Source organism: Streptomyces sp. LMG1-1-1.1, assembly GCF_040815545.1.
Lineage (GTDB): Bacteria > Actinomycetota > Actinomycetes > Streptomycetales > Streptomycetaceae > Streptomyces.
Map to the genome: position 1 here is coordinate 1 of NZ_JBFPNH010000027.1, position 54,169 is coordinate 54,169.

57 protein-coding genes, 1 rRNA gene and 1 pseudogene (1 of these 59 cut by a window edge) are annotated in these 54,169 nt (G+C 71.9%); 26 read left to right on the forward strand and 33 right to left on the reverse strand.

Annotated elements, in window-relative coordinates; translation table 11 throughout:
- Positions 1–7: 7 nt before the first annotated feature.
- A 5S ribosomal RNA gene (rrf, locus tag MRBLMG1_RS15730) occupies positions 8–124 on the forward strand.
- A 76-nt stretch (positions 125–200) separates the two neighbouring features.
- Here the strand turns inward: rrf and MRBLMG1_RS15735 are convergent.
- Genes MRBLMG1_RS15735 through MRBLMG1_RS15750 form a run of 4 tightly spaced genes read right to left on the reverse strand, consistent with a single transcriptional unit; the run spans position 201 to position 3,682 of the window.
- Entirely contained in the window at positions 201–875 is a 675-nt protein-coding gene (locus MRBLMG1_RS15735; protein ID WP_367824629.1) for a response regulator, read from the reverse strand.
- On the reverse strand, positions 872–2,113 hold the full coding sequence (locus MRBLMG1_RS15740) for a sensor histidine kinase (RefSeq protein WP_367824630.1): 1,242 nt from the start codon (positions 2,111–2,113) through the stop codon (positions 872–874). The genes MRBLMG1_RS15735 and MRBLMG1_RS15740 overlap by 4 nt, the downstream gene beginning before the upstream one ends.
- 13 nt (positions 2,114–2,126) lie before the next feature.
- Entirely contained in the window at positions 2,127–2,783 is a 657-nt protein-coding gene (locus MRBLMG1_RS15745) for an ABC transporter permease (RefSeq protein WP_367824631.1), read from the reverse strand.
- On the reverse strand, positions 2,780–3,682 hold the full coding sequence (locus MRBLMG1_RS15750; RefSeq protein ID WP_367824632.1) for an ABC transporter ATP-binding protein: 903 nt from the start codon (positions 3,680–3,682) through the stop codon (positions 2,780–2,782). Before MRBLMG1_RS15750 ends, MRBLMG1_RS15745 begins: the two co-directional genes overlap by 4 nt.
- Before the next feature lie 144 nt (positions 3,683–3,826).
- Between MRBLMG1_RS15750 and MRBLMG1_RS15755 the strand changes: the two genes are divergently transcribed.
- Positions 3,827–4,387, forward strand: a complete 561-nt coding sequence (locus MRBLMG1_RS15755) for a GNAT family N-acetyltransferase (RefSeq protein WP_367824633.1) — start codon at positions 3,827–3,829, stop codon at positions 4,385–4,387.
- Between the two features lie 34 nt (positions 4,388–4,421).
- Here MRBLMG1_RS15755 and MRBLMG1_RS15760 read toward each other — a convergent pair whose 3' ends face one another.
- From MRBLMG1_RS15760 to MRBLMG1_RS15790, 7 genes are all read right to left on the reverse strand, one after another.
- Complete coding sequence (locus tag MRBLMG1_RS15760) at positions 4,422–6,044, reverse strand: type VI secretion protein (protein ID WP_367824634.1); 1,623 nt, start codon at positions 6,042–6,044, stop codon at positions 4,422–4,424.
- On the reverse strand, positions 6,045–7,445 hold the full coding sequence (locus MRBLMG1_RS15765; RefSeq protein ID WP_367824635.1) for an ATP-binding protein: 1,401 nt from the start codon (positions 7,443–7,445) through the stop codon (positions 6,045–6,047).
- Positions 7,446–7,465: 20 nt separating this feature from the next.
- On the reverse strand, positions 7,466–9,019 hold the full coding sequence (locus tag MRBLMG1_RS15770; protein WP_367824636.1) for an SCO6880 family protein: 1,554 nt from the start codon (positions 9,017–9,019) through the stop codon (positions 7,466–7,468).
- Entirely contained in the window at positions 9,016–10,329 is a 1,314-nt protein-coding gene (locus tag MRBLMG1_RS15775) for a hypothetical protein (RefSeq protein ID WP_367824637.1), read from the reverse strand. Before MRBLMG1_RS15775 ends, MRBLMG1_RS15770 begins: the two co-directional genes overlap by 4 nt.
- Entirely contained in the window at positions 10,319–11,155 is an 837-nt protein-coding gene (locus tag MRBLMG1_RS15780; RefSeq protein ID WP_367824638.1) for a hypothetical protein, read from the reverse strand. Before MRBLMG1_RS15780 ends, MRBLMG1_RS15775 begins: the two co-directional genes overlap by 11 nt.
- 110 nt (positions 11,156–11,265) lie before the next feature.
- A complete protein-coding gene (locus MRBLMG1_RS15785; protein WP_024757447.1) occupies positions 11,266–11,574 on the reverse strand; it encodes a hypothetical protein in 309 nt (102 codons plus the stop codon).
- A 259-nt stretch (positions 11,575–11,833) separates the two neighbouring features.
- Positions 11,834–12,406 carry a TetR/AcrR family transcriptional regulator gene (locus MRBLMG1_RS15790; RefSeq protein WP_367824639.1) on the reverse strand — a complete coding sequence of 191 codons (573 nt, stop codon included), beginning with the start codon at positions 12,404–12,406 and terminating at the stop codon, positions 11,834–11,836.
- Positions 12,407–12,608: 202 nt separating this feature from the next.
- Here MRBLMG1_RS15790 and MRBLMG1_RS15795 point away from each other — a divergent pair, with 202 nt between their 5' ends.
- Together MRBLMG1_RS15795 and MRBLMG1_RS15800 are read left to right on the forward strand one after the other, a co-directional pair.
- On the forward strand, positions 12,609–13,610 hold the full coding sequence (locus tag MRBLMG1_RS15795; protein WP_414721588.1) for an NlpC/P60 family protein: 1,002 nt from the start codon (positions 12,609–12,611) through the stop codon (positions 13,608–13,610).
- Between the two features lie 233 nt (positions 13,611–13,843).
- The gene (locus MRBLMG1_RS15800) at positions 13,844–14,569 is read left to right on the forward strand and encodes a phosphatase PAP2 family protein (RefSeq protein ID WP_367824640.1); all 726 of its coding nucleotides are present in this window, start codon (positions 13,844–13,846) and stop codon (positions 14,567–14,569) included.
- A gap of 53 nt (positions 14,570–14,622) precedes the next feature.
- Here MRBLMG1_RS15800 and MRBLMG1_RS15805 read toward each other — a convergent pair whose 3' ends face one another.
- On the reverse strand, positions 14,623–14,778 hold the full coding sequence (locus MRBLMG1_RS15805; RefSeq protein WP_367824641.1) for a hypothetical protein: 156 nt from the start codon (positions 14,776–14,778) through the stop codon (positions 14,623–14,625).
- Positions 14,779–14,908: 130 nt separating this feature from the next.
- Here MRBLMG1_RS15805 and MRBLMG1_RS15810 point away from each other — a divergent pair, with 130 nt between their 5' ends.
- A complete protein-coding gene (locus MRBLMG1_RS15810) occupies positions 14,909–15,751 on the forward strand; it encodes a hypothetical protein (RefSeq protein WP_367824642.1) in 843 nt (280 codons plus the stop codon).
- Positions 15,752–15,874: 123 nt separating this feature from the next.
- On the forward strand, positions 15,875–16,063 hold the full coding sequence (locus MRBLMG1_RS15815; RefSeq protein WP_367824643.1) for a hypothetical protein: 189 nt from the start codon (positions 15,875–15,877) through the stop codon (positions 16,061–16,063).
- A 128-nt stretch (positions 16,064–16,191) separates the two neighbouring features.
- Here the strand turns inward: MRBLMG1_RS15815 and MRBLMG1_RS15820 are convergent, their stop codons facing one another.
- Positions 16,192–16,545 (reverse strand): metal-sensitive transcriptional regulator, encoded by a 354-nt coding sequence (locus MRBLMG1_RS15820; protein ID WP_367824644.1) that lies wholly within the window; start codon positions 16,543–16,545, stop codon positions 16,192–16,194.
- 192 nt (positions 16,546–16,737) lie between these two features.
- Here MRBLMG1_RS15820 and MRBLMG1_RS15825 point away from each other — a divergent pair, with 192 nt between their 5' ends.
- Positions 16,738–17,358, forward strand: coding sequence for a DUF47 domain-containing protein (locus MRBLMG1_RS15825; protein WP_367824645.1), 621 nt, complete (start codon positions 16,738–16,740; stop codon positions 17,356–17,358).
- A 5-nt stretch (positions 17,359–17,363) separates the two neighbouring features.
- Positions 17,364–18,362 carry an inorganic phosphate transporter gene (locus MRBLMG1_RS15830; protein WP_367824646.1) on the forward strand — a complete coding sequence of 333 codons (999 nt, stop codon included), beginning with the start codon at positions 17,364–17,366 and terminating at the stop codon, positions 18,360–18,362.
- Between the two features lie 116 nt (positions 18,363–18,478).
- Here the strand turns inward: MRBLMG1_RS15830 and pstB are convergent, their stop codons facing one another.
- From pstB to mshD, 12 genes and pseudogenes are all read right to left on the reverse strand, one after another.
- Positions 18,479–19,255 carry a phosphate ABC transporter ATP-binding protein PstB gene (gene pstB, locus MRBLMG1_RS15835; RefSeq protein ID WP_367824647.1) on the reverse strand — a complete coding sequence of 259 codons (777 nt, stop codon included), beginning with the start codon at positions 19,253–19,255 and terminating at the stop codon, positions 18,479–18,481.
- Positions 19,256–19,279: 24 nt separating this feature from the next.
- Positions 19,280–20,350 carry a phosphate ABC transporter permease PstA gene (pstA, locus tag MRBLMG1_RS15840; RefSeq protein ID WP_367824648.1) on the reverse strand — a complete coding sequence of 357 codons (1,071 nt, stop codon included), beginning with the start codon at positions 20,348–20,350 and terminating at the stop codon, positions 19,280–19,282.
- Positions 20,347–21,321: a phosphate ABC transporter permease subunit PstC gene (gene pstC / locus MRBLMG1_RS15845; RefSeq protein ID WP_367824649.1), complete on the reverse strand. Its 975-nt coding sequence runs from the start codon at positions 21,319–21,321 to the stop codon at positions 20,347–20,349. The genes pstA and pstC overlap by 4 nt, the downstream gene beginning before the upstream one ends.
- A gap of 130 nt (positions 21,322–21,451) precedes the next feature.
- Positions 21,452–22,594: a phosphate ABC transporter substrate-binding protein PstS gene (gene pstS, locus MRBLMG1_RS15850; RefSeq protein ID WP_367824650.1), complete on the reverse strand. Its 1,143-nt coding sequence runs from the start codon at positions 22,592–22,594 to the stop codon at positions 21,452–21,454.
- Positions 22,595–23,901: 1,307 nt separating this feature from the next.
- A complete protein-coding gene (locus MRBLMG1_RS15855) occupies positions 23,902–24,318 on the reverse strand; it encodes an NUDIX hydrolase (RefSeq protein WP_367824651.1) in 417 nt (138 codons plus the stop codon).
- A complete protein-coding gene (locus MRBLMG1_RS15860; protein ID WP_414721589.1) occupies positions 24,315–25,400 on the reverse strand; it encodes a metal-binding protein in 1,086 nt (361 codons plus the stop codon). Before MRBLMG1_RS15860 ends, MRBLMG1_RS15855 begins: the two co-directional genes overlap by 4 nt.
- 138 nt (positions 25,401–25,538) lie before the next feature.
- Positions 25,539–25,799: pseudogene (locus MRBLMG1_RS37320) on the reverse strand (CHAD domain-containing protein); the annotation flags it as partial.
- Positions 25,786–28,029, reverse strand: coding sequence for an RNA degradosome polyphosphate kinase (locus MRBLMG1_RS15865; protein WP_367824653.1), 2,244 nt, complete (start codon positions 28,027–28,029; stop codon positions 25,786–25,788). The gene MRBLMG1_RS15865 and the pseudogene MRBLMG1_RS37320, both read right to left, overlap by 14 nt.
- A gap of 264 nt (positions 28,030–28,293) precedes the next feature.
- Entirely contained in the window at positions 28,294–29,277 is a 984-nt protein-coding gene (locus tag MRBLMG1_RS15870; protein WP_367824654.1) for an ABC transporter permease, read from the reverse strand.
- On the reverse strand, positions 29,274–30,113 hold the full coding sequence (locus MRBLMG1_RS15875; RefSeq protein ID WP_367824655.1) for an ABC transporter ATP-binding protein: 840 nt from the start codon (positions 30,111–30,113) through the stop codon (positions 29,274–29,276). Before MRBLMG1_RS15875 ends, MRBLMG1_RS15870 begins: the two co-directional genes overlap by 4 nt.
- Entirely contained in the window at positions 30,110–30,499 is a 390-nt protein-coding gene (locus MRBLMG1_RS15880) for a GntR family transcriptional regulator (RefSeq protein ID WP_367824740.1), read from the reverse strand. Before MRBLMG1_RS15880 ends, MRBLMG1_RS15875 begins: the two co-directional genes overlap by 4 nt.
- Positions 30,500–30,588: 89 nt before the next feature.
- The gene (mshD, locus tag MRBLMG1_RS15885) at positions 30,589–31,515 is read right to left on the reverse strand and encodes a mycothiol synthase (protein ID WP_367824656.1); all 927 of its coding nucleotides are present in this window, start codon (positions 31,513–31,515) and stop codon (positions 30,589–30,591) included.
- Between the two features lie 151 nt (positions 31,516–31,666).
- On the opposite strand from mshD, the gene MRBLMG1_RS15890 reads away from it, so the two are divergent.
- Together MRBLMG1_RS15890 and MRBLMG1_RS15895 are read left to right on the forward strand one after the other, a co-directional pair.
- On the forward strand, positions 31,667–33,499 hold the full coding sequence (locus tag MRBLMG1_RS15890; RefSeq protein ID WP_367824657.1) for a bifunctional metallophosphatase/5'-nucleotidase: 1,833 nt from the start codon (positions 31,667–31,669) through the stop codon (positions 33,497–33,499).
- Between the two features lie 229 nt (positions 33,500–33,728).
- Positions 33,729–34,583, forward strand: coding sequence for a phosphatidylinositol-specific phospholipase C (locus tag MRBLMG1_RS15895; protein ID WP_367824658.1), 855 nt, complete (start codon positions 33,729–33,731; stop codon positions 34,581–34,583).
- On the opposite strand, the gene MRBLMG1_RS15900 is transcribed toward MRBLMG1_RS15895, so the two are convergent.
- From MRBLMG1_RS15900 to MRBLMG1_RS15920, 5 genes are all read right to left on the reverse strand, one after another.
- Positions 34,548–36,002: a sensor histidine kinase gene (locus MRBLMG1_RS15900; protein ID WP_367824659.1), complete on the reverse strand. Its 1,455-nt coding sequence runs from the start codon at positions 36,000–36,002 to the stop codon at positions 34,548–34,550. The genes MRBLMG1_RS15895 and MRBLMG1_RS15900 overlap by 36 nt on opposite strands.
- Complete coding sequence (locus MRBLMG1_RS15905) at positions 35,999–36,742, reverse strand: response regulator transcription factor (protein WP_367824660.1); 744 nt, start codon at positions 36,740–36,742, stop codon at positions 35,999–36,001. The genes MRBLMG1_RS15900 and MRBLMG1_RS15905 overlap by 4 nt, the downstream gene beginning before the upstream one ends.
- Positions 36,743–36,774: 32 nt before the next feature.
- Entirely contained in the window at positions 36,775–37,845 is a 1,071-nt protein-coding gene (locus MRBLMG1_RS15910; protein ID WP_367824661.1) for a S1C family serine protease, read from the reverse strand.
- A 107-nt stretch (positions 37,846–37,952) separates the two neighbouring features.
- Positions 37,953–38,978, reverse strand: a complete 1,026-nt coding sequence (locus tag MRBLMG1_RS15915; RefSeq protein ID WP_367824662.1) for a LacI family DNA-binding transcriptional regulator — start codon at positions 38,976–38,978, stop codon at positions 37,953–37,955.
- A gap of 24 nt (positions 38,979–39,002) precedes the next feature.
- Complete coding sequence (locus tag MRBLMG1_RS15920; protein WP_367824663.1) at positions 39,003–39,812, reverse strand: winged helix-turn-helix domain-containing protein; 810 nt, start codon at positions 39,810–39,812, stop codon at positions 39,003–39,005.
- Positions 39,813–40,031: 219 nt separating this feature from the next.
- Between MRBLMG1_RS15920 and MRBLMG1_RS15925 the strand changes: the two genes are divergently transcribed.
- From MRBLMG1_RS15925 to MRBLMG1_RS15960, 8 genes are all read left to right on the forward strand, one after another.
- Positions 40,032–40,865 (forward strand): alpha/beta hydrolase, encoded by an 834-nt coding sequence (locus MRBLMG1_RS15925; RefSeq protein ID WP_367824664.1) that lies wholly within the window; start codon positions 40,032–40,034, stop codon positions 40,863–40,865.
- Between the two features lie 45 nt (positions 40,866–40,910).
- On the forward strand, positions 40,911–41,165 hold the full coding sequence (locus MRBLMG1_RS15930; RefSeq protein WP_367824665.1) for a MoaD/ThiS family protein: 255 nt from the start codon (positions 40,911–40,913) through the stop codon (positions 41,163–41,165).
- A 10-nt stretch (positions 41,166–41,175) separates the two neighbouring features.
- Complete coding sequence (locus MRBLMG1_RS15935; RefSeq protein ID WP_367824666.1) at positions 41,176–42,408, forward strand: hypothetical protein; 1,233 nt, start codon at positions 41,176–41,178, stop codon at positions 42,406–42,408.
- A gap of 123 nt (positions 42,409–42,531) precedes the next feature.
- Positions 42,532–43,221, forward strand: coding sequence for a DUF2993 domain-containing protein (locus MRBLMG1_RS15940; protein ID WP_367824667.1), 690 nt, complete (start codon positions 42,532–42,534; stop codon positions 43,219–43,221).
- 268 nt (positions 43,222–43,489) lie between these two features.
- Positions 43,490–43,570, forward strand: a complete 81-nt coding sequence (locus tag MRBLMG1_RS15945; RefSeq protein WP_350497993.1) for a putative leader peptide — start codon at positions 43,490–43,492, stop codon at positions 43,568–43,570.
- A gap of 170 nt (positions 43,571–43,740) precedes the next feature.
- A complete protein-coding gene (locus tag MRBLMG1_RS15950; RefSeq protein ID WP_367824668.1) occupies positions 43,741–44,586 on the forward strand; it encodes a sulfurtransferase in 846 nt (281 codons plus the stop codon).
- Positions 44,587–44,638: 52 nt separating this feature from the next.
- Positions 44,639–44,926 (forward strand): DUF1416 domain-containing protein, encoded by a 288-nt coding sequence (locus MRBLMG1_RS15955; protein WP_017242395.1) that lies wholly within the window; start codon positions 44,639–44,641, stop codon positions 44,924–44,926.
- A 61-nt stretch (positions 44,927–44,987) separates the two neighbouring features.
- Positions 44,988–45,320 carry a DUF3099 domain-containing protein gene (locus MRBLMG1_RS15960; protein WP_414721590.1) on the forward strand — a complete coding sequence of 111 codons (333 nt, stop codon included), beginning with the start codon at positions 44,988–44,990 and terminating at the stop codon, positions 45,318–45,320.
- 63 nt (positions 45,321–45,383) lie between these two features.
- Here MRBLMG1_RS15960 and MRBLMG1_RS15965 read toward each other — a convergent pair whose 3' ends face one another.
- Positions 45,384–45,746 carry a DsrE family protein gene (locus MRBLMG1_RS15965; protein ID WP_367824670.1) on the reverse strand — a complete coding sequence of 121 codons (363 nt, stop codon included), beginning with the start codon at positions 45,744–45,746 and terminating at the stop codon, positions 45,384–45,386.
- Between the two features lie 187 nt (positions 45,747–45,933).
- Between MRBLMG1_RS15965 and MRBLMG1_RS15970 the strand changes: the two genes are divergently transcribed.
- The 6 genes from MRBLMG1_RS15970 (at position 45,934) to MRBLMG1_RS15995 (ending at position 50,669) form a co-directional block, all read left to right on the forward strand.
- Positions 45,934–46,764 (forward strand): hypothetical protein, encoded by an 831-nt coding sequence (locus MRBLMG1_RS15970; RefSeq protein ID WP_367824671.1) that lies wholly within the window; start codon positions 45,934–45,936, stop codon positions 46,762–46,764.
- Positions 46,761–47,549 (forward strand): hypothetical protein, encoded by a 789-nt coding sequence (locus MRBLMG1_RS15975; protein WP_367824672.1) that lies wholly within the window; start codon positions 46,761–46,763, stop codon positions 47,547–47,549. Before MRBLMG1_RS15970 ends, MRBLMG1_RS15975 begins: the two co-directional genes overlap by 4 nt.
- Complete coding sequence (locus MRBLMG1_RS15980) at positions 47,546–48,400, forward strand: hypothetical protein (protein WP_367824673.1); 855 nt, start codon at positions 47,546–47,548, stop codon at positions 48,398–48,400. The genes MRBLMG1_RS15975 and MRBLMG1_RS15980 overlap by 4 nt, the downstream gene beginning before the upstream one ends.
- A 228-nt stretch (positions 48,401–48,628) precedes the next feature.
- A complete protein-coding gene (locus tag MRBLMG1_RS15985; RefSeq protein WP_367824674.1) occupies positions 48,629–49,201 on the forward strand; it encodes an FABP family protein in 573 nt (190 codons plus the stop codon).
- A 39-nt stretch (positions 49,202–49,240) separates the two neighbouring features.
- Positions 49,241–49,678 carry a Fur family transcriptional regulator gene (locus MRBLMG1_RS15990; RefSeq protein WP_367824675.1) on the forward strand — a complete coding sequence of 146 codons (438 nt, stop codon included), beginning with the start codon at positions 49,241–49,243 and terminating at the stop codon, positions 49,676–49,678.
- 10 nt (positions 49,679–49,688) lie between these two features.
- Positions 49,689–50,669, forward strand: a complete 981-nt coding sequence (locus MRBLMG1_RS15995; protein ID WP_367824676.1) for a YgfZ/GcvT domain-containing protein — start codon at positions 49,689–49,691, stop codon at positions 50,667–50,669.
- 60 nt (positions 50,670–50,729) lie between these two features.
- On the opposite strand, the gene dtd is transcribed toward MRBLMG1_RS15995, so the two are convergent.
- Positions 50,730–51,155 carry a D-aminoacyl-tRNA deacylase gene (gene dtd / locus MRBLMG1_RS16000; RefSeq protein WP_367824677.1) on the reverse strand — a complete coding sequence of 142 codons (426 nt, stop codon included), beginning with the start codon at positions 51,153–51,155 and terminating at the stop codon, positions 50,730–50,732.
- 139 nt (positions 51,156–51,294) lie between these two features.
- Between dtd and MRBLMG1_RS16005 the strand changes: the two genes are divergently transcribed.
- Together MRBLMG1_RS16005 and MRBLMG1_RS16010 are read left to right on the forward strand one after the other, a co-directional pair.
- Positions 51,295–51,915, forward strand: coding sequence for an ABC transporter substrate-binding protein (locus MRBLMG1_RS16005; protein ID WP_367824678.1), 621 nt, complete (start codon positions 51,295–51,297; stop codon positions 51,913–51,915).
- Positions 51,916–52,008: 93 nt separating this feature from the next.
- Positions 52,009–53,253 (forward strand): GNAT family N-acetyltransferase, encoded by a 1,245-nt coding sequence (locus MRBLMG1_RS16010; RefSeq protein ID WP_367824679.1) that lies wholly within the window; start codon positions 52,009–52,011, stop codon positions 53,251–53,253.
- Between the two features lie 34 nt (positions 53,254–53,287).
- Here the strand turns inward: MRBLMG1_RS16010 and MRBLMG1_RS16015 are convergent, their stop codons facing one another.
- A protein-coding gene (locus MRBLMG1_RS16015; protein ID WP_367824680.1) for a helix-turn-helix transcriptional regulator crosses the window boundary here: on the reverse strand, positions 53,288–54,169 show its 3' portion. It continues 60 nt past the right edge of the window; 882 of the gene's 942 nt are visible here — the last part of the coding sequence; its start codon lies beyond the right edge, outside the window; the stop codon is at positions 53,288–53,290.

A 54,169-nucleotide genomic window follows, 5' to 3' on the forward strand; every position in this document is an offset into this window, starting at 1 on the left:
ATAGAGTTTCGGTGGTCATAGCGTTAGGGAAACGCCCGGTTACATTCCGAACCCGGAAGCTAAGCCTTTCAGCGCCGATGGTACTGCAGGGGGGACCCTGTGGGAGAGTAGGACGCCGCCGAACAATCATTGTGGGAAAGCCCCGCACCTTATGGTGCGGGGCTTTTCTGCGTTTACGGGCCGGAACGGCCCGGGGCCTTTCAGGCCGGTGAGACGAGTTGGGTGTCGTAGGCGAGGATCACCGCTTGGACGCGGTCGCGGGTGCCGGTTTTGGCGAGGATGCGGCCGACGTGGGTTTTGACGGTGGATTCGGCGAGGTGGAGGCGCTCGGCGATCTCGGTGTTGCTCCAGCCCTGGCCGATGACGGTGAGGATCTCACGTTCGCGGTCGGTGAGGGTGGCGAGGCGGGGGTCCTCGGGGCGGGGAGTGTCGGCCGCCGTGGGGGACGGCGGGAGGTGGTGGATGTAGGCGTCGAGGAGGCGGCGGGTGAGGCTCGGGGCGACGACGGCGTCGCCGGCCGCGACCGCGCGGATGCCCGCGAGGAGCTCCTCGGGCTGGGCGTCCTTGACCAGGAAGCCGCTGGCGCCGGCGCGGAGGCCGTCGTACGCGTACTCGTCGAGGTCGAAGGTGGTGACGATCAGGATGCGGGTGCGGGCGCCCGTGGTGATGATGCGGCGGGTGGCCTCGATGCCGTCGAGGCCGGGCATGCGGATGTCCATCAGGACGACGTCGGGGTGGTGGCGGTCGACCAGGCGGACGGCTTCGGTGCCGTTCGAGGCCTCGCCGACGACGGTCATGTCGTCCTGGCTCTCCAGGAGCATGCGGAAGCCGAAGCGCTGCATCGGCTGGTCGTCCGCGATGAGAACGGTCGTCACGAGGGGGAGTCCTTCTGGGGGAGTCGGAGCCGGACGGCCCAACCGCCTTCGGGCAGGGGGCCGCTGACGAGTGTGCCGTCGTAGAGGGCCGCGCGCTCGCGCATTCCGGTGAGGCCCTGGCCCTGGCCGGGCACGGGCGCGGTGGCCGTTCCGGTGTCGGTGACGTCGGCCCGTACTTCCTCGGGGGTGTACGTGAGGGTCACCGTGGCCTTCGCGCCCGTGCCGGCGTGTTTGAGGGTGTTGGTGAGGGCTTCCTGGACGACCCGGTAGACCGTCAGTTGGGCGCCGGGGGAGAGTGGTCGGGCGGGTGGTGCGTCGGGGAGGTCGAGGAGGACCGGGAGGCCCGCCTTGCGTACGCCGGTGATCAGGGTGTCGAGGTCGGCGAGGGTGGGCTGGGGCGCGCGGACCGCTTCCTGCTCGTCGTCGCGGAGGACGCCGAGGAGGCGGCGGAGTTCGGCGAGGGCCTCGCGGCTGGTGGTGCCGATGCCTTCGAGGGCCTGGGCGGCGCGTTCGGGGTTCTTCGCCGCGGCGTAGCGGCCGCCGTCCGCGAGGCCGGTGATGACCGAGAGGTTGTGGCCGATGATGTCGTGCATCTCGCGGGCGATGCGGGTGCGTTCCGCGGCGGCGGCGAGACGGACCTCCTGGTCGCGTTCGATCTCCAGCCGGCGGGCGCGGTCGACGAGGCCGGCGGTGTAGTCCTTGCGGGAGCGGACCGCGATGCCGAGGAGGGCGACCAGCGCGTACGTCCACAGGGTGGGCACGACGCGCTGGTCCCAGGGCTCGGAGGGGAAGCGGACGGCGCCCGTGACGAGCGGGGGCAGGATCAGGGCGACGGACCAGAGGAGGGCGCGGGGCGGGCGGCTCAGCGCGATGTGGAACAGCGGGAGCGTCTGGAGGTACGAGGCCTGGAGGAAGGCCCCGGAGGCGTCGCTGACGAGTGCCGCGCAGGCCATCACGGCGAGGACGGCCGTGGGGTGGCGCCGGCGCCAGTAGAGCGGTACGGAGAGGGCCAGGCTCAGGGTGACGACGAGCCAGACCGGGACGCTCGGGTCGCGTGCGGTGGTGCGCCAGCCGCCGGCGGCGTCGACGAGCGCGGCCACCGTCCACACGGCGGTGAGCGTCGCGTCCCAGAGCCAGGGGTGCCGGGCGTCGAAGGCCCGGGTCCGGGCGAACAGGCGCTGGGCGTGCCTGCTCGGGCCCGTCGCGCCGGCGGGCTGCGGTGTGTCCTCCGTGATCACCTGGTCATCATCCTCATACGTCGCGGCGCTTGAGCAACAGCGCGGGCACGGCGAGTGCGGCGGCGGCCCACAGGAGCAGGGCGAGGAGGGCGGCGCCGGGGGCGGCCGCGCCGGGCATCGGGGTCGCGGAGCCGAGGGCGCCGGCCGCCTGGGTGGGGAAGTACCGGACGGCGGTGTCCATCGCCTCGTACGGGAGCATCCCGAGGATCTCGGGCACGATCAGGACGCCGCCGACGAACGCGCCGATGGCGCCGGGGACGGAGCGGAGGCCGGCGCCGAGGCCGAGGGCGACGAGGCCGAGGAGGGTGACGCCGGCGGCGTTGCCCGCGAGGGCGGCGAGGACGCCGTCGTCGGTGAGTGAGGCGGCCTGGTCGGTGTCGGAGAGGAAGACCTGGGCGGTGAGGAAGGTCAGCAGGGCGGTCAGGAGGGAGACCGTGAACACGACGGTGGTGTAGACGGCGGCCTTCGCCCACAGGACGGGGAGGCGGCGGGGGACGGCCGTCAGGGTGGCGCGGATCAGGCCCGTGGCGTACTCGCCGGCGGTGACGAGGAGGAGGGCGGCGGCGGTCAGGACGGTGATCCAGGTGGAGCGGACGGTCCACAGCTTGTGCCACTCCGCGCGGAGGACGCGGGTCGCGGTGAGGCCGTAGGGGTCGGCGGGGGTGGTCATGCGAGGGCTCCCTGGTATTCGACGGAGTCGTGGGTGAGGGCCATGAACGCCTGCTCCAGGGAGGCGGCCTGGGGGGTGAGTTCGTGGAGGGGGAGGCCGTGGGCGGCGGCCGTGCGGCCGATCTCCGGGGCGTCGGGGCCGGTGACGAGGAGGGTGTCGGGGTCCTCCGAGGTGATCCGGGCGCCGGGGAACAGGCTTCGCAGCCGGTCCGGTTCGGGGGTGACGACCTTGACGGAGGCGCCGCCCGAGGACCGTACGAGCTCGTCGACCGTGGTGTCGGCGAGGAGCCGGCCCTTGCCGATGACGATCAGGTGGTCGGCGGTGAGGGCCATCTCGCTCATGAGGTGGGAGGAGACGAGGACGGTACGGCCTTCGGAGGCAAGGGACTTGAGGAGGGTGCGGATCCACAGCACGCCCTCGGGGTCGAGGCCGTTGACCGGTTCGTCGAGGACGACGGTGGCCGGGTCGCCGAGGAGCGCGGCGGCGATGCCGAGGCGCTGGCCCATGCCGAGGGAGAAGCCCTTGACGCGGGTGCGCGCGACCTGGGTGAGGCCGGTGAGGGCGAGAACCCGCTCCACGCGCGCGCGGGGGATGCCGTGGGTGTGGGCGAGAGCCATGAGGTGGTGGTACGCGGAGCGGCCGGGGTGCGGGGAGTGGGCTTCGAGGAGGGCGCCGACCCGGGTGAGGGGGGCCGGGTGGTCGGCGTAGGGGCGGCCGTCGACGGTGGCGTGGCCGCGCGTCGGGGCGGCGAGGCCGAGGAGCATGCGGAGGGTGGTCGACTTGCCGGCTCCGTTGGGGCCGAGGAAGCCGGTGACGGTGCCGGGGTGGACCGTGAAGCTGAGGTCCCGGACGACGGTGGTGTCCCCGTACCGCTTCGTGAGGTTCTCTGCTCGGATCATGCTTCCGACGGTAGGGAGCGGGTGGGCGGCGTTCGTCCGACCGGGGGCGGGAGCCGGGGCGGCGGCGTGGTACCGGGGTACGACGCGGGGCCCTGACCAGTAATTTCCTTGTCGGGGGAGGGGGGACAGGCAAGGATGCTCGGCATGGACTTTTCGATACGTGCGATCCGTTCCGACGAGTGGGAGAAGGTCCGGGAGCTGCGGCTGACGGCGCTGCGGGACCCGGTCGCACACCTCGCGTTCCTCGACACGCACGAGGACGCCGTCGCGCGGCCCGACTCCTTCTGGCAGGAGCGGACGGAGGGCGCGTCGGAGGAAGGGCCCGGTGACGTGCGCCAGTTCGTCGCGGAGGCGCCGGACGGGCGGTGGCTGGGCACGGTGTCGGTGCTCGTGGAGCGGGCCGGCAAGGAGACGTACTTCGGTGACGTCCCGGAGGTCGAGCAGACCCATGTCGTCGGCGTGTTCGTACGGGACGAGGCGCGGGGCTCCGGGGTGATCGACGCGCTGTTCGCGGCGGCGGCCGAGTGGTCGTGGTCGCTGGAGCAGCGGACCGGGCGGGTGCGGCTGTACGTCCACGGGGAGAACGTCCGGGCCCAGGCTGCGTACCGGCGGCTCGGGTACGCGGACACCGGTGTCCGCGTCGCCCTGCACGGCCAGGAGGACGCGCAGGAGCGGGAGTACGAGCTGCTGCGGCCGGCGGAGTAGGTCCGCAACGGCCGGGCATGGGGACTGGTCGGCCTCAGCGGCTGAGCGAGTCCTCCGGCCAGCGGGACCTGGCCTGTTCGGGGGAGCGCATCAGGGCCAGGGTCGGGAGGCCCTGGGTGTGGCCGGTGGCGATGAGCTCCGGGAGGCGGGGGAGCGGGGCCACGGCGGCGACGTCGTCGAGGACGAGCGTCATTGGTGGGTCGAGCCGACCGTCGGATGACCGTGCGGCCATGCGGCGGCCGTGCTCGACCACGCTTGCGGCGAGCGCCGTGAGGAGCGGCATCGCGCCGGGGTGGGTGCGGGGGTCCTCGATCGCCTCTCCCACCACGTAGAGGGTGCCCCCTTCGGCGATGAAAGATGCGAGCGCCAGCGAATCCGTTCGATTCGGGGTGCAGGCCTCCCGGATGTGGACCGCGGACAGCGCGGCCAGCGCACGGGCCGTCAGTTCCTGCGCCAGGCGTCGGCTTTCGGGGTGGGCGGTGAGCGCCGACTCCAGCAGGCCCGCGTGGCCGGACGCGGCCTTGGGGTGGCTGCGGAGGATCCGTACCGGCTCGTGGGCGCCGGCTCCCTGGGCCCAGCGCAGGACCTGCCGGAACGGGCGTCCGTCGACGGCCGCGGCGTGCAGCCAGCACCGCAGGAGCGTTTCCGCGGTGTCGGCGGTGGCCGCGTCCAGGCGGGAGTGCGGGCGTACGGGCGCCAGCAGGGCGACGGCCCGTTCCTGGGCGACCGCCGGGTCCTCGCACCGCTCGGACGGCGACCAGTGGAGCCTCGCCGGCGTGTCGCACACATGGCCGGTGTCGTGCACGAGCACCGGCCCGAGCTTCCCGCGCGCGTCCTTCGTCGCCGACCAGACCTCGGGATCCGACGTGACGACGAGCACCGGGCCCTCGGCGTCCCTGATGGCCTGGACGGCGGCGGGACGGCGGGCTTCCGGGGGGCCGTAGACGGTACGGGGGGTTCCCGCGGGGGCGGTGAGGGAGGTGGGGGCGGTGGGGGCCGTGGGAGGCGTCGGAGCCATGGGAGCCGGGATGGGGCTTGGGGGCTGTGCCTGTGACTGCGCCTGCGCCTGGGGCGGGGTCGGGAGCGGTGCCGGGTAGGGCTCCCGCTCCTGGGGGGTCTCCTCGGCCGGGCGGCGCGGGGCCGGGGGCTGTACGGGCTCCGGGGCCGCCTCGCGAGAGGGGTGCGCGGGCTCTCGTACGGGCTCCGCCGGCTCTCGTACGGGCCGACCCGGCTCTCGTACGGGAGCCGCGGAGTCCCGGGCGGGCTTGCGGGGGGCGGGGGCGGGGCGGTCGTACGTGCCCGCCTTGCGGTGGGCGCGGACGGCGCGCCAACGGGTGAGGGTGCCGAGCGCGAAGACGGCGAGGACCATGAGGATCATGGCCTCGCCGATGAGGAGGCCCCAGAACAGGCCGTATCCCGAGAGCTGGCCCGGTGGGGTGGTGGGCCAGGCCGCGGGGAGGTCGGTGGGTGCGGTGGCGAGGGAGCGGAGGGCCGAGGGGGTGCCGGTGAAGGCGACCCCCTGAGGCCAGGCGCCGTGGGCGAAGAGGCCGGAGAGGCCGGTCGCCGTCCACACCAGGACGGTGAGGCAGAGGAGGAGACCGAAGAGGCTGAGCAACAGCCCGTCGGAGACTCCTCCGCCCTTCCGCGCCGTGTCCATCTACGCCACCGTCGACTGCGAGGAGCCGTTCATCTGCTGCTCGACGAGGATGGCGCGCTGCTCCGTCTCCCACTCCAGTTCCGGATCGGCGACCGGGTCCGAGGCCTCCGTCATGGCGCGGTCGGTGTAGACGAGCGGCCGTTCCCGCTCGGTGATGAGGTGTTTGACCACCTGCACGTTGCCGTTGACGTCCCAGACGGCGATGCCGGGGGTGAGGGTCGGGATGATCTCGACCGCCCAGCGGGGCAGGCCGAGGACCCGGCCGGTGTTGCGTGCCTCGTCGGCCTTCTGGGCGTAGATGGTCCGGGTGGAGGCCATCTTGAGGATCGCCGCCGCCTCCTTGGCCGCCGCTCCGTCGACGACGTCGGAGAGGTGGTGGACGACGGCGACGAAGGACAGGCCGAGACGGCGGCCGAACTTCAGGAGGCGCTGGAACAGCTGGGCCACGAAGGGGCTGTTGATGATGTGCCAGGCCTCCTCGACGAGGAAGATGCGCTTCTTCCGGTCGGGCCGGATCCAGGTGTGCTCCAGCCAGACGCCGACGATCGCCATGAGGATCGGCATGGCGATGGAGTTGCGGTCGATGTGGGACAGGTCGAAGACGATCAGCGGCGCGTCGAGGTCGATGCCGACGGTCGTCGGCCCGTCGAACATGCCGCGGAGGTCGCCGTCGACGAGGCGGTCGAGGACGAGGGCGACGTCCAGGCCCCAGGCCCGTACGTCGTCTATGTCGACGTTCATCGCCTCGGCCGATTCGGCCTTGGGGTGGCGGAGCTGCTCGACGATGTCGGTGAGGATCGGCTGCCGGTCGTTCTTGTGCTCGGTGACGTAGGCGTGGGCGACCTTGAGCGCGAAGCCGGAGCGCTCGTCGAGGCCGTGGCCCATCGCCACCTCGATGATCGTCCGGAGCAGGGCGAGCTGGCCGGTCGTGGTGATGGACGGGTCGAGGGGGTTGAGGCGGATGCCGGAGTCGTTGGCGACCATCGGGTCGAGCCGGATGGGAGTTATTCCCAGCTCCTGCGCGATGAGGTTCCATTCGCCGACGCCGTCCTCGCCCTGGGCGTCGAGCACGACGACCTGCCGGTCCCTGAAGCGGAGCTGGCGGAGCACGTACGTCTTCTCCAGCGCCGACTTGCCGTTGCCGGACTCGCCGAGGACCAGCCAGTGCGGGGCCGGGAGCTGCTGCCCGTACAGCTGGAACGGGTCGTAGATGTAGCCCTTCCCGCTGTAGACCTCGCGGCCGATGATGACGCCGGAGTCGCCGAGGCCGGGGGCGGCCGTCGGCAGGTAGACGGCCTGGGCCTGCCCGGTGGACGTGCGGACGGGCAGGCGGGTCGTCTCCACCTTCCCGAAGACGAAGGAGGTGAAGGCGTCGGTGAGGACGGACAGCGGATCTCGCATCGGTCTGTGCCCCTTCGGCCTTAGCGGCGGATGCCGGTCGCGAACGGCAAGGTGTTCACAAAGGCCCGGTGGTGCTCGCGGTCGCACCACTCCAGCTTCAGATACGACTTGCCGGCGGAGGCCCTGATCGTGCGCTTGTCCCGGGCGAGGGCCTCGGGCGAACGCGACGACACCGTGATGTACCCGACCAGGTTCACTCCCGCAGCGCCGCTGGCGAGATCTTCACCCCGCTGGTCGAGTCGGCCGTGGGCGGCGATGTCGCGCGGGTCGACCGTGCGGTTCATCTTGGCGGCGCGGCTGGCGTCCGCCTCGTCGTTCGTCTTCTCGGTGAGCATGCGCTCGATGGCGACCTCGGTGGGCTCCAGGTCCATGGTCACGGCGACCGTGCGGATGACGTCCGGGGTGTGGACGAGGAGCGGGGCGAGGAAGTTGACGCCGACCGGGGTCATCGGCCACTCCTTCACCCAGGCCGTGGCGTGGCACCAGGGGGCGCGGGTGGAGGACTCGCGGGTCTTGGCCTGGAGGTACGTCGGTTCCATCGCGTCGAGTTCGGCCGGCCACGTGTTTCGCTTCGTCATGGCCTGGATGTGGTCGATCGGGTGGTCCGGGTCGTACATGGAGTGCACCAGGGACGCCAGCCGGGACTGGCCGAGGGGCTGGCGCACGCGGATGTCGGCCTCGGCGAGGCGGGCGCAGATGTCGGTGAGCTCGCGGGCCATGACGACGGCGAGGCCGGCGTCGCGGTCCAGCTTGCGGGCGCCGGAGGCGTGCCGGGCGGCGCGGGCCATGGCGTTGGCCTCGGCGGCGAGTTCGCGCGTGTAGTGCATGCAGGCGACGAGGTAGGCGCGGTGCTGCTCGCTGGAGGTGGAGACCATCGACTGGAGCTGGTCGTACGACTCCATGAGCCACGCGGGCGCGTGCGGGTCGCCGCGCTGGGCGACGTCCTTGGCGTGCGCGTCGGGGTCGGCGGGAAGGGTGCGGGCGAGCATCTGGAGCCGGGTCACGAAGCCGTCGCCGTTGGCCACGTGCTTCAGGAGGGTGCCGAACCGGTCGACCAGGGCCTCCTGGTCCTCGCTGTCGCGCAGGCCGACGCCCGGGCCCTCGATCTCGATGGCGGCGGTGACCGTACGGCGGTCGGCGTGCAGCAGGACGGCGATCTCGTCCGGGCCGAAGGGGGCCGCGAGCCAGCCGACCCGGCCGATGCCGGGCGGTGGGCCGACCTCGACCTCGCGGCCGTCCAGGCGGGTGCCGGCCTCGACGACGACGGAACGGTAGGCCGTGCCGCGCTTCAGCATCCGCTTGTAACTGCGGTTGATCTCGAACCACTTGTAGAACGTGCGGTGCTTGTACGGGAGGTACACGGCGGCGATCGCGATCATCGGCAGGCCGGCGAGCAGCGCGATGCGCAGGGGGAGGAGGGGGACGAGGAGTCCGCTCATCATGCCGAGGAAGGCGCCGACGATGATCAGGGCGATCTCGCCGGTCTCGCGGTTCTTGCCGACGATCGCGTTCGGCCGGGCACGGCCGATGAGATACGTGCGGCGGGGCGCGACCGGCTGGGACTGGGTCGTCAACGCCCTGCACCTCCAGAGTTCTTGCGGTTGCTGTGCGGGGTACCCGCGGTGGGACTGCTGCTACGGGGCGCCGGCGGTGGTGTCGCGCCGCCGCTCCCGCCGCGGCTGCTGTGGGCGGCCATGCCGCCCGACACCGGGTTCGCGGGGCGGGCCGGCTGGCCGCCGCCCTGGCCGCCGCCGCTGTCGCGGGTGCTGTGCGTCTTGATGCCCTGGGAGACGAGGGAGGCGGGGGAGGAGATGACGGCGGCGGCCGCGTTCTCGCCCGCGCGGTGGAGGCGGTTGTTGCGGGAGGCGGCGATCTCGTCGCCGAAGCCGGGGACGAAGCGGTAGATCATCGCGGAGGCGAAGATGGCGAGCAGGATGATCGCCAGGCCGGAGACGACGGCGGAGAACGAGTCCGGGCCCGTGCCGGAGGAGAGCGCCCCGGCCAGGCCGAGGACGATCACGATGATCGGCTTGACCAGGATCACCGCGATCATGATGCCCGCCCAGCGGCGGACGTGGCCCCACATGTTCTTGTCGACGAGGCCCGAGTACACGACGACGCCGAGGAGCGCGCCGACGTACAGCATCACGGCGCGGAGGAACAGCTCCAGGTACAGCACGCCGGCGGCGAGGACGGTCACCAGCGACACGATGATCAGCATGATGGGGCCGCCACCGATGCTGTCGCCCTTCTGCAGGGCCTGCTTGAAGCTGCCGAAGAACACGTCGGTCTGCTGGCCCGTGCCGGACGCGATGACCTCCGTGACCGCGTCGGTGGCGTTCACCACCGTGTACAGGATCAGCGGGGTGAACGCCGAGGCGAGGACCGTCAGCCACAGGAACCCGATCGCCTCCGACAGCGCGACGGTCAGCGGCACGCCCCGCACGGCCCGCTTCGCCACGGCGAGCAGCCACAGGAGCAGCGTGAGGAAGGTCGCGGCGGCGAAGACGATGGCGTAGCGGCCGAGGAACTGCATGTTGGTGAAGTCGACGTCGGCGGTGTCTTTCACCGCCTTCGAGAGGAAGTCGATGGTGGCGACGGCCGCCTCGGCGCAGCCGCGGGCGAGCGAGGACAGCGGGTCGACCGCGGTGGTGGGGTCGGTCACGGGGGACGAGCCGGTTCCACCGCCGGACTGGCTCATCTCGCAGAGTTCCCTGGCCTGTCCCGTCAGGAGGGCGCAGTCCGGGTTGCCCGCACTGGTGCTCGGGGACGGGGTGGGCGTGGGGGCCGCCTGGGCGCTCGGGGCGAGCAGGAGGGGCGCACCGAGGAAGGCGGCGATGGCCGCGGTCGACACGCGCGCTGCCAGACTTCGGCTAGCGGGCATAGGTGAACCCTCCGTATCCCTCGACTGCCTTGGCGATCTCGTCGGCGGTCGAGGCCCGGTTGTCACCGTTGACCGGCGTGGGGCCCTCGTGCTGACTCGTGGACTCCACGCGCCAGTCTCCCCCGACCCACTTGAGCTTTTCCGTGATGGTGAACCAGGAGGAGGTGACGGGCTTGGTCGAGCCCGCGCCGGCCAGGCCGCCCAGTCCGAGGCACCAGACCTCGACCGTCGCGGCGGTCTCCGTGTAGTCGAGGACCTTGGCGCCGACCGGGATGGTGCGGGACACGAAGGTCATGCCGGAGGGGGCGGTGCCGTTCTCGTCGAGTCCGCTGCCGGTCATGAGGCCGGACGAGTAGGAGGTGTCGAGGCGCTTCAGCAGGTCGTCGACGACGGCGGGGTCGTGGATGGCACGCACGATGTCCTCGCGCGGGCCGTCCTGGAACATCTCCGCCGACCCCAGTGCCACCGCGTAGTTCGTGGCCGCGCTTTGGGCGCCCTGGTCGTCGTGGGCGTAGCCGGTGGGGATGGGGCCGGTTGTGCCGGTGACGGGGCGGGTGCCGGTGGCGGAGGTGGGGGCGGTGTCGGCGGGGGCGTGGGAGCGGGGGCCGGCGGCGTCGGCGGGGGCGCCGTCGCCGCGGTTGGCGAAGGCGATGGCGGCGACGAGGACGACCACCACGCCCACGACCGTGATGAGGGAGCGGGAGCTGCGGACGGGGCGGCGGGCGCCGCCGTAGACGTCGCCGCTGTTGCCTTCGGGCAGGCGGGTCCGGGTCTGGCCCGAGCCGCCCACGCCGCCGAAGCTGTCGTGCTCGTCACCGGGACTCATGCCGGGTACGCCCCCTCACTCGTTCGCGGGTACGGCAGTGCTGCAACATGACTGGGCATCGGGGAAGGCGGCATCAGATGGCCTCGGATGGAGATGGGTCCGACGGGAGATCAGACGGCCATCCCGTACACGATGGTGAACAGCGTGCCGAGTGATCCGATGATGAAGACGCCGGTGAGGCCGGCGACGATGAGGCCCTTGCCCTGTTCCGCGCTGAACGTGTCGCGGAGTGCGGTCGCGCCGATGCGCTGCTTGGCCGCTCCCCAGATGGCGATGCCGAGGCAGAGCAGGATGGCAACGGCCATCACGACCTCGATCATCACCTTGGCTTCGTTGCCCAGGCTCCCGAAAGGTCCCCAGTTCGGGGCGATTCCACCGATGATGGTGGTGATGTCGCCCTTTTCGGCCGCCAGGTACATGTAACTCACCGCCCATGTTGGGTAGTTATCTGCCCCTGCCGGACGGCATGGGTCATCGCCCTATCTTCGCTGATGAAACCGCTCACGTGTGACGGCTTGACGGCTCTCTTTACCCGATCCCCGCACACTTGACCGGTCTGACCGCCTTGACCTGCGGTGGTGTGGCCGGTTTCTCATGCGAAGAAGCGTATGGTCACTCTGTGTATCACGGAGGGTGACTCCGGGCAATGATTGTCGTTGTTGCACTCTTGGGGCGGCGTCAGGCGTACGAGGCGACCAGCCGGGACAGGTGACGGCCCGCCAGGAGCAGGGGTTCCTCGGTGCGGGTGGCCTGGGCGGTGGCCTGGGCGCCTTCGAGGGTGTGGACGACGGTGGCGGCGAGGTCGCGGGCCTCGGGGTCGGGGAGTCCGCAGTCGAGGAGTTTGTCGGCGATCAGGTTGCGCCACGAGTAGAGGGCGTCGGCGCAGGCCCGCTGGATGGGGTTGACGGAGCCGAGGGTCTCCAGGGCGGCGGCGGTGACGGGGCAGCCGTCGGTCCAGTCGGAGGCGCGGAGTTCGCGGGCCAGCAGGCGGGCGCAGGCGTCGACGGCGGCGGCCGGGTCGTGCTCGCCGTCGAGGGCCGAGCGCAGGAGGTCGGCGAAGGCTTCCCGGCCGTGTTCGAGGGCCGCGACGGCGACGGCTTCCTTGCCGCCGGGGAAGAAGTGGTAGACGGAGCCGAGGGTGGCGTCCGCCTCGTTCGCGATCTGCTTGACGCCGGTGCCGGTGTAGCCCTGACGCCGGATCAGGCGTGCGGCGGCGACGACGATGCGGTCGCGGGTGCTGCTGGTCTGCATGGGGGCGAGGGTAGGTCGTGTCGCGGCGGGGCGGGTAGAGCGTTCGTTCCGGTGGCCGGCGTCGGTCGAACGCGTTCGGCGCGTGACCGGGCTGTCGCGCAACGTCCCCAGGAAGGCCCTCGCCGCCTAGACTGGCCTCCGGGGCGTACTGCCATGAACCGAGGGGTGGTTGACGGTGCGTAGGGCTGGCAAGGCGTGGCTGGTGGCCGGCGGGAGCCTCGGCGTCTGCCTCGGTTTCCTCGCACTGCTCGTCGTCGGTACGTACTCGGCGGCGGCCGGCATCGCCGGCGGGGCGGGCACCGCGGCGAACGGCACCGTGGCCCTGGCGAAGGGGTCCGTGCCCGCGCTCTACCAGGGGCTGGTGCAGCGCTGGGGCAATCTCTGCCCGGCCATCAACCCGGCTCTGCTCGCCGCGCAGCTCTACCAGGAGAGCGGCTGGAACCCGCGGGCCGTGTCCCCCGCCGACGCCCGGGGCATCGCGCAGTTCATCCCGGGCACCTGGGCCGGCCACGGCGTCGACGGCGACGGGGACGGGGACCGGGACATCTGGGATCCGAAGGACGCGATCCCCTCGGCGGCCTCGTACGACTGCGAGCTCGCCGGCTACGTGAAGGACGTGCCGGGGGATCCGGCGAACAACATGCTGGCGGCGTACAACGCGGGCGCGTACCGGGTCATCAAGCACGGCGGGGTGCCGCCGATCAGCGAGACCCAGAACTACGTGCGCATCATCCGGTCCCTGGAGAAGAGCTTCGCCCGGCCCGTCGGGCGGGTCGATCCGTCCCGGCTGGCCGCGGGGGCGATCCACTACGCGCAGGGGAAGCTCGGCACGCCGTACCTGTGGGGCGGTACGGGCACGGCCGCGCAGAACGGGCGGTTCGACTGCTCCGGGCTCACCCAGGCCGCGTACGAGAGCGTCGGGATCCGGCTGCCGCGCGTCGCCAACGACCAGTACAACGCCGGTCCGCACCCCTCGCGGGAGGAGTTGCTCCCGGGGGACCTGGTCTTCTTCTCGGACGACCTGACCAACTCGCGGGCCATCCGGCACGTCGGCATCTACGTCGGCGGCGGGTACATGATCGACGCGCCGCGCACCGGGGCGGTGATCCGCTTCGACCGGGTCGACACCCCGGACTACTTCGGCGCCACCCGGGTCACCGCGGAGGGTGCGGCGGCGCTGCCGACCCATCTCCCGCAGACGTAACGGGGCCAGAGGGGTCGTCGGGCGGCTTCCCGGCCCGTTCGGGGCGTATGGGGCATGGCCGGAACTCTCCGTCATGCACTGGCCCTGAGCTGCGGAGAACCGTCTCTCTTAGGTAACGTCCTCATGATCCACCGGAGCGAGCGGAACGTACGCCTCAGGCGGTTCGTTCCCCGATCCGACCACTCTGACCACGGGGGTTGGACGACAGACACGAGAGCAAGGGGCCTCAGCAGATGGCTGTACTCGCATCGGACGGTTCGAACCCCGATGTCAGCCTGCTCTACGACATCAACGGACTGGCCAAGGCCGCTCCGCCGTGGTTCGACCGCGTCATGGAATTCGTCGGCGAGTACGGGATCGTGCTCGCGATGGTCCTCGTCGTGCTGTGGTGCTGGTGGAGCGTCCGCCGACGCGGCTCCCACACCGACTCCGTCACGGCCGTCACCGCGCTGGTCTGGGCCCCCCTGGCCGCCGGCGTCGCCCTCCTCGTCAACATCCCCATCCGCGGCTTCGTCGAGCGACCGAGACCCTTCAAGGACCATCAGGGCCTGGAGGTCCTGGTGGACGGGAAGACCGACTTCTCGTTCGTCAGCGACCACGCCACCCTGGCGATGGCCCTCGGCGTCGGCCTCTTCGTCGCCCACCGGGGCTTCGGCCTCGCCGCCATCGCCCTCGCCCTCGGCGAGGGCTTCGCCCGCGTCTACATGGGCGTCCACTACCCGACCGACGTCATCGGCGGCTTCGCCCTCGGCACGGCGGTGGCACTGCTCCTCGCCCCGCCGGCGCTGGCCCTGCTGACCCCGGTCGTCTCCGCCGTCGCCCGCTCCGCCACCGGCACCCGGCTCGTCCGCTCCCGGCGGGCCGGCGGGGCGCGCCACCCCGAGACGTTCGGCATCCCCGAGACGCGGCTCGGCGGACAGGCCGCCGGCGGCACCGGCCGGAACGACCTCGCGGCCTGAGCCACCCGCGAGAGCCCGCCCCGGGAGCGCCCGGGCCGGGCTCAGGGGACCCGCTAGTCCTGGTTCGTACGGGAGTGCTCGGTGGCGTCCGTGCGGGCGCGGTCCCGGGATCTGCGGGCCGGGCCCGTCCAGCCGCAACTGCACCGTGCCAGCGCGAACGAGCCGCGCTCCGTCGTCGTGGTGGTGTGGGCCGAGGCTTGCGCGTGCACACCACCACCGTACTGCGCGTGACGGCACGCCCCGACCGTCGTTAGGGGGATCGGGTGTCCCTCGGGCCCGCGGGGCCGGGGGTGGGCGGTCCCGGGCAAACAGCGGTGCGGCGTTGGGGGTTGGCAGGACATGGTGGTGCAGCCGTACGGACGTCCGCGGGGCCGGAGGAGCGGGGCGTTCGCCGTCACCGCCGTCCTGGTCGGCTCCCTCACCGGAGCCGCGGCGGTCTCCGGGTGTACGGCCCCCGAGGACCCGAAGCCCGTGGGCGACCCCGTCCTCGCCGTGCGGGGCGCGGCCGACGGGCTGGTGCGGGCCGGCACCTCGAAGGCGACCACCTCGATGGAGATGGCGGCCGGCGGCACCCGGGTCACCATCCGGGGCGAGGGCGGCTACGACTTCCGGCGCCGCACCGGCCGGCTCCAGGTGGTGCTGCCGAAGGACGCGGCCGGCGCGAGCGAGCACCGGCCGATCACCGAGCTCCTCACCCCCGGCGCGCTCTACATGAAGAACCGGGGCGCCGGGGTGCCCGCCGACAAGTGGGTCCGTGTCGACACCACCACCCTCGACGACGGGAACCTCGTCACGGGCGGCGCCACCGACCCCGGCGCGGCGGCCGAGCTGCTGCGGGGCGCCCTGGAGGTCACGTACCTCGGCGAGGTGGAACTGGCGGGGGTGAAAGTCGGCCACTATCGGGGCGTCGCCGACATCGCGCACGCGGCCCGGGCGGCCTCGCCGCAGCTGCGCGGGGCGCTCGCCGCGGCGGCGAAAGGGTTCGCCAAGGACACGGTGCCGTTCGACGCCTACCTGGACCGGGAGGGGCGGCTGCGGAAGGTGCGCCACCAGTTCAGCTTCAGCAACCAGGGCCGTACGGTCGCCGTCGCGTCGACGACGCTGCTGTACGGGTTCGGGGCGCCCGTCGAGGTGACGCTGCCGGACCGGCGGCACATCTACGCCGGGAAGATCGAGGCCTGACCTGACCTGGCCGGTTGATGGTGCGGACCATCGGCAAATGGTCCGGACGTGTCATGCGCGGTGCGTGGCCCCGTCCCTACGCTGGGAGACCGCTGGGAGACCGACGCCGGCAGGAAGAGGTGGATGCGCGTGGCCCCGCCCGGTACAGCAACCGTGCCCGCAGACCCGGACTGCGTCGCCCTTGCCGAGATCGAACTGTGCGGCGACCTGATCATCGCGGCCTCGGCCACCGCCGACGGGGAGCGGCTCAGCGCCGACCGGATCGACGAGGTCCTGCGCGTGGCGGCCGAGCGGGCCGTGCGGGACCTGTGACAGTCGGGCCGTACGCGGGGGATCCGACGGCCGGGCCGTACAGGGGGAATCCGGCGGCCGGGCCGTGCGGGACTCCCCCGGGGCACGGCCCCGCGGTGCTCGGGGAGCAGGGCCCCGGGCCGGCCGGGTCAGGTGCGCAGCATGCGGGCGATGGCCTTCGTGGCCTCCTCGACCTTCTCGTCGATGCCCGAGCCGGTGGCCGCCGCGTCCGCGACGCAGTGCCGCAGGTGCTCCTCGAGAAGCTGGAGCGCGAAGGACTGCAGCGCCTTCGTCGACGCCGACACCTGCGTGAGTATGTCGATGCAGTAGACGTCCTCGTCGACCATCCGCTGGAGGCCTCGGATCTGGCCCTCGATCCGGCGGAGCCGCTTGAGGTGCTCGTCCTTCTGCTTGTGGTAACCGTGCACGCCGTGCCCGTGGTCGGCCGGTTCGACCGTCTCGACGGTGTCGGGGGTGACCTGGTCCGTCTCGGTGGTCGTCATCGCGTCCTCCCGTTGTCCAGAAAGGGGGTGTATACCCCTCGTGGGTATATGGTACCGATCCCCGCCGTTCCGGGCGGGGGCACGTGCGGTTCACTGTGCCTGATGGGCGACACTGAGAGGACGCCGGTTAGCCGTGGCCGGATGATGCGCCTAGCATCAGCCTGACCGAACCCAGCACCCCGAGGACCTCACGTGCGATTTCGTCTGACCCCCAGGGAGACGAGCTTCTACGACATGTTCGCCGCATCCGCGGACAACATCGTCACGGGCTCCAAGCTCCTGATGGAACTGCTCGGAGCGGAACCTTCCGCCCGGGCCGAGATCGCGGAGCGGATGCGGGCAGCGGAGCACGCCGGCGACGACGCCACCCACGCGATCTTCCACCAGCTGAACTCCTCTTTCATCACGCCGTTCGACCGTGAGGACATCTACTCCCTCGCGTCGTCCCTCGACGACATCATGGACTTCATGGAAGAGGCCGTCGACCTGGTCGTCCTCTACAACATCGAAGAGCTCCCCAAGGGTGTCGAGCAGCAGATCGAGGTGCTTTCCCGCGCGGCCGAGCTGACCGCCGAGGCCATGCCGAACCTGCGGACGATGGCCAACCTCACGGAGTACTGGATCGAGGTCAACCGGCTGGAGAACCAGGCCGACCAGATCCACCGCAAGCTGCTCGCCCAGCTCTTCAACGGCAAGTACGACGCCATCGAGGTGCTGAAGCTGAAGCAGGTCGTCGACGTGCTGGAAGAGGCGGCCGACGCGTTCGAGCACGTGGCCAACACGGTGGAGACCATCGCGGTCAAGGAGTCCTGAGCTTCGTGGACACCTTCGCTCTGATCGTGACCATCGGTGTCGCGCTCGGTTTCACGTATACGAACGGCTTCCACGACTCCGCCAACGCCATCGCCACCTCGGTGTCGACCCGGGCGCTGACCCCCCGGGCCGCGCTCGCGATGGCGGCGGTCATGAACCTCGCCGGTGCCTTCCTGGGCAGCGGGGTCGCCAAGACCGTCAGCGAGGGCCTGATCGAGACGCCGCACGGCGACAAGGGGATGGGCATCCTCTTCGCCGCGCTGGTCGGCGCGATCATCTGGAACCTGGTCACCTGGTACTTCGGCCTGCCGTCCTCCTCCTCCCACGCGCTGTTCGGCGGCATGGTGGGCGCGGCGCTCGCCGGCGGCACGGAGGTCATCTGGGGCGGGGTGCTCGACAAGGTCGTCATCCCGATGTTCATCTCGCCGGTCGTCGGCCTCGTGGTCGGTTACCTGGTCATGTGCGTGATCCTGTGGATGTTCCGCAAGGCCAACCCGCACAAGGCCAAGCGCGGTTTCCGCATCGCGCAGACGGTGTCGGCGGCCGGCATGGCCCTCGGCCACGGTCTGCAGGACGCGCAGAAGACCATGGGCATCGTGGTGATGGCCCTGGTCATCGCCGACGTGCAGCAGTCCGGCGACGACATCCCGGTGTGGGTGAAGATCGCCTGTGCCGTGATGCTCTCGCTCGGTACGTACGCGGGTGGCTGGCGCATCATGCGGACGCTCGGCCGCAAGATCATCGAGCTGGACCCGCCGCAGGGTTTCGCGGCGGAGACCACCGGCGCGTCGATCATGTTCGGCTCGGCGTTCCTCTTCCACGCGCCGATCTCGACGACCCATGTCATCACCTCCGCGATCATGGGCGTCGGCGCCACGAAGCGCGTGAACGCGGTGCGCTGGGGCGTCGCCAAGAACATCATCCTCGGCTGGTTCATCACCATGCCGGCGGCGGCGCTGGTCGCCGCGGCGAGCTACTACGTGGTGCAGTTGCTCTTCGGCTGACGGCAGGCCGTACGCGTGACGGCAGGTCGTCGGAAATGGTCGGGCCCGGCTTCCCTTGTGGGGGAGCCGGGCCCTTCGTCATGCGGTGGCACCGCCATGCAGCACCGCAGACGTGTTTATCCGAAGCGGCCGGAGATGTAGTCCTCGGTCGCCTGGACGCTCGGGTTGGAGAAGATGCGCTCGGTGTCGTCCAGCTCGATCAGCTTGCCGGGCTGGCCGACCGCCGCCAGGTTGAAGAAGGCGGTGCGGTCCGAGACGCGGGCGGCCTGCTGCATGTTGTGCGTCACGATGACGATCGTGAAGCGCTCCTTCAGCTCGCCGATCAGGTCCTCGATGGCGAGGGTGGAGATCGGGTCGAGCGCGGAGCAGGGCTCGTCCATGAGCAGGACGTCCGGCTCTACCGCGATGGCGCGGGCGATGCACAGACGCTGCTGCTGACCGCCGGAGAGGCCGGAGCCCGGCTTGTTCAGGCGGTCCTTGACCTCGTTCCAGAGGTTGGCGCCCTTGAGGGACCGCTCGACGATGTCGTTCAGCTGGGACTTCCGGTAGCTGCCGTTGAGCCGCAGGCCCGCCGCCACGTTGTCGAAGATCGACATGGTGGGAAAGGGGTTGGGGCGCTGGAAGACCATGCCGACCGTGCGGCGGACGGCGACCGGGTCGACGTTCGTCCCGTACAGGTTCTCGTCGTCCAGCATCACCTTGCCCTCGACGCGGCCACCGGGGGTGACCTCGTGCATGCGGTTCAGGGTGCGCAGGAAGGTGGACTTGCCGCAGCCGGACGGGCCGATGAAGGCCGTCACGGAGCGGGGCTCGACGGTCATCGAGATGTCGTCGATCGCCTTGTGGGCGCCGTAGTAGGCGGAGAGGCCGCTGACGTCGATGCGCTTGGCCATGTGAATCACTTCCTATTGCCGCGGTCAGCGGCCGGTCTTCGGGGCCTTCCAGCGGGCGATGCCGCGGGCCACCAGGTTGAGGATCATGACGAAGGCGATCAGGACGAGCGCGGCACCCCACGCACGGGCCATCGCGGCGTCGGTGCCGACCGCGAACTGCTCGTAGACGTAGAGCGGCAGGGAGGACTGCGCGCCTTCGAAGGGGTTCGGGTTGATGAGCTTCGTACCGAACACGAGGAGCAGGACCGGGGCCGTCTCACCGGTGATGCGGGCGACCGCGAGCATGACGCCCGTGGTGATGCCGCCGATCGCGGTGGGCAGGACCACCTTCAGGATCGTGCGCCACTTGGGGATGCCGAGGGCGAGGGAGGCCTCGCGGAGCTCGTTCGGGACGAGCTTGAGCATCTCCTCGGTGGAGCGGACCACGACCGGCATCATCAGGATGGCGAGGGCCATCGCGCCGGCGAAACCGGAGGGGCCGAAGCCCAGCATCAGGTTCCAGGTGGCGAGGACGAAGAGGCCGGCGACGATCGACGGGATGCCCGTCATGACGTCGACGAAGAAGGTGACGGCGTGGGCGAGCTTCCCGCCCCCGTACTCGACGAGGTAGACCGCGGTCAGCAGGCCGATCGGCGCGGCGATCAGGGTCGCGATGCCGACCTGCTCGATGGTGCCGAGCAGCGCGTGGTAGACGCCGCCGCCGGCCTCGGCGTCGAGGACGCCGTTCATCGAGTGCGTCAGGAAGTAGCCGTCGAGGACGTCCATGCCCTTGCTGATCGTGACCCACGCGAGGGAGAGCAGCGGGATGACGGCGAGGACGAACGAGACCCAGATGAGGCTGGTGGCGACGCGGTCCTTGGCCTGGCGGCTGCCCTCGACCTTGGTGGTCACGGCGAAGGTGACGACGACGAAGAGCAGCGCGGCGATCAGGCCCCACTGGACCTTGCTGTGCCAGCCCGCGCCGAGGCCGATGCCGATGCCTCCGGCGATCGAGCCGGCGGCGATGGCGGCCGGGGTCCAGCGGGGGAGCCGGGCGTGGGAGAGAGGCCGCCGCGGGGCGGCCTGGACCGGACGTTCCTGTATGGCGTGGCTCATGCCGCGGCCCCCGAGTACTCCTTGCGGCGGCCGATGATCCAGCGGGCGGCGCCGTTGACCAGCAGGGTGATGGCGAAGAGGACGAGACCGGAGGCGATCAGCGCGTCCCGGCCGAACTCGTTGGCCTCGTTGAACTTGGCGGCGATGTTCTGCGCGAACGTGCCGCCGCCCGGGTCGAGCAGGTGGCCCGAGATGAGGAAGCTGGGGGAGAGGACCACGGCGACGGCCATGGTCTCGCCGAGCGCGCGGCCGAGGCCCAGCATGGAGGCGGAGATGATGCCGGAGCGGCCGAAGGGCAGCACCGACATGCGGATGACCTCCCAGCGCGTGGCGCCGAGGGCGAGGGCGGCTTCCTCGTGCATCCGGGGGACCTGGAGGAAGACCTCACGGGTGACGTTGGTGATGATCGGAAGGATCATGATCGCCAGCAGGATGCCCACGGTGAAGAGGTTGCGGGCGACGCCGTCGCTGGACTTGTCGAAGATGTACGTCCAGCCCATGTACTGGTCGAGCCACTCGTTCAGGCCGGCCAGGTACGGGACCAGGAAGATCGCGCCCCACAGGCCGTAGATGATGCTGGGCACGGCGGCGAGCAGGTCGACGACGTACGCGAGCGGCTTGGCCAGCTTGCGCGGGGCGTAGTGCGAGATGAAGAGGGCGATCCCGATCGCGACGGGCACGGCGATGAGCATCGCGATGACCGACGAGACGACCGTGCCGAACGCGAGGACGGCGATGCCGAAGACCGGCGGGTTCGCGGCGGGGTTCCACTCGAAGGTGGTGAAGAAGTTCGTGCTGTCCTTCGAGATGGCGAGGACGGCGCGGTAGGTGAGGAAGACCGCGATAGCGGCCATGATCACGAGGAGGGTGATGCCGGAGCCTCGGGACAGACCGCTGAAGATGCGGTCCCCGGGGCGGGACGCGCTCTTGGCGCGCCGGCTCCTCTGTATGTCTGGTGTGGAAGTAGCCATCTGCTTCTCCGGTCTGCGGCGCCCGTACGGCGTGTACGGGCTCCTGGCGGCGGTGCACCGGATGCCGGGCCGGCCCCCCGGGTCCTTCGGGCGCGAGCCTTCGGGAGGAGGGGCCGGACCCGGCCGGGGGTCAGGACAGGGTGGGGACGATCGCGCGGACCTTGGCCGCGATCTCGGCCGGGAGCGGGGCGTAGCCGGCCTCGGAGAGGACCTTCTGGCCCTCCTCGCCGGACGTGTAGGTGAGGAACGCCTTCAGGGTCGCCAGGGTCTCCGGCTTGTTGCCCTTGTCGCAGGCGATCTCGTACGTGACCAGGGTCAGCGGGTAGGCGCCCTCGGCCTTGGTCGTGTAGTCGAGGGAGAGGGCCAGGTCGCTGCCGGTGCCCTTGACCTTGGCGGCGGCGATGGCCTTGGAGGCGTTCTCCGTGGTCGCGGCGACCGGGGCGGAGGCGCCGGTGTTCACGCTGACCGTGGAGATCTTGTTGGCCGTGGCGTACGAGAGCTCGAAGTAGCCGATGGAGCCCTCGGCGTCCTTGACCGCGGTGGCGACACCGGAGGAGCCGTTGGCGGCCTGGCCACCCGGGGCGGGCCACGACTTGGTCTTCGGGTCGTACTTCCAGTCCGCCTTCGCGGTGGCCGACAGGTACTTGCCCAGGTTCTGGGTGGTGCCCGACTCGTCCGAGCGGTGGAAGGCCTGGATGGTGGTGTCGGGGAGCTTCGCGCCCGGGTTCAGCTTGGCGATCGCCGGGTCGTTCCACTTGGTGATCTTCGTGTCGAAGATCTTGGCGAGGGTGGGGGCGTCCAGGACGAGGTTGTCCACGCCTTCCAGCTTGTACCCGATGGCGATGGGGCCGCCGACCATCGGAAGGTTGATGCCCTTGCCGCCCTTGCAGATCTTCTGCGACTCGGCGACCTCTTCGTCCTTCAGGGCGGAGTCGGAACCCGCGAAGGTGACCTGGCCCTGGTTGAACTTGGTGATGCCGCCGCCGGAGCCGATCGCCTGGTAGTTGACCTCGACGCCGGAGCACGCGGCCTGGAAGTTCTTGACCCACAGGTCCATGGCGTTCTTCTGCGCGCTGGAGCCGGCGGCCAGGAGCTGGCCCTTGGCGCCGTCACAGGCGATGTTCGACGCGGCCGCGGTGGTCTTGGAGGCGCCGTCCTTCGTGGGCGTCTCCGAGTTGTTGTCCGAACCACACGCCGACAGGACGAGCGCACCGGAGACGACGAGGGCACCGATCGCGGAGGCGCGAAGCCCGTTCTTGCGCGAAAGCTTCACTTTCGGGTGTTCCTTCCAGAAGCCGCCCTGTCGCGGACCGAGTGTCCTGAACGTTCTACGGCGGCGTGTGTCGGTTGGTTGGTGCGGCGTACTGCTTCGTGCACCGTGTAAGGCCGAAATTAGGCAGAACAGGTGAAGCGGTCGACGGGGGAGAGTGAACGGGAAGTGAACCGTGCCGTAAGCCCGGGTGCGGGGCCCTTGGGCGGGCGGCGGGCTTCCGGCTCCGACTCGTGCGGGTCCGTGGCCCCGTCGCCCTCTCCGCCAGCTGCCCACTTCTCGAACACCCACGCCTCCTGGCCGGCGCCTGTCACCCCTTGCCGCGCGGCCCGCCTCCTGGCTGGCGCCCGTCGCGCCCTCGCCGTGCGGCCACGCCTACGGGCTGGCGCCCGTGGCCCGCGTGTCGTGCGGGCACGCCTACGGGCTGGTGCCCGTCGCCCGCCCACCGCCGTGTCCGCCCGTCGCCCCCTTGCCGTGCGGCCACGCCTACGGGCTGGCGCCCGTCGCCCCTTTGCCGTGCGGCCGCGCCCCTCTGGCTGGCGCCCGTCGCTCGCCCACTGCCGTGTGGGCAATCGTCCCGCTGGGGCGGGACGGGTGGGCACACGGGACGGCGCCCCTTGCCGGGCCTAGGCTTCCGCGCCTGGACGGTGCGCCGAAGGTGCGGCGCCGTCGTGGGTTGTGCCCACCCGTTCCGCCCCTGCGGAACAGCTGCCCACAACGCGGGTGGCAGGCGGGAGGGGCGGCCCGTGCCCCGGGTTCTATGGGGGCGCAGCCCGCAACGCGCGGGTGGCGGCCGGGAGGGAGGGGCCCGGACCTCGGTCCCGTGGGGCGCAGCCCGCAACGCGCGGGTGGCGGCCGGGAGGGAGGGGCCCGGACCTCGGTCCCGTGGGGCGCAGCCCGCAACGCGCGGGTGGCGGCGGGGAGGGAGGGGCCCGGACCTCGGTCCCGTGGGGCGCAGCCCGCAACGCGCGGGTGGCGGCGGGGAGGGAGGGGCCCGGACCTCGGGTTCAGTGGGGGCGCAGCTCATAACCCAGGTGGCGGCCGAGAGGGAGGGGCCCGGACATCTCACCCGTGGGCGCAGCCCACAAGCCAGGTGGCCGGCCGGGAGGGAGGGGCCCGGAACTCGGTTCCGTGGGCGCAGCTCGCACCGCGCGGGTGGCGGCTGGGAGGGAGGGGTCCGTGCCTCGGGTTCTGTGGGGGCGCAGCCCGCAATGCGGGTGGCAGCCGCTGGGAGGGAGGGGGCCCGTGCCTTGGGGCGAGTGGGGGCGCGGGCCGCGACCCGGGTGGAGGGGGCGGTCCGTGGCTCGGGCTCAGGGGGTGGTGGTGAGGGCGGCGTCGAGGAGGGTGCGGTCGCGGGGTTGGGTGAGGCGGAGGCGGGCGGCGGGTGGGGGGAGCCAGAGGAGGGCGTCGACCTCGGAGGTGGGGGTGAAGGTGCCGGAGAGAGCGCGGGCGGACCAGTAGGTGACGTGTTTGGGGCGGCCGGCGACCGTGTAGTGGGCGCTGGGGAGGCGGGGGCCGAGCTCGCAGTGGCGGCCGGTCTCTTCAAGGACCTCGCGGACGGCGCAGGCGCTCGCCGATTCGCCGCGCTTGCGTTTGCCCTTGGGGTGGGACCAGTCGTCGTATTTGGGGCGATGGACCAGGGCGATCTCGATGCCGTGGCCGGACGGGGCCGGGCGCCAGAGGACGCAGCCTGCGGCGAGGACGGGTGGGGGGTCGGGGGTGGTCATGGGACGGGTGCGGTGGTGCGGTGCCAGGCGTGCTGGAAGGCGAAGCGGGCGGCTTCGACCTCGTGGCGCTGGTCGGCGTGGAGGACGCCGAGGGCGTACGCGGTGGCCGGGGCGATCCGCGGCGTGCGGGCCGCGGTGGCGGCGGCCGTGGCGGCTTCGGCGGCGTCGCGGTGCCGGTCGAGGGCGCGGGCGGCCTCGTACAGGGCGGAGTCGGGTTCACCGCCGGTGTGCAGGGCTTCGGAGGCGTACCGGTGCAGGCGCAGCAGGAGCCGGGTCTGGTGCCAGGGCGCGTCCTGGGTCTCCCCGGCGCCGAGACCGAGGGCCTCGGCGTTGTACGGGTGGGCAGCCCGGGTCAGGGGCAGCGCGGCCACCGCGTCGAGGAGGCGCCGTTCGGCGGCCTCGGCGGGGCCGTCCAGGACCTCGACGGCGGGCGCCGAGCCCAGGGGGCCGAGGGGTACCTCGGAGGCGAGCAGCGCGAGGGCGTCGGCGACGGCGTGGAAGCGTGCGGAGCCCAGGGCCTGGAGGGCAGCCGAGTGGGCGCGCGTTCGGGCCAGGGTCAGCTGCCGGTCGAGCAGGGCGCCGGCGCGGGCGGCGCCCACGGAGAGCCCGTGCGCCTCGCTGCCGCGTGCGGCGGGCACACCCGACCGGCCACCCGGCGAGCCGCCGGACGCGCTGCCCGTGGCCGCACCGGCCGAGCTCCTCGTACCGGCCGAGCCACCCGTGCGGGCTGAGCTTCCCGTGAGGGCTGAGCCACCCGTGAGGGCTGAACTTCCCGTACCGGCCGAGCCGCCCCTAAGAGCCGAGCTCCCCGTACCGGCCGAGCCGCCCCTAAGAGCCGAGCTCCCCGTACCGGCCGAGCCGCCCGCAAGCGCCGAGCCACCCGTCCCGGCCGAGCCACCCGCACCGGCAGAACTCCCCGTACCGGCCGAGCCGCCCCTAAGAGCCGAGCTCCCCGTACCGGCCGAGCCGCCCCTAAGAGCCGAGCTCCCCGTACCGGCCGAGCCGCCCCTAAGAGCCGAGCTCCCCGTACCGGCCGAGCCCCCCTTGCTCGCCGAGTTCCCCGTATCCGCTACGCCATCCACTACGCCGCCGCCCGCGCCCGTAGCCGTCCCGTCCGGCCCGCTAGGGGTGTACGACCCGCCGCCCGTGCCGTTCGACAGGCGGGACAGGGCGTCTACGAGGCGGACGAGGCGGGAGGTGCAGGCGTGTTCGAGGGCGAGGGTGCCGGAGAGCCAGGCGAGTTCGGTGCGGAGGTGGTCGGCCCAGGTGGGGTCGAGGAGGGGGCGGAAGGTGTGGAGGGTGCCGCTGATGCGGCGGGCGGCGCCGCGGAGGGTGCGGGCCGCTTCCTCTGTTCCGGCGGTGTCGGAGCCGCTCTCGTGGTGCAGGCGGAGGCCGCGGAGGAAGTCCGCGGCCCGGGCGTGCAGGTAGGGAGCGAGGACCTCGCCCGCCGTGATGTCCGCCGAGTGGTCAGGGTTGTGCACGCCGGCGCCTCCGCGCGTCGATGAGCATCTCCTGGACGTGCCGCAGGGGGCGGCCCTCGGGGTCGGTCGCGTGCCGCGTCCAGTTCCCGTCGGGGCCGAGGTGCCAGGAGGAGGTGGTGTCGGACATCCCGGTCTCCAGGAGCCGGGTGAGTGCGGCCCGGTGCGCCGGGTCCGAGACCCGCACGAGGGCCTCGATCCGGCGGTCCAGGTTGCGGTGCATCATGTCGGCGCTGCCGAACCAGACCTCGGGTTCGCCGCCGTTGCCGAAGGCGAAGACCCGGGAGTGCTCCAGGAAGCGGCCGAGGATCGAACGGACCCGGATGTTCTCCGAGAGGCCGGTGACGCCGGGGCGCACGGCGCAGATGCCGCGGACCCAGATGTCGACGGGGACGCCTGCCCGCGAGGCCTGGTAGCAGGCGTCGATGATGGCCTCGTCGACCAGCGAGTTGACCTTGATCCGGACGTACGCGGGCCGGCCGGCGCGGTGGTGGGCGATCTCCTTGGTGATCCGGGAGACCAGCCCGTCGCGCAGCGACTTCGGGGCGGTGAGCAGCCGGCGGTACGTCTCGCGGCGGGAGTAGCCGGAGAGCCGGTTGAACAGGTCCGAGAGGTCCGCGCCGACCTGCGGGTCGGCGGTCAGCAGGCCCAGGTCCTCGTAGAGGCGGGCCGTCTTCGGGTGGTAGTTGCCGGTGCCGACGTGGGAGTAGCGGCGCAGGAGTTCGCCCTCCTGCCGTACGACGAGCGACAGCTTGCAGTGGGTCTTGAGGCCGACGAGGCCGTACACGACGTGGCAGCCGGCCTCTTCCAGCTTGCGGGCCCACTTGATGTTGGCCTGCTCGTCGAAGCGGGCCTTGATCTCGACGAGGACGAGGACCTGCTTGCCGGACTCGGCGGCGTCGATGAGGGCGTCGACTATCGGCGAGTCGCCGGAGGTCCGGTACAGCGTCTGCTTGATCGCGAGGACGTCCGGATCGGCCGCCGCCTGCTCCAGGAAGGCCTGCACGGAGGTCGAGAACGAGTCGTACGGGTGGTGGAGCAGGACGTCCCGCTCGCGCAGCGCCGCGAAGATGTCGGGTGCGGACGCGGACTCGACCTCGGCGAGGTCCCGGTGGGTGCCGGCCACGAACGTGGGGAACCTGAGTTCAGGCCGGTCCTGCCCGGCGATCCCGAAGAGTCCGGTGAGGTCGAGCGGGCCGGGCAGCGGGTAGACCTCGGCGTCGGAGACCTTCAGCTCGCGGACGAGCAGGTCGAGGACGTACGGGTCGATGGACTCCTCGACCTCCAGGCGCACGGGCGGCCCGAAGCGGCGCCGCATGAGCTCCTTCTCCAGGGCCTGGAGGAGGTTCTCGGCGTCGTCCTCCTCGACCTCCAGGTCCTCGTTGCGCGTCACCCGGAACATGTGGTGCGCGAGCACCTCCATGCCGGGGAACAGCTCCTCCAGGTGCGCCGCGATGACGTCCTCCAGGGGCACGTACCGCTGCGGTGAGGCTTCCAGGAAGCGGGAGAGCAGCGGCGGCACCTTGACGCGCGCGAAGTGGCGGTGGCCGCTGACCGGGTTGCGTACGACCACGGCGAGGTTGAGGCTCAGGCCGGAGATGTACGGGAAGGGGTGGGCCGGGTCCACGGCCAGCGGGGTGAGCACCGGGAAGATCTGCTGCCGGAACAGGGTGAAGAGCCGGGCCTGTTCCTTCTCGGTGAGTTCGGGCCAGCGGATCAGGTGGATGCCCTCGTCGGCGAGGGCCGGGGCCACGTCCTGCTGGTAGCAGGCCGCGTGCCGGGCCATGAGTTCGCGCGAGCGGGTCCAGATCAGGTCGAGGACCTCGCGGGGCTGGAGGCCGGAGGCCGAACGGGTGGCGACGCCGGTGGCGATGCGGCGCTTCAGGCCGGCGACGCGGACCATGAAGAACTCGTCGAGGTTCGACGCGAAGATCGCCAGGAAGTTCGCCCGTTCGAGGAGGGGCGTGGTCGGGTCCTCGGCGAGTTCGAGCACCCGCTCGTTGAAGGCGAGCCAGCTGCGCTCCCGGTCGAGGAAGCGGCCCTGGGGGAGTGCGTCGCCCAGGGCGCCGTCGTCCTCGTACGTGTCGGGATCGGCGTCCAGGCCGTGGTCCAGCTCGTCCACGGCGCTCGCGTTGACCACGAGGGGGCGGTGCGCGGCTATGGGGCCGAGCGACGGCGGGGCGGACTGCGGGGCGGAGGGCTGGACCGGGACCTCGGCGGGCTGCTGGCTCATGGGCCCATTCTTCCGCGCGAAGGGGTGGTCGGGCGCGTCGGAGCGGGCCGTGGGGCCGGGAAGCCTCCCTTTGGGGAGGCTGGACACGGAGCGCTTCATTGCGTGAGCGTCGCAAGCGCGTCTGAATGGCCGGTAACGACGACATGTCGTACGGGAATCGGGGGCGGGGCCTTGTGCGGGCCCCGCCCCCGGGTGTTCACGCGTGTCGGATACGTGTGTGGGCTACACGTGTCGTGTGCGTGTGTGCGTGTGTGCGTGTGTCCGCTAAGCGTGCCGGGCGCGCAGGACGCGGAAGGCGGCGAAGAGGGCGAGGGCGGCGAGGGCGACGAGGATGCCGGCCTCGATGAGCTGGGTGGGCCAGAAGTGGGACGCGGGGTGGAACTCGACGAACTGGCCGGTGACGCCGTGCCGGGCCTGGCACGCCGCCTCCAGCTTGCCCCACATGTCCGGGGTGGCGTCCGAGCCGGGGGTGGCCGACACCTCCTCCCAGCAGATCAACTCGCTGAAGCGGGCGCCGGAGGCGGTGAGCAGCCCCGAGTCCGTCACGAAGGCGTCCGTCGGGACCCGGAGGGTGGCGCCGAGGGAGCCGCCGGCCGTCTGCACGGAGAGGAAGGACCAGCGGAACGAGCTCAGGGTGAGGAGGACGACGCCCATGACCAGGCCGGTGGCCGCCATGGCGACGAGGGTGCGGCGGACGAGCTGGCCGATGAGGGCGCCGACGGCGACGGCCGCGAGGACGTACGCGAAGAGGACGATGCCGCCGGCCTCGTACTGGCCGCGGTCGGACCAGGTGAGGCCGTAGCTGCCGGAGACGCGGTTCCAGCCGATCCGGAAGACGCCCAGGAGGGCGAGCAGGGTGAGGAAGGCGATCGCGGTCGCGGTGACGAGTTTGGCGCGGAGCCAGGCCGCCGGGCTGATCGACTGGGTGAGGGAGAGCTTGTACGTCCCCGACTCGAATTCGCGGGCGACGAGCGGGCCCGCGACGAAGGCTCCGGCGAGCAGCGGCAGGAGGAGCAGGTACGTGCCCGCGTGCTCGACGGCCATGCGCAGCGTCTCGTAGCCGCGGTTCTCGTCGGCGGGGACCCAGTAGCCGTCCTGGACCCAGCGGTCGGGGGTCTGCGCGTCCCACAGTCGCAGTCCGCCGATCACCGCCAGCGACACGGCGACCGCGGCGCCCGCGAGCCACAGGGTGCGGCGGTACTGGCGGACCGTCACCCAGTAGGCGCCCGTGAGGGAGGGGGTGCTCATGCCGGGGCTCCTTCGGGGGCGCGGAGGTGGGCGAGGAGGAGGTCTTCGAGGGAGGGCTCGGTGGTCTTCCAGGGGCCTTCGACGGGGCCTCGGCGGCGGACGAGGGCGGTGAGCTGACGGCCCGTGGTGCGGGATTCGACGACGGTGTGCGGGGCGAGGTCGGCGACGGGGCCGGTGAGCAGGGTGTGGGCGGCGAGGAGGTCGTCGACGGCTCCTTCGAGGCGGACCCGGCCGCCGTGGAGGAGGATCAGGTGGTCGCAGGAGCCTTCGAGCTCGGTGAGGATGTGCGACGACATGACGACGGTGGTGCCGTGTTCGGCGGCGTCGGCCATGAGCAGGCCCATCAGCTGGTGGCGGGCGAGCGGGTCGAGGTCGGCCATCGGCTCGTCCAGGAGCAGCAGTTCGGCGCGCTTGCCGAGGGCGAGTGCGAGGGCGACGCGGGTGCGCTGGCCGCCGGAGAGGTCGCGGACGAGGGTGTGCGGGTCGAGTTCGCCGGCGATCACCCGTCCGGCGGCGGCCTCGTCCCAGCGGCCGGGGTTGAGCTCGCGGCCCATGCGCAGGGTGTCGGCGACGGTGAGCCTGGGGTGGAGTGGTTTGTCCTGGGCGACGTACGCGAGGTGTTCGCGGGCGGGGGCCCGGAGGGTGCCTTCGGTGGGGCGCAGGATGCCGGCGGCGAGGGCGAGGAGGGTGGACTTGCCGGCGCCGTTGGGCCCGACGAGGGCGCAGATCCGGCCGGCGGGGAGGGTGAAGTCGCACGCGCGGAGCGCCCAGCCCCTTCCTCTTCCGGGGTAGCGCTTGCCCAGGAGGTCGGCCTCCAGGGCGGTGGCCTTCGTCATCGTTCGTGGTCCCCCTCGAAGTGTTCCTTCAGTACGGATGTGAAGAGCGCGGCGACGTCGTCCCGTTCCATTCCCGCGGCGCGTGCCCGGCGGGCCCAGTCGGCGAGTTCGCCGCGCAGGGGCGAGTCGGCGGGGCCGGTGCCGAGGGTGGTGCGGACGAAGGTGCCGAGGCCGCGGCGGGCCTCGACGAGGCCTTCGCGTTCGAGTTCGCGGTAGGCCTTGAGGACCGTGTTGGGGTTGATGGCCGTCGCTTCGACGACCTCGCGTGCGGTGGGCAGTCGGTCGCCCGGTTCCAGGAGGCCCATCCGGAGGGCCTGTTTCGTCTGCTGGACGATCTGGAGGTAGGTGGCGACGCCACTGCGCCGGTCGATGCGGTACTCGACCACGTTCCTTTGCACCACCCTTTCACTAATCAAGTAGTGAAAGGGTGGTGCAAAGAAGGGGGCGGTGTCAACCGCCCCCTTCCGGCAGGGACTTACGACTCCGTGCGGTACATCAGGTCCACCTCGTGCGTGGCGAAGCCGATGCCCTCGTAGACCCGCACCGCCGCCGTGTTGTCCGCGTCCACGTAGAGCATCGCGGTGGGGAGCCCCTGGGCCGCCAGGTGGCGCAGGCCGATCGCGGTGAGCGCCTTGCCGAGGCCGCCGCCCTGGGCGTCCGGCAGGATCCCGACCACGTACACCTCGCCGAGCTGCTCCTCGGCGTGGGTCTTCGTCCAGTGGAAGCCGATCAGCTTCCCGTCCTTCTCCGCGAGGAAGAAGCCCTTCGGGTCGAACCACGGCTCGGCCATGCGGTCGTCCAGGTCCCGCTGGGTCAGCGAGCCCTGCTCGGGGTGGTGCGCGAACGCGGCGGCGTTGACGACGAGCCAGGCCGCGTCGTCCTGGCCGGGCGTGAAGGTGCGGACGGTGACGCCCTCGGGCAGCACCGGCTCCGGGATGTCGAGCGGCACCAGGGGCCGCCGCAGCTGGCGCAGCTCGCGGAAGAGGGTCAGGCCGAGGACCTGCGCCAGGTGCCGGGCCGCCGACTTGCCGCCGTGCGCCCAGACGCGCAGCCGCTTGCCGGAGGCGCCGAGCAGTGCCGTGCCGAGCGCCCGGCCGTGGCCGCGGCCGCGGTTCGCCGGGTGCACGACGAGCTCGGCCGCCGGCGCCTCGATCGGGTCGGTCTCCTCCAGCTGGGCGTATCCGTAGAGCTGGGAGCCGACGGTGAGCAGGAAGTGCGTCACGCCCTCGCGCCTGCCGTGGCGCAGGTAGAGCCGCCCCTGCTCGGACACGGCGTGCAGCCCGTCGGCGTGGTCGGCCGCCTCGAGCAGCTCCAGAACGTCCTGGACCTGCTCCGGTGTGAGCTCGTCATACGTGTGGATCTGCCGTCCGGGTTCGAGGGCCGGCGCCGTGTCGGAAGTCATGGACACGAGCCTACGGCGACTGCTCGTCGGCAAGAGGCAACTGTCTTGTAACCAGCCACCCCCTGTTGCGCTACGCGCGTTGACTCTAGGCTGCACGCGCAACGGGGTGTAGATCAAGGCCGCGAATCGGGGCAAGGGGACAAGGGGAGAGATGGCAGCGACACCGAGGAAGAACAGGACCGCGCGGCGAATTCTGGTCGCAGGAGCGGGTCTTGCGACGGTCGGGGCGCTCGTCGCCGCGATGCCGTCGGCCGGGGCGGCGGGGGACGCGTACGCCGCGGGTCAGGGGACGAACGGCAAGGGATGGGGCCGGATGGTCGACGTCCAGCTGCTGTCCTTCAACGACCTGCACGGGAACCTGGAGCCGCCGGCCGGTTCGTCGGGTCAGGTGACGCGCACCAAGCCGGACGGGACGACCGAGAAGATCGACGCGGGTGGTGTCGAGTACCTGGCCACGCACCTGCGCCAGGCCCGTGAGGGGAATCGTTACTCCATCACGGCCGCGGCCGGTGACATGATCGGCGCGTCGCCGCTGCTGTCGGGGCTCTTCCACGACGAGCCGACCATCGGCGCGCTGAACGAGCTGGGCCTGGACGTCACCTCGGTGGGCAACCACGAGTTCGACGAGGGCGCGGCCGAGCTGTCCCGGATGCAGAACGGCGGCTGTCACCCGACCGCCGGCTGCTTCGTCGAGGGCGAGGAGTTCGAGGGGGCCGACTTCCCCTACCTCGCGGCGAACGTGACGCAGGAGAAGACGGGCCGGCCGCTGCTCGACCCGTACTTCATCTGGGAGAAGGACGGCGTCAAGATCGGCTTCATCGGCGTGACCCTGGAGGGCACTCCGAACGTCGTCACCGCCGAGGGCGTCAAGGGCCTGAAGTTCGGCGACGAGGTCGAGACGATCAACAAGTACACGAAGGTCCTGGAGCGCAAGGGCGTCAAGTCCATCGTCGCCCTGGTCCACGAGGGCGGCATGCCGGCCTCGGCCTCGTACAACTACGAGTGCGACGGTGACGGCGACGGTGACGGCGAGGGCGTCTCCGGCGCGATCGTCGACATCGCCAAGAACGTCTCGCCGCAGGTCGACGCGCTGGTCACCGGCCACACCCACCAGGCGTACGTGTGCTCCATCCCGGACCCGGCGGGCAAGCCGCGCCTGGTCACCTCGGCGTCCTCGTTCGGCAAGCTGTACACGGACACGACGCTGACGTACGACCGCGCCACCAAGGACATCGTGCGGACGGCGGTGGCCTCGGCCAACCACGTCGTCACGCGTGACGTGCCGAAGGCCGCGGACCTCACGAAGCTGATCGAGGACTGGCGCACGATCGCCGCGCCGGTCGCGAACCGCCCGCAGGGCTTCATCGCCGCCGACATCAACGGCCGCGGCTCCACCGCGTACGAGAAGCCGCTCGGCGACGTGATCGCCGACGCGCAGCTGGAGGGCCTGGCCCCGGCGGACAAGGGCGGCGCGCAGCTGGCCCTGATGAACCCGGGCGGTATCCGCTCCGACCTGGTCTTCAAGGCGTCCGGCGCCGAGGGCGACGGCGTGGTGACCTACGGCGAGTCGTTCACCGTGCAGCCCTTCACCAACATGATGAACGTGGTCGACCTGTCCGGCGCGAACCTGATCACCGCGCTGAAGCAGCAGGTCAGCGGCTCGAACCTGAACAGCATCAAGATCCTTCAGGTCTCGAAGGGCCTCACCTACACGCTCGACATGACGAAGACGGGCGCGGACCGCGTCGTCGACGGCACGGTCAAGCTGAACGGCGAGGCGATCGACCCGTCGAAGACCTACCGCGTCGCGATGAACGAGTTCCTGGCGGGCGGCGGCGACGGCTTCGCGGCCCTGGCCACCGGCACCAACAAGCTGGTCGGCGCCTCGGACCTGGACGTCTTCAACGCCTACCTGGCGAAGAACTCCTCGGCCTCCGCGCCGCTGCAGGTTCCGGCCGCGGACCGGATCACGGTCGTGAAGTAGCACCTGACCGGCCCTGAGGGGGCGGCGGACCGCTTCGGCGGACCGCCGCCCCTTTCGCGTGCCGCCCCTTTCGCGTGCCGCCCCTTTCGCGTGCCGCCCCTTTCGCGTGCCGCCCCCTTTCGCGTGCCGCCCCGGCCGCTGCCGGGACCGGCCACCGGTCGACCGGGTGCGGATTCCGGCGTGATCGCACCCTGTGCTTGTTGATGCGTACCTGTCATAGTGCGGTGCCATGGACCGACGACGATTTCTCGTGGCGGCGGCAGGCGCCGGAGCCGCCCTCCTGGCAGGCGCCCCACCGGCGGCGGCCGTCGACACGCGCGCGTGGATGGCCGGGCACGGCGACGGCACCGCCCTGCAGCGGCTGACCATCCCCGGCACGCACGACTCGGGCGCCCGGTTCGGCGGGCCCTGGACCGAGTGCCAGAACAGCGTGATCGCGCAGCAGCTGGACAGCGGCATCCGGTTCCTGGACGTCCGGTGCCGGGTGACGGGCGGATCGTTCGCCATCCACCACGGGGCCTCGTACCAGAACACGATGTTCGGCGACGTCCTCGTCGCCTGCCGGGACTTCCTCGCCGCACACCCCTCCGAGACCGTCCTCATGCGGGTCAAGCAGGAGTACTCCGAGGAGTCCGACGCCGTCTTCGGCGACGTGTTCACCGACTACCTGGACCGGCGCGGCTGGCGCCCCCTGTTCCGGATCGGCGCCGGACTGCCGCTGCTCGGCGAGGCACGCGGGCGCGTCGTGCTGCTCGCCGACAACGGCGGACTGCCCGGCGTCCGCTACGGCGACGGCGCCCTCTTCGACATCCAGGACGACTACATGGCCGAGCCGATCGCCAAGTACCCCAAGGTCGAGGCCCACTTCCGCAAGGCCGCCACCCAGCCCGGCCGGCTCTACGTCAACTACGTGTCGACCGCCGCCCTGCTCCCGCCCCGCTGGAACGCCGACCGGCTCAACCCCCGCGTCCACGGATTCCTCGACGGCGCCGAGATGGCCGGCCGGACCGGGCTCGGGATCGTCCCGATGGACTTCCCGAACACCCGCTCAGGCCTCGTCGAGGCCCTCATCCGGCACAACTGACAGCTCGGGCGGCGGCGTCGGCGCCCCCGGGAGACGCAGCCGCGCCACGGTGCCGCCGCCCTCCGCGGGGGACAGCGACACCGTGCCCCCGGCCTGCTGCACCGTACGCGCCACGATCGACAGGCCCAGGCCCGAGCCCGGCAGGCTGCGGGCCGACGGGGAACGCCAGAAGCGGTCGAAGACGTGCGGGAGCTCGTCGGGGGAGATGCCGGGGCCGTGGTCGCGGACCGTGAGCTCGCCCCGCATCAGGGAGACCTCGACCTCGCCCCGCGGCGGCGAGAACTTCACCGCGTTGTCCAGGACGTTGACCAGGGCCCGTTCGAGCGCCGCCGGCTCCGCCCGCACGTACCAGGGCGCCAGGTCCATGACGAACGACAGCTCGGGGCCCCGCAGCCGCGCCCGGTCCAGGGCCGAGCGGAGGATGCCGTGCAGCGGTACGACCTCCAGCGGGCCCGGCCGCACCGTGTCGGGGCGGGCCAGCTCCTGGAGGTCGCCGATCAGCGCGGCCAGCTCCGTCATCTGCGCCTTCACCGAGGCCATCAGGGCCCGCCGGTCGTCCGGCGGGATCGCCCGGCCGGTCTCCTCGCTGCGCGCCAGGAGCTCGACGTTCGTCCGCAGCGAGGTCAGCGGCGTCCGCAGCTCGTGCCCCGCGTCGGCGATCAGCTGCGCCTGCCGGTCCCGGGACGTCGCGAGCGCCGCCGTCATCGCGTTGAACGAGCGCGACAGGCGGGCGATCTCGTCCTCGCCCTCCACCGGGATGCGGACCGTCAGGTCCTCGGTCGCGGCCACGTGCTCGACCGCCTCGGTCAGCCGGTTCACCGGCTCCAGACCGGTCCGCGCCACCCACAGGCCGGCCGCGCCCGCGCCGACGACCCCGATCCCGGAGACCAGGAGCAGGACCCAGCGCAGCGTGGACATCGAGTTGTCGATCTCGGCGAGCGGCCGGGCGACGGAGACCGCGAGCCCGATCGGGCCCTCCTGCGGATAGGTGTAGACCCGCATCTCCCGCCCGGCGTCGTCCTTCACCGTGTGCAGGGCGTACTCCAGCTGCCCCCGCGCCACGCCGAGGTCACCGGGCCCGGCCGGGATCGCGGCCTTCCCCGAGGTGCAGACGCTGCCGTTGGCGAGGATGACCTGCACCGTGTACGAGCCCGCCACCGGCGGCGGCGTCGTGCCCTGCCGGCACAGCGCGAGCAGGCTCTGCACCCCGTTCGGGTCCAGGCGGGTGCTGCGCAGCGAGGAGTCCATCTCCGCCTCCAGCTGCGCCCGCGTCACGAACCAGCAGGCCAGCGACACCGCGGCCACCGCGAGCGCCACGGCGAGCGCGGTCAGCAGCGCCAGCCGCGACCGCAGGGGCCGCGAGCGGAACCACGCCAGGGGCCGGAGCACGCGCGGACGCCGGGTCGGGTGCTCCGTCACTCCCCGCCTCCTCCGCGCAGCGCGTAGCCCACGCCCCGCACAGTGTGGACGAGGCGCGGCTCGCCGCCGGCCTCGGTCTTGCGCCGCAGATACATCACGTACACGTCCAGGGAGTTGGAGCTGGGCTCGAAGTCGAAGCCCCAGACGGCCTTGAGGATCTGCTCGCGGGTCAGCACCTGCCGCGGGTGCGCCAGGAACATCTCCAGGAGCGTGAACTCGGTACGGGTCAGCTCCACGGTCCGCCCGCCCCGCGTCACCTCGCGCGTCGCCAGATCCATCCGCAGGTCCTCGAAGGCCAGCACGTCGGCGTCGGACGGGCCGGGCGACGCGGCGGAGGCGTACGAGCTGCGCCGGAGCAGCGCCCGGATCCGGGCGAACAGCTCGTCCAGCTCGAACGGCTTCACCAGGTAGTCGTCCGCGCCCGCGTCGAGCCCGGTGACCCGGTCGCCGACGGTGTCGCGGGCGGTGAGCATCAGGATCGGCACGGTCGAGCCGGCGGCCCGGATGCGACGGGCCGCGGTCAGCCCGTCCATGCGGGGCATCTGGACGTCGAGGACGACGAGGTCGGGGGCGTACGCCTCCATCCGGGCCAGCGCGTCGAGGCCGTCGACGGCGACCTCGGTCCCGTACCCCTCGAAGGCGAGGCTGCGGCGCAGGGCCTCCCGCACGGCGGGCTCGTCGTCGACGATGAGGATGCGCTCGGCTTCGTTCTGCTGGCCCGTCAGAGGCTGTCCCGTCATGCGATCAGCGTCGCACGCCGGCCGTTCCCCGGTCAGTTGTCGCCGCCCGCGCGCAGGCCGTCGAGATCGGCCTTCACGGTGTCGATCGGGATGGCGAATCCGAGGCCGACGCTTCCGGCGGTGGAGCCGCTCGAAGAACTGGGCGAATACATGGCCGAATTGATTCCGATGATCTCGCCGTTCATATCGATCAACGCGCCGCCGGAATTCCCCGGGTTCAGCGAGGCGTCGGTCTGGATGGCCTTGTACGTCGTCTTCGACGAACCGGTGTCGCCGTTGAACTGCTGCCCGCCGAACTCGAACGGCCAGCCCTGCCGCGGGTCGTACTGCTGTCCGCCCTGCTGCTGGTCCCGGCCGTCGTCGTCCTTGGCGACCGTCACGTCCCGGTCCAGGGCGGAGACGATGCCGCTGGTGACGGTCCCGGTCAGGCCCTCGGGGGAGCCGATCGCCACGACCTCCTCGCCGACCCGCACCTTGGACGAGTCGCCGAGCGTCGCCGTCTTCAGGCCCGACGCGCCCTTCAGCTTGATCAGCGCCAGGTCCTTGTCGGGGTCCGTGCCGACGACCGTGGCCTCGTACGTCTTCCCGTCGCTGAGCTGCACGCTGACGGCGGAGGCGCCGGAGATCACGTGGTTGTTGGTGACGATCTCGCCGTCGGAGGTGATGATCACGCCCGAGCCGGTGGACTTGCCCGCGTTCGACGACGCCGAGATCTCCACGATGGCGGGGGAGACGGCCGCCGCGACCCCGGCGACGGTGCCCTTGCTGCTCGCGGACACGTTCGTGCCGTTCACCGCCGAGGACGCCGAGGCGGGCGCGTCGGACGTGAGCTGCTGGACCAGCGTCGCCGTGCCGCCACCGATGGCCGCCGCCGCGATGGCCACCGCGGCCATCAGCCCGACCCCGCGCTTGGCGCGCCGCCGCGGCCCCGGGGCCGGCGCCGCCGCGACCGCCACCGGCGGCTCCACGGGCGGCGGCGGCACGTGCCCGCCGGACGGCCAGATCGTCGTCCCCGGCTCCGTCGTGATCGGCTGCGTCGGCTCGTACGGCGGCCTCGGCGGGTAGTAGGGCTGCTGCGGCTGCTGCTCCTGGAAGTCCGTCATGGCAATGACTCTGGGAGCCGTTCATGAGAGCCGTCTGAGGACCGGCTGAGAAGCCCGACAGAACCCTGTATGCCCGATATAAAGACCCGCGGGCGGGTCGGGAGCGGCTACTCGTGGCAGCCGCAGGAGCGGCGCACCACCAGCGCCGACGGGAAGAGCTTCACGCGCTCGCGGCGGGAGCCGGCGACGCGGAGGGAGTCGTCGAGGACGAGGTCGACGGCGGCGCGGGCCATGGCGGGGCGGTCCGAGGAGATGGTGGTCAGCGGCGGGTCGGTGAGGGCGGCTTCCTTGACGTCGTCGAAGCCCGCGACGGCGAGCTCCGTGGGGACCTCGATGCGGAGCTCGCGGGCGGCGCGCAGGACACCGAAGGCCTGGTCGTCGGTGGAGCAGAAGATGGCCGGCGGCCGGTCCGGGCCGGCGAGCAGCTTGAGGGCGACCTGGTAGGCGTCGTAGCGGTTGTACGGGGCCTCGAACAGGCGGCCCTCGGTGGAGCGGCCGGCCTCCAGCATGGCGCGCCGCCAGCCCTCGACGTGGTCGGCGACCGGGTCGCCGACGGCCGGGGTGTTCGGGACGCCGCCGAGGCACGCCACGTACGGGTGACCGTGCTCCAGGAGGTGTCGGGTGGCGAGCTGCGCGCCGCCGATGTCGTCCGTCACGACGGCGACGTCGTCGATCGCCTCGGGCCGCTCGTGCAGCAGCACCACGCGCGCGTCCCAGGCCTCGATCTCGCTCGCGGCCTGCTCGCTCATGCCCTGGCTGACCAGGATCAGTCCGGAGACCCGCATGCCGAGGAAGGCACGCAGGTAGTGGACCTCGCGCTCGGTCCGGTAGTCGGAGTTGCCGACGAGGACCATCTTCCCGCGCTCGGCGGCGGCCTGCTCGACCGCGTGCGCCATCTCGCCGAAGAACGGCTGCCGCGCGTCGGGGACGATCATGCCTATGAGATCCGTGCGCCGGGACGCCATCGCCTGGGCCACCCGGTCCGGGCGGTAGCCCAGCTCCTTGATGGCGGCGAGGACACGCTCGCGCGTGGCCGGGGCGACCGGCCGGGGTCCGTTGTTGATGACGTAGCTCACGACCGCGGTAGAAGTACCTGCAAGTCGAGCTACGTCATCCCGCGTCACCTTGGCCACGCGCGGAAGTCTACGCGGGGGGACCTACCTACCGGCAGGTCGCACTGTGGCATCCGCCACGTTCGTGTCCTCCAAGGGGGTGACCTCCTCCGTGGCGTCCTTGACGCGGGAGCCCACACGGGCCCCCTCCTTGGCACGGGCCTCCTCGGCGGCCCGCTCCACCTTCTCCGGGGTGACGAAGCGGTAGCCGACGTTGCGGACGGTGCCGATCAGCGACTCGTGCTCCGGTCCGAGCTTGGCCCGCAGACGCCGTACGTGGACGTCGACCGTTCGGGTGCCGCCGAAGTAGTCGTACCCCCACACCTCCTGGAGGAGCTGGGCGCGCGTGAACACCCGGCCCGGATGCTGCGCCAGGTACTTGAGGAGCTCGAACTCCTTGAAGGTCAGGTCCAGGACCCGGCCCTTGAGCTTCGCGCTGTACGTCGCCTCGTCGACCGACAGGTCGCCGTTGCGGATCTCCATCGGGGAGTCGTCGGAGACGATCTGCTGGCGGCCCATCGCGAGCCGGAGCCGCGCCTCGACCTCGGCGGGGCCCGCCGTGTCCAGGAGCACGTCGTCGATGCCCCAGTCGGCGGTGACGGCCGCGAGGCCGCCCTCCGTGACGACGAGGATCAGCGGACAGCCGGGCCCGGTGGAGCGCAGCAGCTGGCAGAGCGAGCGCACCTGCGGGAGGTCGCGCCTGCCGTCGACGAGGATCACGTCCGCGCCGGGGGTGTCCACGAGGGCGGGGCCCTCGGCCGGGGCTACCCGGACGTTGTGCAGCAGCAGGCCGAGTGCGGGCAGCACCTCGGTCGACGGCTGGAGGGCATTGGTCAGGAGCAGCAGTGAGCTCATCGCTCCCCACCTGCCCAGGTCGTCGTCGGTCCGTCGTACGTCGTTCGCTCGTCCATGACGTCGGTTCCTCCTCGGTCCCTGCGAGGACGTCTATGTGTGCTCACGTATGGCTCTCGCACCCTGAGAGCTTTTGTTCATCCGTCCGTAACAACGGTCGGAAAACACAAAAGGACCCGGGGGCTGCGTTGCCCGGATCCTCTGGCAAGCAGAATAGCCCACATGAGTTCCGAGGCAGAGGGCCGATTTCACATCGTGGATGTTTCCTCGCTCACTTCCGTCCATCCCCGGCTGCCCCGGCGCGCGATGTTGCGTACCGATGACGGTGTCCGGATCGAGGCGGTTTACGAACCCTCCGGGGCAAGTGTCACCGATTCGGCGGTCACCGGTACGGCGGTCGTCGTCGCCCACGGCTTCACCGGCGCCGCCGACCGGCCCGCCGTCCGGCGCGCCGCCCGCGTCCTCGCGGAGCGCGGCGCGTCCGTCGTCACCTTCTCCTTCCGCGGCCACGGCGGCTCCGGCGGCCTGTCCACGGTCGGCGACCGGGAGGTCCTCGACCTGTCCGCCGCCGTCCGCTGGGCGCGTGAGCTCGGCCACGCGCGCGTGGCGACGGTCGGCTTCTCCATGGGCGGGTCCGTCGTCCTGCGCCACGCCGCCCTGGAGCGGGGGACGGCGGCGAGCGCGGACGCCGTCGCCTCCGTCTCCGCACCCGCCCGCTGGTACTACCGGGGTACGGCCCCGATGCGCCGCGTCCACTGGGTGGTCACCCGGCCGGCGGGCCGCCTCGTCGGCCGCTACGGGTTCCGCACCCGGATCGACCGGCGCTCCTGGGACCCCGTACCCCTCTCGCCGGTGGAGGCGGTGCCGCTGATCGCGCCGACCCCGCTCCTCGTGGTGCACGGCGACCGGGACGCGTACTTCCCGCTCGACCACCCGCGGATGCTGGCCGGCGCGGGCGCCGCGGAACTGTGGGTGGAGCGCGGCATGGGCCACGCCGAGAACGCGGCGGACGACGGGCTGCTCGCCCGGCTCGGGGACTGGCTCACGCGCGCATAGCCCATCATGGGTGGCGGCGCGCACACGAACGAAGGGAGCGCCGCTATGGCAGCGGGAACCATCCGCTACTGGGCCGCGGCCAAGGCCGCCGCCGGAGTCGCCGAGGAGCCGTACACCGCCGGGAATCTGGCGGAGGCCCTCGACGCGGTCCGCGCGAACCACCCGGGCGAGCTGTCGCAGGTCCTCCTGAGGTGCTCGTTCCTGGTCGACGGCGACCCCGTCGGCACCCGGAGCCATGAGACCGTACGGCTTGCCGAGGGCGGCACGGTCGAGGTGCTCCCCCCGTTCGCAGGAGGGTGAACCCCACAGCATGAGCAACGACCACCACTACGGCGGGCAGCAGTACGACCCGTACGCGGACGGGCAGCAGAACGGGCAGCAGGCCCCCGCCGACGTCACGCAGACGTGGGAGGGCCAGACCTGGGACACCCAGTACCAGCCCGCCGTCTCGTACGACCAGATCCGGGCCGCGCGGGCCCAGGCACCCGCGGGCCACGGGACGCAGGACGCGTACGACCGGCCGCAGGCGCAGCCGTACGAGCCGTACGCCCAGCCCTACGAGCAGCCGCACGCGCAGCCCTACGAGCAGTACCCGTCGCACGGGGGTTCGGCGGAGTACTACGGCGAACCGCGGCAGGCGGCGGACGCGACTCCGGCCCCGGCCGTGACTCCGGCCCCGGGCGCCGCGCCCGCGCCGGTCACCGCTCCCGCAGCGTCGCCCGCCCCGGCGTCCGAGGCCGAGGCGGCGCCCGCGTACTCCTCGCCGACGACGTCCGGGAACACCCGGATCACCGACGCCCAGCGGGCGCGTGCCGAGGGCCGGTCGCCGATCATCGAGCCCGGCATGCGGCCGGCCGCGCTGACCGCCCTCCTCGGCCTCCTGCTCGCCGGCGGCGCCGCCGTCGGCCCGTACGGGCTGCTCGTCCCGCTGGTCCTGCTCCAGGCCCTGACGGCCGCGGGCTGGTTCCGGCTCAACGGCATGTGGCCGGCCCGGCAGGGCATCGCCCTGGCCTTCGCCGGCGGGCTCGTCGCGGACGCCGCCCTGCTCGCCACCGGCCGTGAGCACGCGGCCCCCGCGATCCTCGGCACGCTCGGCGTCTGGGTGCTGCTCTGCCTCGTCCTCCAGCTGCGCAGCCACGCCGACCCGGACGAGCGGATGTACGGCCTGATGGCCACCATCGCCTCCGCCGCGCTGACCGTCGTCGCCACCGGCCACCTCGGCGCCGCGCCCGACGCGGTGGTCGTCGGCGGGGTCGCCGTCGCCGCCGCGGTCCTCGCCCGGGCCCTGCCGCTGCCCGGCCCGGTCTCCCTGATCGCCTCGCTGCTCGCGGCGGCGGGCGCGGGGGTCGCGGTCGGCGGCCTCACGGACCTGGGCACCTCCGGGGCGCTCCTCGGCCTCGGCGCCGGCGTCTGCGCGCTGGTCGGCCTGCGGGCGGCGAGCTACGACTACCCGTCCCGCTTCGTCCACATGACCGCGGGCGTGGCGCTGCCGCTGACGGCCGCCGCACCCGCCGTCTACCTGCTCGGCCGCGCCCTGGTCTGAGCCCCGCCCGTCCCGCTCGCCCCGGGCGCCGGGAACCAACCGGCCCCCTGACACGTCGATCTTCGTGTCGGGGGGCCGAAGACTTTCCACACCGAAGCTTTCTACCGGGGGGACGCTCATCCCATGCGAGCACTGCGGATTCTGCTGATCCTGGCTGTCGTGCTGGGCGGGATCCTCGTCGGGATCGACCGGCTGGCCGTGGCCTACGCCGAGTCGGAGGCGTCGAGCCGGGTGAAGCTCTCGGCCGCCACCAGCGAGTCGATCGATGTCGACATCAAGGGCTTCCCCTTCCTCACCCAGGTCGCGGACAAGCGGTTCGACCAGATCGACGTGAAGGCGACCGGCGTGCAGGCGACGGCGGGCAGCAAGCGCATCCGGGTCGGCGAACTGACCGCCGTTCTGCGGGACGTGACCGTCACCGGCGACTGGGCGGGCGCGAAGGCCGGCTCCGCGTCCGGCACCGCCCTCATCTCGTACGCCGACCTCACCGCCGCCGCGGCCGACCAGGACGCCACCGTCGCCTACGGCGGCAACGGCAAGGTGAAGGTGACCGGCGGCGTGAAGATCATGGGCCGCACCCTGACCCGTACGGTCACCTCCACGGTGACCGTCGTCGACGGTGGCACGATCCGGGTCCGCGCCGACGAGGTGCCCGGCGAGGGCATCCCCGGCATCGAGGAACTCGTGCGCGCCCGCACCGACTTCGAGCGCCCGATCGGCATGATCGCCGGCATGAAGGTCGAGAAGGTCGAGCCCCGCCCGGACGGCCTCGCCGTCATGGTGACCGGCCAGGACGTCGTCCTGGCGGGCTGACGCCCGCCGCCGGCACCGTACGGCCCCTTCCCGGCGCCCCGGGCCCCTCCGCGCCGCCCCCAGGCCCCTCCCCGGCACCCTCCAAGACCCCCCTTGGTCACATGCTGAGACGCCGCCGTCCGATCCGCAGATGGAGAACCGGACGCCTGGGTACGGAGACGCCCGGAGCCCCTCCGTACGGTGATCGCGTCTCGTATCTCGGACGATCCCGTCTCAAAATACGACACGCCGGTGACACGGCCGCCTGTCCGTCCCTACGATCGAGGACATGAAGCGACAGGCGGATCTCACGAAGCGGCGGGCAGTAGACCTGTGCCGCGTCGCCGCCATGCTCTGTCGTTCCGTCTGAGCGGGACTCGCCACTCCCGTATTCCTCAGGCCCTCCCACCGAGGTCAGGGCCGATCTGTGCACCGCCGTACGCACGTCCGCAGTCCGTACGCCACGCGACGACGCGTACCGCGCCACGCACACGCACCACCCGCACCACACCGCCGCACACTGCCCCGGAGGAGAACAGCATGGCTCGCAGCGACGTACTGGTCGACGCGGACTGGGTCGAGGCCAACCTCGACAACCCGCAGGTCGCCCTCGTCGAGGTCGACGAGGACACCTCGGCCTACGAGAAGAACCACATCCGCAACGCCATCCGGATCGACTGGACCCAGGACCTCCAGGACCCGGTCCGCCGCGACTTCATCGACCAGGAGGGCTTCGAGAAGCTCCTCTCGGCCAAGGGCATCGCGAACGACACCACGGTCGTCCTCTACGGCGGCAACAACAACTGGTTCGCCTCCTACGCCTACTGGTACTTCAAGCTCTACGGCCACCAGGACGTGAAGCTCCTCGACGGCGGCCGCAAGAAGTGGGAGCTCGACTCCCGCGACCTGGTCGACGGCTCCGAGATCCCGGCCCGCCCGGCCACCGAGTACAAGGCCAAGGCCCAGGACTCCTCGATCCGCGCCTTCCGCGACGACGTCGTGGCCGCGATCGGCGCCCAGAACCTGGTCGACGTCCGCTCGCCCGACGAGTTCTCCGGCAAGCTGCTCGCCCCGGCGCACCTCCCGCAGGAGCAGTCGCAGCGCCCCGGCCACGTGCCGAGCGCCCGCAACATCCCGTGGTCGAAGAACGCCAACGACGACGGCACCTTCAAGTCGGACGACGAGCTCAAGGCCCTCTACGAGGCCGAGCAGGTCGACCTGGCGAAGGACACCATCGCCTACTGCCGCATCGGCGAGCGCTCCGCGCTGACCTGGTTCGTCCTGCACGAGCTCCTCGAGGTCACGAACGTCAAGAACTACGACGGCTCGTGGACCGAGTACGGCTCCCTCGTCGGCGTGCCGATCGAGCTCGGCGCCAACAAGTAAGTCCCCGGACCCTCCTCCCCTCCGGACCCCTCGACCGTAAGGACAGAACATCATGTGTGGAGCGCAGCCCGGCGGCCCCGACGCCTCGACGATCAAGCCCGGTGAGACCACCATCCAGGGCTTCGTGACCAAGGACGGCGAGCCCGTCACCGGTTACGTCCGCCTCCTGGACTCGACCGGCGAGTTCACGGCCGAGGTCCCGACCTCCGCCACCGGACAGTTCCGCTTCTACGCGGCCGAGGGCACCTGGACCGTCCGCGCCCTGGTTCCCGGCGGCACCGCCGACCGCCAGGTCGTCGCCCAGAAGGGTGGCCTCGCGGAGGTCGCCATCGCGGTCTGATCCGCGCACTCGAACGGCCGGAGGGCCGTGCCTCCTGGGGGGTTGGACGCCATCACCAGGACTGAGAGGCACGGCCCTCCGGTCTTCCCTCTTCCTCGCCCGGAAGCCCGCCCCGCCGTACCCTGAAGACGTGTACGCGCGGCGTCGGCACGTCTACTTCTGGATGATGGGCGCCTGCCTGGTCCTCTTCGTGGGCGCCTGGGCCGTCGTGCGCCTCTTCTCCATGCCCGTCGCGATCGGCATGTGCGTCGTCGCCATGGTCATCCCGCCCGTCGCCGCCATGGTCGCCAACCGCCGCGGCCCCGAGGACCGCTGGTGGGACGACCCCTCGGGCGACCCCCAGTCCGACGAGTGGTGGGACGAGCTGGACGGCAAGAAGCGCCGGGAGCCGTGAGCGCCGCGAGGGGCGCGTCGAGGTCCGTAGAGGTCTGTAGAGGTCCGTAGAGGTCAGTAGAGGTCAGTAGACGAGGGCCTGTGTCTCGTCGGCCATCGCTTCCTGGACGAAGACCTGGGCGCCCGCGATGCGGACGCCGTCGAGGACGTCCGACTCGGTGATCTCGCGGCGGGCGGCGCACTGCGTGCAGAGCGTGACGCGGCCGGCCGCCAGGATCGACTCGATCAGGTCCGGCAGCGGCGCCGCGTGCGGAAGCTCGAACTCCGCCGCCCGGCCCGGCAGTGCGAACCACGAGGACTCGCCGGTCAGCCACAGCGAGACCTCGACACCGCTCGCGACCGCGACGGCGGCCACCGTGAAGGCCTGCGAGCAGCGTTCGGGGGCGTCGGCCCCTGCGGTCACCTTGATCACGAGCTTCTTCGCCATATACCGAACTGTAATGCGCGACACTGCAACCCCATGCGCCCCTCACGTGTCAGCTGGGTGCGCGGATGACGGAATCCGCCGTTCAGGTCTCGTGGGGGGACTCTTGAGCAACGAAGAAACCATCCCAAACCAGGGAACAGCGCCACCGCCGGAGCAGAACACCGAACCGGAACCAGCGCCTCCAGTCGTGAATCCTGACGACGACGGGGACGCGGGGAACACGGAGGCCCCGGAGGCCCCGGAAGCCTCCGGGACTGCTGACGGGAACACCGCCGGCGACCCGCCGGCACCCGTCGCCCGCCCGCGCCGCCGGGTCCTCCGTACGATCGGCCTGATCGCCGTCGCCGCCGTCCTCGGTCTCGTCGGCGGCACCGCCGTCGGCTACCGCATCCAAGCCGACCGCGAACCCACCCCGCTGCCCGCCCTCAACCAGCCCGGCCTCGCCTACCCGGCCAAGCCGCTCCCCGAGGGCGAGGGCCCCGAGCCGCTGTCGGCGAAGGAGGACCTTCAGTCGAAGGCGCAGGGCGACCTGCGGAAGCTGCTGCTGCCTAGGCCGAAGGGGGCGCGCGCCGACGGCACGGACGGGTGGCAGCCGCTGGACGCGTACGCCGACACGTTCACCATGCCCGACGGGAGGCTCCAGGACGGGCTCACCTCGGGCATCCGCCGCATCGCCACACGCGGATGGCTGGTGGGCGAGTACAAGAGCGTCCGGATCGAACTCGTGCAGTACCGGCCGGACTCCAGGCTCGGAGCCTTCGAGCACGCGACACAGCAGCAGCGCATCACCGCGAGCGAGGGGAAGTCCGGATCCCTCGGACACGAGGTGAAGGGCTCCACGAACGGCCGCTACTACATCTACCCGGTACGCCGGGAGGCCGGCTACATGGACGCGTACGAGGCCCGTGCCTTCATCCAGCGCGGCGACATCGCGATCACGATCCTCATGTACGACACACACAAGATCGCCGAGAGCGAGATCCGCTCTCTGGCCGAGCGGCAACTGGGGCGCCTGTGAGCGAGAAGGCAGGGAGCCGCACACGCCGGATCCTGAAGAACGTCCTGGTCTCCGTGCTCGTGCTCGGGGCCGTCGGCGGCGGCGTCGCGTACACCGCCGTCACGGCCGACGGCGCCGACCGGACCGCGCCGACGGTGGGGTGGGCGGAGCCCAGCACGACCGCGACCCCCGAGGACCCCGCCGCCGGCTTCCTGCGGGGCCGGGCGTCGACGCCGCTGAGCAAGCTCCTCCTGCCGGTGCCGGACGGCCTGGTGCTCGGGTCGGACATCGAGGGTTACGGCAACGACGCCGAGGTGTCGGCGAAGCAGGCCCAGGCCCTCCTCAAGGTGACGGGCAAGGGCTTCTACGGCAAGCAGCGCCGCGCGTACGAGAAGGAGGTCGACCGGCTCGGCATCCAGGGCATGGCGATGCGCTCGTACGCCGACGACGCCGGCACCTTCCAGGCCGAAGTGCTCATCCTGCGCATGAAGGACAAGAAGGCGGTCCGCGAGTTCTTCGAGGTCCGGAAGGACTTCTCCGAGCTCCTGGAGCTGCGCAAGGGCCCGAAGATCAAGGAGTACGCGAAGAACTCCGCCTGCTACCTGGGGCCCAAGCCCGAGGAGCCCAAGCAGCACAAGGGCGGCCAGCGGAATCCCGACCTCCAGGACATGGTCTGTTCGGCGTACGACGGCGAGTTCATGATCACCGTCCGGGCGTACGGATCCCCGCCCTTCGACCAGAAGGCCGTGGGCGACCTCGTTGAGAAGCAGCTCCGCCACATCGCGTCTCCGGGGGAGTACGTATGACCGAGCAACTGACCGAGCAGCAGGCCGAGACGGCCGCCGACGCGGTGGAGGCCACGGCCGCCCCGGAGACGGTGGGCGGTGCCGCACCCCGGCGCAGCCGCCGCGTCCTGTGGGCCGTCGCCCGCTGGACGGCCGCCGTCGTGGTGTGCGGCGGCGTGGGCGCCGGCACCGCCATGGGGATCACCGCGCTCGACCGGGAAGACGTGCCCGGGCTGGCGACCGAGGGCGACGGCCGCTGGGAGTACCCGCGGCTTAAACTGCCGCCGCTGCCGGCGGACCGGCCCCGCCCCTTCACCGACGGCAACGACGGCGAGGTGCACTACGCCGACCCGCGCGCACTGCTGCTGCCCGCGCCGGCCGGTGCGACGCCGGACCCGAAGCTGAACGGCGGGTTCGTGTCCACCGACGCGTACCTCTCCCTCTACGGGAAGGAGTTCCGCGGCGACCTGCGGCAGGCGCTCGCGGACGCCCCCCTGCGGAACATCGCCGCCCGCGGGTGGACTACCCCCGACGGCACCCGCACCAGCATCCACCTGCTCAGGTTCGGCTCGGTGGCGTACGCCGAGGAGTACCTGCGCGGGGCCGTCGAGGTGGACGGCACCGACGGCCCGACGGCCCTGCCGGAGGGGGTGGAACGCGTCGACGCGGAGAGCTTCACGGATGACATCGGCGTTCCGTCGACGCGTGCGAACGCCTACCGGGAGCAGAAGCCCTACGGCCCGGAGCAGACGCGCTGGGCCTACGTCCAGGCCGGTGACACGCTCGCGCTGATCACGCAGACGCGCAAGGGGGAGGCGCTCGCGGTGCCGTTCCGGCAGACGGTGACGCTGCAGAACCAGCTGCTGGGGTAGTGGGAGGGGGCGAGACCCACCTCACCGAGTGGCCCGGACCCCAGCCCACTAAGCTGGGGTCCGGCCCGTTTCGCCTTCACACCTCAGTCGAGGAGCATTCCGTGATCGTTTTCTTCGAAGCTCTGCTTGTCCTGGTCTGTGTGGGCGTGCTCGCCTTCACCGGTCTCGCCGTGAAGAAGCTGTACCAGGGCCAGCGGTAACCACTTCTAGAGAACGCCAGAGCTGCTCATGATCGAGATTCCGTCCGACCTCAACCCGGACCTCGTCCCCCTCGCGTTCCTGCTCGGTACGTGGGAGGGCGCGGGCGTCTCCGACTTCCCCGGCGCCGAGAAGTGCAACTTCGGCCAGTCCGTGACGTTCAGCCACGACGGCCGGGACTTCATCGAGTACCACTCGCACTCCTGGGTCCTGGACAACGACGGCAACAAGGTCCGCCCGCTGGAGAGCGAGAGCGGCTACTGGCGGATCGACAAGGACCGCAAGGTCGAGATCGTCATGGTCCGCGACCAGGGCATCGTCGAGATCTGGTACGGCGAGCTCGCCGACCAGAAGCCGCAGATCGACCTGGCGACGGACGCCGTCGCCCGGACCGCGGCCTCCGGCCCGTACAGCGGTGGCAAGCGGCTCTACGGCTACGTGAAGAGCGACCTCATGTGGGTGGGCGAGAAGGCGACCCCCGAGGTCCCGCTCCGCCCGTACATGTCGGCGCACCTCAAGAAGGTCGTCACGCCGGAAGAGGTCGCGGAGATGGCCCGCAACCTGCCCGACATGCCGGACGACGGCATCGCGTTCTTCCGCTAGGTCTAGGGTGACGCGCCGCGCCCTCCTACACTGGGGGGCGTGGTGAGCACCGACTGGAAGAGCGATCTGCGGCAGCGCGGTTACCGGCTGACGCCGCAGCGCCAGCTTGTCCTTGAGGCCGTCGACGCGCTGGAGCACGCGACGCCCGACGACATCCTGGTCGAGGTCCGCAGGACCGCGTCGGGGGTGAACATCTCGACGGTGTACCGGACCCTGGAGCTCCTGGAGGAGCTCGGGCTCGTGAGCCACGCCCATCTGGGGCACGGGGCTCCGACGTACCACCTCGCGGACCGGCACCACCATCTGCACCTGGTGTGCCGGGACTGCTCCGAGGTGATCGAGGCGGACGTCGAGGTGGCCGCGGACTTCACCGGGAAGCTCCGGGAGACGTTCGGGTTCGAGACGGACATGAAGCACTTCGCGATCTTCGGCAGGTGCGCGGACTGCGCCCGGAAGGCCGCCGACGCGGAGTCGTAGGCTTTCTGTCATGCAGCGACATTCCACGACCAGCCCCCTGCTGTCCCTGCCCGGTGCGGTCGCCGCCGAAGGCCGCGACGAAGGCGTCGCCGCGCACTACGGCGACCTGTTCCGCGAGCAGCGCGCCCTCGCCGAGGGGAACGGTTTCGTCGACCTCTCCCACCGCGGTGTCATCGCCGTCTCCGGCGACGACCGACTGAGCTGGCTGCACCTGCTGGTGACCCAGTTCATGACCGACCTGCCGGCCGGGCGGGCCACCGAGGCGCTGATCCTCTCCGCGAACGGGCACATCGAGCACGCCCTGTACCTCGTCGACGACGGCGAGACGGTGTGGGCGCACGTCGAGCCGGGGACGCGCGAGGAGCTCGTCGCGTACCTGGAGTCGATGAAGTTCTTCTACCGGGTGGAGGTCGCCGACCGCACGGAGGACATCGCGGTCGTCCACCTCCCGGCCGGCTCCGTCGCCGAGTCGCCCGAGGGCGTCGTCGTACGGGAGACCGCGCACGGCCGCGACCTGTTCCTGCCCCGCGCCGACCTGGAGTCCTTCGCGGCCTCGCACGGTCCGGCCGCCGGCATCCTCGCGTACGAGGCGCTGCGGGTCGAGGGCCACCGGCCCCGGCTCGGCTTCGAGACCGACCACCGGACGATCCCGCACGAGGTCGGTTTCATCGGCAGCGCCGTCCACCTCCAGAAGGGCTGCTACCGGGGCCAGGAGACCGTCGCCCGGGTGCAGAACCTGGGGAAGCCGCCGCGCCGGCTCGTCTTCCTGCACCTGGACGGCAGCGAGGTCCTGCTGCCCGCCCACGGCACTCCCCTCCGCCTCGCGGCCGACGGCGAGGAGGGCCGGCAGCTCGGCTTCGTGACGACGGCCGTCCGCCACCACGAACTGGGTCCGATCGCCCTGGCCCTGGTGAAGCGGAACGTGCCGGTGGACGCCCCGCTGATCGCCGGCACGACGGCCGCCGCTCAGGAGACCGTCGTCGAGCCGTAGGGCCGCCGCGTCGTGACACCCGCCGGGTCCCGGCGGGTCGCACGGCCGGGGCCCGGCGGGTCACACGTCGAGCAGCACCGTGAACGGGCCGTGGTTCGTGAGCGAGACGCGCATGTCCGCTCCGAAGCGGCCCGTCTCCACGTGCGCGCCCAGCTGGCGCAGCCGGGCGACCACCTCGTCGACGAGCGGCTCGGCGACCGGGCCGGGCGCGGCCGCGTTCCAGGTGGGGCGGCGGCCCTTGCGGGCGTCTCCGTACAGCGTGAACTGGGAGATGACGAGGAGCGGCGCGTTCACGTCGGAGCACGACTTCTCGCCTTCCAGTACCCGGACGGACCAGAGCTTTCTGGCCAATTGGGCGGCCTTCTCCGGGGTGTCGTCGTGGGTCACCCCCACCAGCACGCACAGCCCCTCGCCGGTGATCTCACCGACGGTCTCCCCTGCGACGACGACGCTCGCGCCGTCGACCCTCTGCACCACTGCTCGCATGCGCACCAACCTACCGAGCGGGCGGCGGTCCGAAGGACGAGGGGCCGAACGGGTGCAGAGCGCCTGCACGCGCGCGGGCAGGAGTGGCACCATGCGTGAGAGGCGGTGCGGTTCCGCACCGGTCGAGGGGACGATTCTCATGAGTGCACCTGGCACCGGGCCGACGCCGTCCGGCCCCGTACCGCTGACCCGCTCCGGACATCCGGGCGGAGGACCGGGCGGAGGCCCCGTGACGCGCCCACCCGTGCAGCGGACCGCCGAGCCCGCCCTGCCGGACCCGGGGCAGCCCGACCTCGGCACGCTGCGGCTGCCGGAGCTGCGCACGCTGCGGCGCGAGGCGCAGAGCGACGAGGCCGACCTGAGCTACGTGCGGCGGATGCTCCAGGGCCGGATCGACATCCTGCGGGCCGAGCTGGCGCGGCGGACCGACCCGGAGGCCCCGGTCCTCGACCGGCTCTCCGAGATCCTCGCCGACGTGCCGTCCCGGCACCGCACCTCGGCCCGGCACGTGACGCTGTCGACGCCGCGCGGCGAGGAGTACCGGCGGCTGGCGGCCGAGATGCTGTCGGAGGTCGAGCTGTCGGACCTGACGGCCCGGACGGACGACGAGCTGCATGCGGCGATGGGCCGGCTCGCCGGGTACGAGCAGCAGGTCTCGCGGCGCCGGCAGCACCTCCAGCGGACCGCCGACGACTGCAGCGCGGAGATCGCCCGCCGCTACCGCGACGGCGAGGCGCAGGTCGACGACCTGCTGGCCTGAGCCCGGGCGGCCGCGGAGCCGGGTCCGCCGGTGGGGTCCGCCGCCGCGGAATCTCGGATGCGGGGTGCCGGGCGCGTGCATAGGGTCGGAAGAATGAGTGTCGACGTGCGGACGGTGACGGAGTCCGAGTTCCCGGACTGGCAGCGGGCCCTGCGGACCGGGTTCCTCCGGCCGCCCGTCGTGTCGGACGCGGAGGCCGCGGACCGGCTCGCGCACGCGGACCTCGGCCGGACGCTCGGCGCCTTCGACCGGGACCGGATCGTCGCCACCTTCCGGTCGTTCCGGCAGGAGGTCAGCACGGTCGGCGGCGGCAGCCTCACCGCCGACGCGATCACCCAGGTCACCGTCTCCCCGACGCACCGCAGGCGCGGCCTGCTCAGCCGGATGATGAGCGAGGACCTCGCCGCCGCGAAGGAGCGCGGGGACGCCGTCGCGACCCTGATCGCCGCCGAGTACCCGATCTACGGGCGGTACGGCTTCGGCGTGGCGAGCTGGGCCGCCGAGTGGAGTGTGGACGTGCGCCGGGCAGGTCTCGACCCGCGCCGCTCGGGCCGCCCCGAGGACGGCGGACGGATCGACCTCACCGATGCCGACGAGATCCGCAAGACGGGCCCCGAGGTGCACCGGCGGCTGGCCGGCGTCCGCGCGGCGGTCACCCACCGCGGCACCCGCGACTGGGAGGTCGGCACCGGCCTCGGCCACCAGAGCGAGCCGTGGCGGGAGCCGTACTACGCGATGTACCGGTCGGAGTCCGGCGAGGTCGAGGGGTACGTGGCGTACAGCGCCGACGACAAGTGGGACGACACGAAGCAGCCGGTGAACACGGCGACCGTGCGGGACCTGATCGCCGCCACCCCGGCCGCCGAGCGCGCCCTGTGGCACTACCTCTGCTCGATCGACTGGATCTCCACGGTCCGCAGCGGCTACCGGGCGCCCGACGACCCGCTGCCGCTGCTCCTGCCGGACCCGCGCGCGGCGAGGACCCTGACGTACTCGGACATGCTGTGGGTCCGGGTCCTGGACGTCGTCCGGGTCCTGGAGAGCCGGACGTATCCGGTGGAGGGGAGTCTCGTCCTCGACGTGCGGGACGCGGACGGCCTGGCCGGCGGGCGGTTCCGGCTCGACGCGTCCCCGGCGGGCGCGTCCTGTGTCCGTACCTCCGACGCGGCCGATCTGGCCTTCGGCATCGGCGAGTTGAGCACGCTGGCGTTCGGCGACGAGTCGGCGGTGCGGCTGGTCAGGCTCGGGCGCGTCGAGGAGTCGACGGCGGGCGCGGCGGTCCGCGCGGACCTGCTGTTCCGTACGCCCCTGCGACCGTTCTCGCCCGACATCTTCTGAGCCGGGGTCCCGTCCCAGGCCCCCGGCCCGGTGCTCACGTCCCGTACAGGGCGGTGAGTTCGGCGCCGATGCGGGCCAGGGCGGTGCGGGCCTCGGGCGGGTCGTGGAGTTCGACACGGGCGCCGAGGCCGGCGAGTTGGGCGGCGATCACCTCGGGGGAGGGGCCGTCGGCCTCGATGGCGGTCCAGCCGTCCGGGGTGCGCTCCCCGTACCGCACGCGCCCGCCGAGCAGGCCTTCGAGGACCGGTTCGGTGCCGGGGGCGGCCCGTCCGCGTACCGTCGCGGCGACCAGCCGGTCCTCCATGCGGGCGGCGAGCGTGCGCCAGGCGGTGGCGAGGTCGAAGCCCTCGGGGCGTACGACGGCGGCGCCGGTCTCGGCGACGGAGGTGACGCGGCCGATGCGGAAGGTGCGGAGGCCGCGGTCGGTGCCGGCGACGAGGTAGCGGACCCCGGCCTTCGCGGCGATCCCGAGCGGCGCCACGGTCCGCTCGTGCGGGTCCCGGCCCGGCCTGGCGTACCCGATCCTGAGCTCGCGCCCGTCGACCACGGCCCGCTGGACCGGGGCGAGCAGCGGCTCCTCCGTGTCCGTGCCCGCCCAGTCCGTGAGGTCGGCGACCCCGGCGCGGGCGGCGGCTTCGGCGCCGTCCCTGAGCGGCGCGGGGAGGGCCCGTACGAGCTTGCGCAGCACGGTCCTGGACTGCGGGCTGGCGTCGGCGTCGGGTCCCGTCAACAGGAACAGGTCGCGGATCTCGGGCGCCGTCAGACCGGTCAGGTCGGTACGGGCTCCGCCGACGAGCGACCAGCCGCCGCCCTGGCCGGCCTGTGAATAGACCGGGACCCCGGCGCTCGCGAGCGCTTCGAGGTCCCGGCGGGCGGTCCGTTCGGACACGTCCAGTTCGGCGGCGAGTTCGGCGGC

What these genes read in the sequence shown, in the direction of transcription:
- MRBLMG1_RS15745 (WP_367824631.1), bottom strand. Translation starts at nt 2,783, where the DNA reads ATGACCACCCCCGCCGACCCCTACGGCCTCACCGCGACCCGCGTCCTC.
- MRBLMG1_RS15750 (WP_367824632.1), bottom strand. Translation starts at nt 3,682, where the DNA reads ATGATCCGAGCAGAGAACCTCACGAAGCGGTACGGGGACACCACCGTC.
- MRBLMG1_RS15755 (WP_367824633.1), top strand. Translation starts at nt 3,827, where the DNA reads ATGGACTTTTCGATACGTGCGATCCGTTCCGACGAGTGGGAGAAGGTC.
- MRBLMG1_RS15760 (WP_367824634.1), bottom strand. Translation starts at nt 6,044, where the DNA reads ATGGACACGGCGCGGAAGGGCGGAGGAGTCTCCGACGGGCTGTTGCTC.
- MRBLMG1_RS15765 (WP_367824635.1), bottom strand. Translation starts at nt 7,445, where the DNA reads ATGCGAGATCCGCTGTCCGTCCTCACCGACGCCTTCACCTCCTTCGTC.
- MRBLMG1_RS15775 (WP_367824637.1), bottom strand. Translation starts at nt 10,329, where the DNA reads ATGCCCGCTAGCCGAAGTCTGGCAGCGCGCGTGTCGACCGCGGCCATC.
- MRBLMG1_RS15780 (WP_367824638.1), bottom strand. Translation starts at nt 11,155, where the DNA reads ATGAGTCCCGGTGACGAGCACGACAGCTTCGGCGGCGTGGGCGGCTCG.
- MRBLMG1_RS15785 (WP_024757447.1), bottom strand. Translation starts at nt 11,574, where the DNA reads ATGTACCTGGCGGCCGAAAAGGGCGACATCACCACCATCATCGGTGGA.
- MRBLMG1_RS15790 (WP_367824639.1), bottom strand. Translation starts at nt 12,406, where the DNA reads ATGCAGACCAGCAGCACCCGCGACCGCATCGTCGTCGCCGCCGCACGC.
- MRBLMG1_RS15800 (WP_367824640.1), top strand. Translation starts at nt 13,844, where the DNA reads ATGGCTGTACTCGCATCGGACGGTTCGAACCCCGATGTCAGCCTGCTC.
- MRBLMG1_RS15810 (WP_367824642.1), top strand. Translation starts at nt 14,909, where the DNA reads ATGGTGGTGCAGCCGTACGGACGTCCGCGGGGCCGGAGGAGCGGGGCG.
- MRBLMG1_RS15815 (WP_367824643.1), top strand. Translation starts at nt 15,875, where the DNA reads ATGCGCGTGGCCCCGCCCGGTACAGCAACCGTGCCCGCAGACCCGGAC.
- MRBLMG1_RS15820 (WP_367824644.1), bottom strand. Translation starts at nt 16,545, where the DNA reads ATGACGACCACCGAGACGGACCAGGTCACCCCCGACACCGTCGAGACG.
- pstB (WP_367824647.1), bottom strand. Translation starts at nt 19,255, where the DNA reads ATGGCCAAGCGCATCGACGTCAGCGGCCTCTCCGCCTACTACGGCGCC.
- pstA (WP_367824648.1), bottom strand. Translation starts at nt 20,350, where the DNA reads ATGAGCCACGCCATACAGGAACGTCCGGTCCAGGCCGCCCCGCGGCGG.
- pstC (WP_367824649.1), bottom strand. Translation starts at nt 21,321, where the DNA reads ATGGCTACTTCCACACCAGACATACAGAGGAGCCGGCGCGCCAAGAGC.
- MRBLMG1_RS15855 (WP_367824651.1), bottom strand. Translation starts at nt 24,318, where the DNA reads ATGACCACCCCCGACCCCCCACCCGTCCTCGCCGCAGGCTGCGTCCTC.
- MRBLMG1_RS15865 (WP_367824653.1), bottom strand. Translation starts at nt 28,029, where the DNA reads ATGAGCCAGCAGCCCGCCGAGGTCCCGGTCCAGCCCTCCGCCCCGCAG.
- MRBLMG1_RS15870 (WP_367824654.1), bottom strand. Translation starts at nt 29,277, where the DNA reads ATGAGCACCCCCTCCCTCACGGGCGCCTACTGGGTGACGGTCCGCCAG.
- MRBLMG1_RS15875 (WP_367824655.1), bottom strand. Translation starts at nt 30,113, where the DNA reads ATGACGAAGGCCACCGCCCTGGAGGCCGACCTCCTGGGCAAGCGCTAC.
- mshD (WP_367824656.1), bottom strand. Translation starts at nt 31,515, where the DNA reads ATGACTTCCGACACGGCGCCGGCCCTCGAACCCGGACGGCAGATCCAC.
- MRBLMG1_RS15890 (WP_367824657.1), top strand. Translation starts at nt 31,667, where the DNA reads ATGGCAGCGACACCGAGGAAGAACAGGACCGCGCGGCGAATTCTGGTC.
- MRBLMG1_RS15895 (WP_367824658.1), top strand. Translation starts at nt 33,729, where the DNA reads ATGGACCGACGACGATTTCTCGTGGCGGCGGCAGGCGCCGGAGCCGCC.
- MRBLMG1_RS15905 (WP_367824660.1), bottom strand. Translation starts at nt 36,742, where the DNA reads ATGACGGGACAGCCTCTGACGGGCCAGCAGAACGAAGCCGAGCGCATC.
- MRBLMG1_RS15910 (WP_367824661.1), bottom strand. Translation starts at nt 37,845, where the DNA reads ATGACGGACTTCCAGGAGCAGCAGCCGCAGCAGCCCTACTACCCGCCG.
- MRBLMG1_RS15920 (WP_367824663.1), bottom strand. Translation starts at nt 39,812, where the DNA reads ATGAGCTCACTGCTGCTCCTGACCAATGCCCTCCAGCCGTCGACCGAG.
- MRBLMG1_RS15925 (WP_367824664.1), top strand. Translation starts at nt 40,032, where the DNA reads ATGAGTTCCGAGGCAGAGGGCCGATTTCACATCGTGGATGTTTCCTCG.
- MRBLMG1_RS15930 (WP_367824665.1), top strand. Translation starts at nt 40,911, where the DNA reads ATGGCAGCGGGAACCATCCGCTACTGGGCCGCGGCCAAGGCCGCCGCC.
- MRBLMG1_RS15935 (WP_367824666.1), top strand. Translation starts at nt 41,176, where the DNA reads ATGAGCAACGACCACCACTACGGCGGGCAGCAGTACGACCCGTACGCG.
- MRBLMG1_RS15940 (WP_367824667.1), top strand. Translation starts at nt 42,532, where the DNA reads ATGCGAGCACTGCGGATTCTGCTGATCCTGGCTGTCGTGCTGGGCGGG.
- MRBLMG1_RS15945 (WP_350497993.1), top strand. Translation starts at nt 43,490, where the DNA reads ATGAAGCGACAGGCGGATCTCACGAAGCGGCGGGCAGTAGACCTGTGC.
- MRBLMG1_RS15950 (WP_367824668.1), top strand. Translation starts at nt 43,741, where the DNA reads ATGGCTCGCAGCGACGTACTGGTCGACGCGGACTGGGTCGAGGCCAAC.
- MRBLMG1_RS15955 (WP_017242395.1), top strand. Translation starts at nt 44,639, where the DNA reads ATGTGTGGAGCGCAGCCCGGCGGCCCCGACGCCTCGACGATCAAGCCC.
- MRBLMG1_RS15965 (WP_367824670.1), bottom strand. Translation starts at nt 45,746, where the DNA reads ATGGCGAAGAAGCTCGTGATCAAGGTGACCGCAGGGGCCGACGCCCCC.
- MRBLMG1_RS15980 (WP_367824673.1), top strand. Translation starts at nt 47,546, where the DNA reads ATGACCGAGCAACTGACCGAGCAGCAGGCCGAGACGGCCGCCGACGCG.
- MRBLMG1_RS15985 (WP_367824674.1), top strand. Translation starts at nt 48,629, where the DNA reads ATGATCGAGATTCCGTCCGACCTCAACCCGGACCTCGTCCCCCTCGCG.
- MRBLMG1_RS15995 (WP_367824676.1), top strand. Translation starts at nt 49,689, where the DNA reads ATGCAGCGACATTCCACGACCAGCCCCCTGCTGTCCCTGCCCGGTGCG.
- dtd (WP_367824677.1), bottom strand. Translation starts at nt 51,155, where the DNA reads ATGCGAGCAGTGGTGCAGAGGGTCGACGGCGCGAGCGTCGTCGTCGCA.
- MRBLMG1_RS16005 (WP_367824678.1), top strand. Translation starts at nt 51,295, where the DNA reads ATGAGTGCACCTGGCACCGGGCCGACGCCGTCCGGCCCCGTACCGCTG.
- MRBLMG1_RS16010 (WP_367824679.1), top strand. Translation starts at nt 52,009, where the DNA reads ATGAGTGTCGACGTGCGGACGGTGACGGAGTCCGAGTTCCCGGACTGG.